At 42.9% G+C, this 57,671-nt stretch carries 51 protein-coding genes, 3 tRNA genes and 1 pseudogene (2 of these 55 cut by a window edge); 25 read left to right on the forward strand and 30 right to left on the reverse strand.

The genetic code is table 11. The features are described 5' to 3' along the window. Both A4G13_RS05400 and fbpC read left to right on the forward strand, forming a co-directional pair. On the forward strand, positions 1-41 hold the 3' end of the coding sequence (locus A4G13_RS05400) for an ABC transporter permease (protein WP_090655263.1). 2,017 nt of this gene lie to the left of the window's left edge; the window shows 41 of its 2,058 coding nt (coding positions 2,018-2,058); its start codon lies beyond the left edge, outside the window; its stop codon occupies positions 39-41. 102 nt (positions 42-143) lie between these two features. After that, entirely contained in the window at positions 144-1,199 is a 1,056-nt protein-coding gene (fbpC, locus tag A4G13_RS05405) for a ferric ABC transporter ATP-binding protein (protein WP_011200758.1), read from the forward strand. Positions 1,200-1,278: 79 nt separating this feature from the next. Here fbpC and rsmC read toward each other — a convergent pair whose 3' ends face one another. After that, a complete protein-coding gene (rsmC, locus tag A4G13_RS05410) occupies positions 1,279-2,280 on the reverse strand; it encodes a 16S rRNA (guanine(1207)-N(2))-methyltransferase RsmC (protein WP_090655241.1) in 1,002 nt (333 codons plus the stop codon). Positions 2,281-2,462: 182 nt separating this feature from the next. Between rsmC and A4G13_RS05415 the strand changes: the two genes are divergently transcribed. Next, positions 2,463-2,873, forward strand: coding sequence for a DNA polymerase III subunit psi (locus A4G13_RS05415; RefSeq protein WP_011200760.1), 411 nt, complete (start codon positions 2,463-2,465; stop codon positions 2,871-2,873). A gap of 3 nt (positions 2,874-2,876) precedes the next feature. Continuing rightward, a complete protein-coding gene (gene rimI / locus A4G13_RS05420) occupies positions 2,877-3,320 on the forward strand; it encodes a ribosomal protein S18-alanine N-acetyltransferase (protein WP_011200761.1) in 444 nt (147 codons plus the stop codon). A gap of 59 nt (positions 3,321-3,379) precedes the next feature. Here rimI and fabB read toward each other — a convergent pair whose 3' ends face one another. Further along, on the reverse strand, positions 3,380-4,600 hold the full coding sequence (fabB, locus tag A4G13_RS05425) for a beta-ketoacyl-ACP synthase I (RefSeq protein ID WP_011200762.1): 1,221 nt from the start codon (positions 4,598-4,600) through the stop codon (positions 3,380-3,382). 217 nt (positions 4,601-4,817) lie between these two features. Here fabB and mnmC point away from each other — a divergent pair, with 217 nt between their 5' ends. Beyond that, positions 4,818-6,836 (forward strand): bifunctional tRNA (5-methylaminomethyl-2-thiouridine)(34)-methyltransferase MnmC2/FAD-dependent 5-carboxymethylaminomethyl-2-thiouridine(34) oxidoreductase MnmC1, encoded by a 2,019-nt coding sequence (gene mnmC / locus A4G13_RS05430; RefSeq protein ID WP_090655236.1) that lies wholly within the window; start codon positions 4,818-4,820, stop codon positions 6,834-6,836. Positions 6,837-6,883: 47 nt separating this feature from the next. Here the strand turns inward: mnmC and rfbB are convergent, their stop codons facing one another. The 6 genes from rfbB to rplU form a co-directional block, all read right to left on the reverse strand. Further along, positions 6,884-7,948 carry a dTDP-glucose 4,6-dehydratase gene (gene rfbB, locus A4G13_RS05435; RefSeq protein ID WP_090655234.1) on the reverse strand — a complete coding sequence of 355 codons (1,065 nt, stop codon included), beginning with the start codon at positions 7,946-7,948 and terminating at the stop codon, positions 6,884-6,886. A gap of 96 nt (positions 7,949-8,044) precedes the next feature. Beyond that, on the reverse strand, positions 8,045-9,217 hold the full coding sequence (cgtA, locus tag A4G13_RS05440; RefSeq protein ID WP_090655231.1) for an Obg family GTPase CgtA: 1,173 nt from the start codon (positions 9,215-9,217) through the stop codon (positions 8,045-8,047). A gap of 6 nt (positions 9,218-9,223) precedes the next feature. Then, on the reverse strand, positions 9,224-10,144 hold the full coding sequence (locus A4G13_RS05445) for a DMT family transporter (protein WP_011200766.1): 921 nt from the start codon (positions 10,142-10,144) through the stop codon (positions 9,224-9,226). After that, positions 10,144-11,070, reverse strand: coding sequence for a DMT family transporter (locus A4G13_RS05450; RefSeq protein ID WP_090655227.1), 927 nt, complete (start codon positions 11,068-11,070; stop codon positions 10,144-10,146). Before A4G13_RS05450 ends, A4G13_RS05445 begins: the two co-directional genes overlap by 1 nt. 150 nt (positions 11,071-11,220) lie before the next feature. After that, a complete protein-coding gene (gene rpmA, locus A4G13_RS05455; RefSeq protein ID WP_005760959.1) occupies positions 11,221-11,478 on the reverse strand; it encodes a 50S ribosomal protein L27 in 258 nt (85 codons plus the stop codon). Positions 11,479-11,498: 20 nt separating this feature from the next. Next, positions 11,499-11,810, reverse strand: coding sequence for a 50S ribosomal protein L21 (rplU, locus tag A4G13_RS05460; protein ID WP_011200769.1), 312 nt, complete (start codon positions 11,808-11,810; stop codon positions 11,499-11,501). 255 nt (positions 11,811-12,065) lie between these two features. Between rplU and ispB the strand changes: the two genes are divergently transcribed. Continuing rightward, complete coding sequence (ispB, locus tag A4G13_RS05465; protein ID WP_041640219.1) at positions 12,066-13,037, forward strand: octaprenyl diphosphate synthase; 972 nt, start codon at positions 12,066-12,068, stop codon at positions 13,035-13,037. A 60-nt stretch (positions 13,038-13,097) separates the two neighbouring features. Further along, entirely contained in the window at positions 13,098-13,838 is a 741-nt protein-coding gene (locus A4G13_RS05470) for an epoxyqueuosine reductase QueH (protein WP_090655223.1), read from the forward strand. A 561-nt stretch (positions 13,839-14,399) separates the two neighbouring features. Here the strand turns inward: A4G13_RS05470 and proA are convergent. Both proA and A4G13_RS05480 read right to left on the reverse strand, forming a co-directional pair. After that, the gene (gene proA / locus A4G13_RS05475; RefSeq protein WP_090655220.1) at positions 14,400-15,659 is read right to left on the reverse strand and encodes a glutamate-5-semialdehyde dehydrogenase; all 1,260 of its coding nucleotides are present in this window, start codon (positions 15,657-15,659) and stop codon (positions 14,400-14,402) included. An 8-nt stretch (positions 15,660-15,667) separates the two neighbouring features. Then, on the reverse strand, positions 15,668-16,351 hold the full coding sequence (locus A4G13_RS05480; protein ID WP_090655217.1) for a trimeric intracellular cation channel family protein: 684 nt from the start codon (positions 16,349-16,351) through the stop codon (positions 15,668-15,670). A 259-nt stretch (positions 16,352-16,610) separates the two neighbouring features. On the opposite strand from A4G13_RS05480, the gene dhaK reads away from it, so the two are divergent. Genes dhaK through dhaM form a run of 3 tightly spaced genes read left to right on the forward strand, consistent with a single transcriptional unit; the run spans position 16,611 to position 18,747 of the window. After that, positions 16,611-17,681 (forward strand): dihydroxyacetone kinase subunit DhaK, encoded by a 1,071-nt coding sequence (gene dhaK, locus A4G13_RS05485; RefSeq protein ID WP_090655214.1) that lies wholly within the window; start codon positions 16,611-16,613, stop codon positions 17,679-17,681. Between the two features lie 20 nt (positions 17,682-17,701). Next, entirely contained in the window at positions 17,702-18,328 is a 627-nt protein-coding gene (gene dhaL / locus A4G13_RS05490; RefSeq protein WP_011200775.1) for a dihydroxyacetone kinase subunit DhaL, read from the forward strand. Positions 18,329-18,336: 8 nt separating this feature from the next. Then, positions 18,337-18,747, forward strand: coding sequence for a dihydroxyacetone kinase phosphoryl donor subunit DhaM (dhaM, locus tag A4G13_RS05495; protein ID WP_011200776.1), 411 nt, complete (start codon positions 18,337-18,339; stop codon positions 18,745-18,747). A gap of 91 nt (positions 18,748-18,838) precedes the next feature. On the opposite strand, the gene A4G13_RS05500 is transcribed toward dhaM, so the two are convergent. The 3 genes from A4G13_RS05500 to A4G13_RS05510 are packed head-to-tail and all read right to left on the reverse strand — an operon-like array spanning position 18,839 to position 22,829. After that, positions 18,839-20,293 (reverse strand): FGGY-family carbohydrate kinase, encoded by a 1,455-nt coding sequence (locus tag A4G13_RS05500; protein WP_090655211.1) that lies wholly within the window; start codon positions 20,291-20,293, stop codon positions 18,839-18,841. A gap of 4 nt (positions 20,294-20,297) precedes the next feature. Further along, entirely contained in the window at positions 20,298-21,326 is a 1,029-nt protein-coding gene (locus A4G13_RS05505; RefSeq protein ID WP_090655208.1) for an ABC transporter permease, read from the reverse strand. Positions 21,327-21,341: 15 nt separating this feature from the next. Further along, the gene (locus A4G13_RS05510; RefSeq protein WP_090655204.1) at positions 21,342-22,829 is read right to left on the reverse strand and encodes a sugar ABC transporter ATP-binding protein; all 1,488 of its coding nucleotides are present in this window, start codon (positions 22,827-22,829) and stop codon (positions 21,342-21,344) included. 162 nt (positions 22,830-22,991) lie between these two features. Here A4G13_RS05510 and A4G13_RS05515 point away from each other — a divergent pair, with 162 nt between their 5' ends. Next, positions 22,992-23,933, forward strand: a complete 942-nt coding sequence (locus tag A4G13_RS05515; RefSeq protein WP_090655201.1) for a sugar ABC transporter substrate-binding protein — start codon at positions 22,992-22,994, stop codon at positions 23,931-23,933. A 75-nt stretch (positions 23,934-24,008) separates the two neighbouring features. Here the strand turns inward: A4G13_RS05515 and lysC are convergent, their stop codons facing one another. Together lysC and mpl are read right to left on the reverse strand one after the other, a co-directional pair. Beyond that, entirely contained in the window at positions 24,009-25,361 is a 1,353-nt protein-coding gene (gene lysC / locus A4G13_RS05520; protein ID WP_011200781.1) for a lysine-sensitive aspartokinase 3, read from the reverse strand. Positions 25,362-25,486: 125 nt separating this feature from the next. Then, positions 25,487-26,848 (reverse strand): UDP-N-acetylmuramate:L-alanyl-gamma-D-glutamyl-meso-diaminopimelate ligase, encoded by a 1,362-nt coding sequence (gene mpl / locus A4G13_RS05525; RefSeq protein WP_090655198.1) that lies wholly within the window; start codon positions 26,846-26,848, stop codon positions 25,487-25,489. A gap of 161 nt (positions 26,849-27,009) precedes the next feature. Here mpl and fbp point away from each other — a divergent pair, with 161 nt between their 5' ends. Beyond that, complete coding sequence (gene fbp, locus A4G13_RS05530; RefSeq protein WP_011200783.1) at positions 27,010-28,017, forward strand: class 1 fructose-bisphosphatase; 1,008 nt, start codon at positions 27,010-27,012, stop codon at positions 28,015-28,017. Between the two features lie 87 nt (positions 28,018-28,104). Here fbp and A4G13_RS05535 read toward each other — a convergent pair whose 3' ends face one another. Continuing rightward, complete coding sequence (locus A4G13_RS05535; RefSeq protein WP_090655260.1) at positions 28,105-28,920, reverse strand: hypothetical protein; 816 nt, start codon at positions 28,918-28,920, stop codon at positions 28,105-28,107. A 13-nt stretch (positions 28,921-28,933) separates the two neighbouring features. Beyond that, the gene (locus tag A4G13_RS05540; RefSeq protein WP_090655195.1) at positions 28,934-29,599 is read right to left on the reverse strand and encodes a glutathione S-transferase; all 666 of its coding nucleotides are present in this window, start codon (positions 29,597-29,599) and stop codon (positions 28,934-28,936) included. 289 nt (positions 29,600-29,888) lie between these two features. Here A4G13_RS05540 and hflK point away from each other — a divergent pair, with 289 nt between their 5' ends. The 3 genes from hflK to purA all read left to right on the forward strand — a co-directional run bounded on the left by hflK (position 29,889) and on the right by purA (position 33,511). Next, entirely contained in the window at positions 29,889-31,121 is a 1,233-nt protein-coding gene (gene hflK, locus A4G13_RS05545) for an FtsH protease activity modulator HflK (RefSeq protein WP_011200787.1), read from the forward strand. Next, positions 31,121-32,008: a protease modulator HflC gene (gene hflC / locus A4G13_RS05550; protein WP_090655189.1), complete on the forward strand. Its 888-nt coding sequence runs from the start codon at positions 31,121-31,123 to the stop codon at positions 32,006-32,008. The genes hflK and hflC overlap by 1 nt, the downstream gene beginning before the upstream one ends. A gap of 204 nt (positions 32,009-32,212) precedes the next feature. Further along, positions 32,213-33,511 carry an adenylosuccinate synthase gene (purA, locus tag A4G13_RS05555; protein WP_090655185.1) on the forward strand — a complete coding sequence of 433 codons (1,299 nt, stop codon included), beginning with the start codon at positions 32,213-32,215 and terminating at the stop codon, positions 33,509-33,511. 167 nt (positions 33,512-33,678) lie between these two features. On the opposite strand, the gene rne is transcribed toward purA, so the two are convergent. Further along, a complete protein-coding gene (rne, locus tag A4G13_RS05560) occupies positions 33,679-36,573 on the reverse strand; it encodes a ribonuclease E (protein WP_090655182.1) in 2,895 nt (964 codons plus the stop codon). A gap of 537 nt (positions 36,574-37,110) precedes the next feature. On the opposite strand from rne, the gene rluC reads away from it, so the two are divergent. Beyond that, positions 37,111-38,088: a 23S rRNA pseudouridine(955/2504/2580) synthase RluC gene (gene rluC / locus A4G13_RS05565; RefSeq protein WP_011200792.1), complete on the forward strand. Its 978-nt coding sequence runs from the start codon at positions 37,111-37,113 to the stop codon at positions 38,086-38,088. Positions 38,089-38,228: 140 nt separating this feature from the next. On the opposite strand, the gene A4G13_RS05570 is transcribed toward rluC, so the two are convergent. The 3 genes from A4G13_RS05570 to A4G13_RS05580 form a co-directional block, all read right to left on the reverse strand. Further along, positions 38,229-38,495, reverse strand: a complete 267-nt coding sequence (locus A4G13_RS05570) for a hypothetical protein (RefSeq protein WP_090655179.1) — start codon at positions 38,493-38,495, stop codon at positions 38,229-38,231. A 53-nt stretch (positions 38,496-38,548) separates the two neighbouring features. Then, positions 38,549-38,872, reverse strand: a complete 324-nt coding sequence (trxA, locus tag A4G13_RS05575) for a thioredoxin (RefSeq protein WP_011200794.1) — start codon at positions 38,870-38,872, stop codon at positions 38,549-38,551. Between the two features lie 198 nt (positions 38,873-39,070). Further along, positions 39,071-40,180 (reverse strand): methionine biosynthesis PLP-dependent protein, encoded by a 1,110-nt coding sequence (locus tag A4G13_RS05580; protein WP_090655176.1) that lies wholly within the window; start codon positions 40,178-40,180, stop codon positions 39,071-39,073. 370 nt (positions 40,181-40,550) lie between these two features. On the opposite strand from A4G13_RS05580, the gene A4G13_RS05585 reads away from it, so the two are divergent. From A4G13_RS05585 to A4G13_RS05595, 3 genes are all read left to right on the forward strand, one after another. Then, a tRNA-Gly gene (locus A4G13_RS05585) sits at positions 40,551-40,626 on the forward strand. A gap of 10 nt (positions 40,627-40,636) precedes the next feature. Beyond that, positions 40,637-40,710 (forward strand) — tRNA-Cys (locus A4G13_RS05590). A 33-nt stretch (positions 40,711-40,743) separates the two neighbouring features. Continuing rightward, positions 40,744-40,830 (forward strand) — tRNA-Leu (locus A4G13_RS05595). A 95-nt stretch (positions 40,831-40,925) separates the two neighbouring features. On the opposite strand, the gene A4G13_RS05600 is transcribed toward A4G13_RS05595, so the two are convergent. Further along, entirely contained in the window at positions 40,926-41,072 is a 147-nt protein-coding gene (locus tag A4G13_RS05600) for a DUF1232 domain-containing protein (protein ID WP_226977680.1), read from the reverse strand. A 138-nt stretch (positions 41,073-41,210) separates the two neighbouring features. Between A4G13_RS05600 and A4G13_RS05605 the strand changes: the two genes are divergently transcribed. Next, positions 41,211-42,305 carry a metallophosphoesterase gene (locus tag A4G13_RS05605; protein WP_041639891.1) on the forward strand — a complete coding sequence of 365 codons (1,095 nt, stop codon included), beginning with the start codon at positions 41,211-41,213 and terminating at the stop codon, positions 42,303-42,305. A gap of 79 nt (positions 42,306-42,384) precedes the next feature. Here the strand turns inward: A4G13_RS05605 and metG are convergent, their stop codons facing one another. After that, a complete protein-coding gene (gene metG / locus A4G13_RS05610; RefSeq protein ID WP_090655173.1) occupies positions 42,385-44,445 on the reverse strand; it encodes a methionine--tRNA ligase in 2,061 nt (686 codons plus the stop codon). A 155-nt stretch (positions 44,446-44,600) separates the two neighbouring features. Between metG and apbC the strand changes: the two genes are divergently transcribed. Continuing rightward, positions 44,601-45,713: an iron-sulfur cluster carrier protein ApbC gene (gene apbC / locus A4G13_RS05615; protein WP_011200800.1), complete on the forward strand. Its 1,113-nt coding sequence runs from the start codon at positions 44,601-44,603 to the stop codon at positions 45,711-45,713. A gap of 85 nt (positions 45,714-45,798) precedes the next feature. Here apbC and epmA read toward each other — a convergent pair whose 3' ends face one another. After that, the gene (gene epmA / locus A4G13_RS05620) at positions 45,799-46,770 is read right to left on the reverse strand and encodes an elongation factor P--(R)-beta-lysine ligase (RefSeq protein WP_090655170.1); all 972 of its coding nucleotides are present in this window, start codon (positions 46,768-46,770) and stop codon (positions 45,799-45,801) included. Positions 46,771-47,159: 389 nt separating this feature from the next. Between epmA and frdA the strand changes: the two genes are divergently transcribed. Genes frdA through frdD form a run of 4 tightly spaced genes read left to right on the forward strand, consistent with a single transcriptional unit; the run spans position 47,160 to position 50,477 of the window. Continuing rightward, a complete protein-coding gene (gene frdA / locus A4G13_RS05625; RefSeq protein ID WP_090655167.1) occupies positions 47,160-48,959 on the forward strand; it encodes a fumarate reductase (quinol) flavoprotein subunit in 1,800 nt (599 codons plus the stop codon). Next, the gene (locus A4G13_RS05630; protein ID WP_011200821.1) at positions 48,952-49,722 is read left to right on the forward strand and encodes a succinate dehydrogenase/fumarate reductase iron-sulfur subunit; all 771 of its coding nucleotides are present in this window, start codon (positions 48,952-48,954) and stop codon (positions 49,720-49,722) included. Before frdA ends, A4G13_RS05630 begins: the two co-directional genes overlap by 8 nt. 8 nt (positions 49,723-49,730) lie before the next feature. Continuing rightward, positions 49,731-50,120, forward strand: a complete 390-nt coding sequence (gene frdC / locus A4G13_RS05635) for a fumarate reductase subunit FrdC (protein ID WP_011200822.1) — start codon at positions 49,731-49,733, stop codon at positions 50,118-50,120. A gap of 12 nt (positions 50,121-50,132) precedes the next feature. Continuing rightward, positions 50,133-50,477 (forward strand): fumarate reductase subunit FrdD, encoded by a 345-nt coding sequence (frdD, locus tag A4G13_RS05640; protein ID WP_011200823.1) that lies wholly within the window; start codon positions 50,133-50,135, stop codon positions 50,475-50,477. A gap of 159 nt (positions 50,478-50,636) precedes the next feature. On the opposite strand, the gene A4G13_RS05645 is transcribed toward frdD, so the two are convergent. From A4G13_RS05645 to A4G13_RS05670, 6 genes and pseudogenes are all read right to left on the reverse strand, one after another. After that, positions 50,637-51,797, reverse strand: a complete 1,161-nt coding sequence (locus A4G13_RS05645; protein WP_090655164.1) for a chorismate mutase — start codon at positions 51,795-51,797, stop codon at positions 50,637-50,639. A gap of 87 nt (positions 51,798-51,884) precedes the next feature. After that, positions 51,885-53,537, reverse strand: a pseudogene (gene ushA / locus A4G13_RS05650) (bifunctional UDP-sugar hydrolase/5'-nucleotidase UshA). A 317-nt stretch (positions 53,538-53,854) separates the two neighbouring features. Beyond that, complete coding sequence (gene lpxC / locus A4G13_RS05655; protein ID WP_011200827.1) at positions 53,855-54,772, reverse strand: UDP-3-O-acyl-N-acetylglucosamine deacetylase; 918 nt, start codon at positions 54,770-54,772, stop codon at positions 53,855-53,857. Between the two features lie 53 nt (positions 54,773-54,825). Continuing rightward, the gene (gene ftsZ, locus A4G13_RS05660) at positions 54,826-56,040 is read right to left on the reverse strand and encodes a cell division protein FtsZ (RefSeq protein WP_090655161.1); all 1,215 of its coding nucleotides are present in this window, start codon (positions 56,038-56,040) and stop codon (positions 54,826-54,828) included. An 82-nt stretch (positions 56,041-56,122) separates the two neighbouring features. Further along, a complete protein-coding gene (gene ftsA / locus A4G13_RS05665; protein WP_011200830.1) occupies positions 56,123-57,415 on the reverse strand; it encodes a cell division protein FtsA in 1,293 nt (430 codons plus the stop codon). 48 nt (positions 57,416-57,463) lie between these two features. Beyond that, a protein-coding gene (locus tag A4G13_RS05670) for a cell division protein FtsQ/DivIB (RefSeq protein WP_011200831.1) crosses the window boundary here: on the reverse strand, positions 57,464-57,671 show its 3' portion. It continues 563 nt past the right edge of the window; the window shows 208 of its 771 coding nt (coding positions 564-771); the start codon falls outside the window, past its right edge — the gene reads right to left on this strand; its stop codon occupies positions 57,464-57,466.

Consider the following 57,671-nt stretch of genomic DNA (forward strand, 5'->3'; position numbering starts at 1 on the left):
ACACCCGTATTTCCCGCTCCAAAGCGAAAAAAATGAATTAAAAGTGCGGTCAAAAAACATAAATTTCGTAGGGTGGGATGTTATCTCACCACAAAAATAAAAATGGTGGGGCTTATCCCACCCTATATAGGCAGTACAATATTATGACAAATCAAAACGACAATTTTTTAGTATTAAAAAACATCAACAAAACCTTTGGCAAATCCGTGGTTATTGATGATTTAGATCTTGTTATCAAACGCGGAACCATGGTCACGCTGTTAGGGCCTTCCGGTTGTGGTAAAACCACCATTTTGCGTTTGGTCGCCGGTCTTGAAAATCCGACGTCCGGTCAGATTTTTATTGACGGCGAAGACGTCACCAAATCGTCCATCCAAAATCGCGACATCTGTATCGTGTTCCAGTCCTACGCCTTATTTCCGCATATGTCTATCGGCGATAACGTAGGTTACGGTTTACGCATGCAAAATATTGCTAAAGAAGAACGTAAACAACGCATTAGAGAAGCTCTCGAACTAGTGGACTTAGCCGGTTTTGAGGACCGCTTTGTCGATCAGATTTCAGGCGGTCAACAACAACGTGTTGCCTTGGCACGCGCTTTAGTGCTCAAACCAAAAGTCTTATTATTCGACGAACCTTTAAGTAACCTGGATGCTAACCTGCGCCGTTCAATGCGTGAGAAAATTCGCGAATTACAACAAAGTCTAAGTATTACTTCACTTTACGTTACCCACGACCAAACCGAAGCCTTTGCCGTATCCGATGAAGTTATTGTAATGAATAAAGGGAAAATCGTGCAAAAAGCGCCGGCGAAAGAATTGTATCAACAACCGAATTCGCTGTTCCTTGCGAATTTCATGGGTGAAAGCAGTATTTTCAACGGTCAATTGCAAGGAAACCAGGTAACCTTAAACGGCTATCAATTTACACTACCGAATGCGCAGCAATTCAACCTGCCGAACGGCGATTGCCTGGTGGGGATTCGTCCGGAAGCGGTAACCTTAAAAGAAACCGGCGAGCCGTCTCAACAATGTTCAATTAAAACCGCCGTTTACATGGGCAACCATTGGGAAATTGTAGCGGACTGGGCGGGTCAAGATTTGCTCATTAACGCCAACCCGGAAGTATTCAATCCGGAACAAAAACAGGCTTATGTACACTTGTCCTCCCACGGCGTATTCTTACTCAAAAAAGAATAACCTAATTCTAAAATAAAAAGTGCGGTGAAAATTTCAAAACTTTTGAAAAAATCACCGCACTTTTTTATATCCAAAAGCCTTAGCCAATCACAGAATAAACTTTGAATTTATTGGTTTGCGCCAATACCTTATGCCCGCCGAAATACTCATCCAATAAATCGGGATAAGGCAGGAAAGCATTGGCAACAATACGCAATTCGCCACCGGGCACTAAATGCCATTTTGCATTACTAATCAACTCCCGGACCGCACGATAAGCGGTATCAATACCGTCATGAAACGGCGGATTGGAAATAATTAAATCAAATTTACCTTCCACATGAGAAAAGACGTCGCTTGCCAGAACCTGCCCGCTCAACTTGTTTTCAAGCATTGTTCGCTCCGCCGAAGCAAGCGCCATTGCATGAATATCGGTCATAGTTACCTTAGTTTGCGGATTTTTCAATTTAATCATAGAGCCGATAACCCCGGCGCCACAGCCTAAATCCAGCACATTCCCGCGAATATTATCCTTTACTGTGGAAAGCAGTAGCTGAGTGCCGACATCCAACTCATTTGCGCTGAATACGCCCGGCAAACTATAAACGATTAACTCGCCTAATTGCGGACTGCGGTAAGTTTTCCAAAAATTTTCAAGCTCAAAGTTCGGCTGCTTTTGCAAAGTAAAATGATATAACCCGCATCGGCGAGCGCTGTCAATTTTGCCGATATCACCAAAATGAGCCAGCATTTTTTCCGCCGACCGCACACCGCTTCGGTTCTCGCCGATGATCAGCACTTCCTGTCCGACGGGGGCGTTTGCCAGCAACTGCATTAACTGGAACTGCACTTCCTGCTTATTTTTCGTCCAATAATAAACGATTAAATCGGCCCTTCCTGTAAAAATTACGGAAAAATCCACCGCACTTTTTCCCTGAATCTGATTCACATAATCAAAATACCATGACCATATTTTCACCGACCGGCATTGAGATTGAATTTTTTGCGGAAAATCGTCATTCACCCCACCAGCCAATAAAACGCTTTTATCGGCAAAAAGCGGCAAATGACGTTCCAGCACCTGGCTTTCAAGAGAAATCATTTTGGAAAATTCCTAGCAGATAAGTTAAAATAAAAGAGCTTCATTATATAAGAAATCAACCCTTAAACAAAACGAAGAGTTTATTATGCCGGTTTAAACTTATTCTCAAGGTTCGGATTGGATTGATAACATATCGCCGATAATCCGACTAATAACCACAATTTAATTTTACGGGAAAAAAAGTGAATCGACGGGATCATCTTTTACAGGAATTGGGGATTACTCAATGGCAATTACGTCGTCCTGACGTATTGAAAGGGGCGATAAATATCGCCGTGGAAGAACATATTCGCCTGCTGGTTATTGCCGAATGCACATTAAGTGCCCGTGATTTTTTTATTCAAGATGTGCTACGTAGCGCCGAAATCAAGCTACAAGATTGTTTATTTTTGACTTTTTCGCAGGCGGCGCATTTGACGGTGCAGCATCCCGTTAATTATTGGTTATTATCTGATGAACAAGGGATAATCGAGCAAACTTTGACATTTTGTACGTTACAAAATTCTCTTTGGCAAACGCCGGATTTGCCGCGATTAAAGCTGGATCGGCGCGCAAAACAAGCCCTTTGGAAACAAATTCAAACTTCGTTATAAATTATGACTGAAATTTCACCAATTCAGGCAGAGGATTTCGATCGCCTGTTTGAAATCGAACAAGCGGCGCATTTAGTGCCATGGTCAATGGGTACGCTGCAAAACAATCAGGGGGAACGCTATCTTAATCTTAAGAGCTCCGTTCAAAATCATATTGCGGGCTTTGCTATATGCCAAACCGTGTTGGATGAGGCGACTTTATTTAATATTGCTATTGACCCCGTTTGTCAGGGGCAAGGAATCGGCAAAGCCCTATTAAGTGAGCTGATTAAGCGGTTACGGGAAAAAAATGTGGCGACTTTGTGGTTGGAAGTACGGGAGTCAAATCAAACGGCTAAACGACTTTATGACCGATTAGGTTTTAATGAAGTGGATATTCGTAAAAATTATTACCCTACACCCGACGGCGGCAGGGAAAATGCCATTGTAATGGCGTTATATTTATAACGTACCTAAAAAAACTGCGGTATTTCTTACCGCAGTTTTTTTATTAGTAAAGCCTGAGATTATTTAGCGTAACGTTTGAACACTAATGTAGCGTTCGTACCGCCGAAACCAAAGCTGTTTGACATCACGGTTTGTAAACCTGCATTTTCTTTTGTTTCGGTAACGATATTTAAACCTTCGGCCTGCTCGTCTAATGTTTCGATGTTAATGCTTGGGGCGATAAAGTCGTTGTGTAACATTAATAACGTATAAATCGCTTCGTGCGCACCAGCCGCACCTAACGAGTGACCTGTCATGGATTTTGTTGAAGAAATTGCCGGTTTGGCTTCACCAAATACATTTCTGATTGCGCCTAATTCTTTCACGTCACCAACCGGTGTTGAAGTACCGTGAACGTTGATATAGTCGATCGGCGTATCAATATTCGCCATCGCTTGTTTCATGCAACGTTCCGCACCTTCGCCGCTTGGCGCTACCATGTCGTAACCGTCTGAAGTCGCGCCGTAGCCTACGATTTCCGCATAAATTTTTGCACCGCGGGCAAGAGCGTGTTCTAATTCTTCAACAACAACAACCGCACCGCCGCCGGCAATAACGAAACCGTCACGATCCGCATCATAAGCGCGAGACGCTTTTTCCGGGGTTTCATTATATTTGGTTGAAACGGCACCCATTGCATCGAATTGTGCCGCTCCTTCCCAGGATAATTCTTCCGCACCGCCTGCGAAAACAATATCTTGTTTACCTAATTGAATTAACTCAAAGGCATTACCGATACAATGTGCCGAAGTTGCACAAGCGGAACTGATAGAATAGTTAACGCCTTTAATTTTGAACGGAGTTGCCAAACAAGCGGAAACACTTGAAGACATGGTTTTAGTTACCGCATAAGGACCAATTGCTTTAACACCACGGGAACCGCGTGCCGCATCGGCCGCTTTCACCTGATAATGCGCCGAACCGATACCGGCACCGATAACAAGACCTGTACGCTCATTAGAAACCTGATCTTCGCTAAGACCTGCATCTTCAATAGCTTCTTTCATTGACAGGTAGGCATAAGCGGCGGCATCACCCATAAAACGATAAATTTTACGATCAATTAATTCGGCAGGATTTAACTTAACTGTTCCGGCGACATGGCTACGCATACCCATTTCTACAAAACTCGGTACGATTTCAATTCCTGATTTACCTGCTTTTAAAGAAGCTAAAACTTCTTCTTTATTATTACCGATGCTTGAAATTACACCAAAACCTGTAATCACTGCTCTTTTCATTATTTTTTCCTTATCTGTTCAAGAGAAACATTGAAATATTTCAACTTACATTTGTTAGCTGAAAGCTAATTTACTATGAATATAAAATATTGCAAGTATTAATTTTAACATACGACCAGTAAACAAAAAATCGCTAATTCGCGCCATTTTGGTATTCATTCCGATTTAAGCGTATCATAAGAGCTTATGAAGTAAGAAATAAAGGAAATTTGTCTCTATGTTGAAAGTTACCGCCGCCCATATTCATTTTAATCGGGACAATACGCCCGTTTCGGAGCAATTTGATGATATTTATTTTTCAACCGCAGACGGACTTGAAGAAAGCCGCTATGTTTTTCAGGAAGGCAATAATTTATGGCGACGCTGGTTACAATTCGGCGAAAATCATTTTGTTATCGCGGAAACTGGATTCGGCACCGGATTAAACTTTTTGGCGGTTACCGCATTATTCAGAGAATTCCGGACGCAATATCCCGACAGCCCGTTAAAACGGTTGTTTTTTATTTCATTTGAAAAATATCCGATGAGTTGTGCCGATTTAAGATCGGCTCATCAGGCTTATCCGCAATTTAATTCCCTTGCCGAACAACTGCGACAAAACTGGTTACAACCCATTGTCGGCTGTTATCGTTTTCATTTTGAAGAAACCGCATTGGATCTATGGTTCGGTGATATTGCGGACAATCTGCCCCAACTCGGCGATTACATGGTAAATAAAATAGACGCCTGGTTTTTAGACGGTTTTGCACCGAGCAAAAATCCTGAAATGTGGAACGAGAATTTATATAAACAAATGTTCCGCTATACCAAACCGGCAGGCACGTTCGCTACCTTTACGGCGGCAAGTGCGGTGAAAAAAGGTTTAGAATCTGCCGGTTTCAGCTTGCAGAAAAGAAAGGGGTTCGGCAAAAAACGGGAATGTTTACAGGGCTTCAAACCCTTGAATGCCGAACAAAATCCGGTGGTACATACGCCTTGGTTGCTTTCGCGAAGCGCAACCTTATCTGAAAATACCGATATTGCCATTATCGGCGGCGGAATTTCCTCACTTTTTAGCGCAATTTCGCTGTTGCAGCGGGGTGCAAATGTTACGCTTTATTGCGAAGACCAACAGCCTGCGCTCAACGCTTCGGGCAATAAACAAGGGGCGTTTTATCCTCAATTAAGCGACGACGATATTCATAATATCCGTTTTTATATTCATGCTTTTGCCTACGGGCAACAACAATTACGTTGGGCGATTCAACAAGGCATTGAATTTGAACATGAATTTTGCGGCGTAGCACTTTGCGCTTATGATGAAAAAAGTGCGGTCAAATTAGCGAAAATTTCTGACTACGATTGGGATACCAGTTTATATCAACCTTTAAATCAACAGGAATTAAGCGAAAAAGCGGGGTTGCCATTGCCGTGCGGCGGCGGCTTTATTCCGCAAGGCGCTTGGTTAGCGCCCCGTCAATTTGTACAAAACGGCTTTGCCTTTGCGCAAAAGTGCGGTCTGAAATTAAAAACTTTTGAAAAAATTACCGCACTTTCACAAAGTGAAAAGGGCTGGATTCTGCATAACGATAAAAACGAGCAATTTCATCATGAGACGGTAATTATTGCCAACGGGCATAAACTCAAACAATTCACCCAAACCTCCCGCATTCCCGTTTATTCGGTACGCGGTCAAGTGAGCCAAATTCCCACTTCAAGCCAATTGCTAAAATTAAAATCCGTGCTTTGTTATGACGGTTATCTCACACCGGCGGATCAGGCGAAACAATTTCACTGTATCGGAGCAAGCCATGTGCGGGATTGTGAAGACCGCGATTTCAGCCTGCAGGAACAGCAAGAAAATCAGGCTAAAATTCAGCTGAATATTGCGGAAGACTGGACGAAAGAAGTGAACACCGCCGATAATCTTGCCCGCACCGGCATTCGCTGTGCCGTTCGCGATCGGATTCCGCTGGTCGGCAATGTACCGGACTTTGAGCGGCAAGCGGATGAGTACCGTAACATTTTTAATTTGCGCCGCCGCAAACAGTTTATCCCGCAGGCGGCGGTATTTGAAAATCTCTATTTGGTAGGCGCTTTAGGTTCAAGGGGTTTAACTTCCGCGCCGTTGCTCGGCGAAATTTTGGCGTCTATGATTTATGGAGAACCGATTCCTTTAAGCGAAGATATTCTGCATTGTCTGAATCCGAACCGCAGCTGGATGCGGAAACTATTGAAAGGCACGCCGGTAAAATAACTTACCCCAATCTTAATGCTAGGCTTGCGGTGCAAAAATCCGCAAGCTTAGTTATTTAACCCCAAACGTTCCAAATGATAAGAACCGTTTAAAATGCGCCGCCACCAAGATTTATTCGTCAAATACCATTGCAAAGTTTTCCGCATACCGGATTCGAAACTTTCTTCGGCTCGCCAGTCTAATTCACGGTTGATTTTGCTTGAATCAATGGCATAACGAAGATCATGCCCCGGGCGATCGGCAACATAGCAAATCAGATCTTCATACTTCATTACACCTGCGGGTTTATTCGGCACCAGTTCTTCCAATAAAGTACAAAGGGTTTTCACCACCTCTATATTGCTTTTCTCGTTATTGCCGCCAATATTATAAGTCTCGCCCACTCTCCCCTCGGTCAGTATTTTATACAAAGCCCGCACATGATCTTCCACAAACAGCCAATCGCGAATTTGTAAACCCTTACCATAAACAGGTAAAGGTTTGCCTTCCAGCGCATTTAAAATCATTAAAGGAATCAGTTTTTCCGGAAACTGAAACGGGCCGTAATTATTTGAGCAATTGCTCACAATCGTCGGCAAACCATAAGTGCGATGCCACGCCCGCACTAAATGATCGGCGGACGCTTTCGAGGCCGAATAAGGGCTTGAAGGCGAATAAGGCGTTTCTTCCGTAAATAAAGCGTTTTTATCGGCTAAATCGCCATAAACTTCATCGGTGGAAATATGATGAAAACGAAAAGTTTTTTTTCTTTCGGTATCCAGCCGGTTCCAATAATGACGAGCGGCTTCAAGCAGCCTATAGGTGCCGACAATATTGGTTTGAATAAAAATTCCGGCGCCGTCAATGGATCGATCCACATGGCTTTCCGCCGCCAAATGCATGACTGCATCGGGCTGATGATCGGCAAAAATGCGATCTAAGGCGGCACGATCACAAATATCCGCCCGTTCAAAACTATAACGCGGATTTAAAGAAACGGTCTCTAAGGAATCCAAATTTGCGGCATAAGTCAGCTTATCCAGATTAATCACCTCATCCTGCCGCTGATTAATAATGTATCGAATCAATGCGGAACCGATAAACCCCGCTCCGCCTGTTACTAAAATTTTCATATTAAACTCAACTCATATTGGTATGGCAATTTTAACAATCTTTATCGATAAAAAAGTGCGGTGAAAAATCCTGAAATTTTCACCGCACTTTTAGCGCTATGGCTTATAGATGAACTCGACACCTTCGTCATCTTCTTCCGACCAATCATCGTCCCAATCTTCTTCGTCATCAAAACCACGTTCGGATAATTGTTCGTTATGATAGTCATCCCATTTGAATTTCACTTCTTCCGCCGCTTTTTCTTCCTCTTCAACTTCACGAGGATTCGCTTCGATGAAATCCATAATGTCACGAATTAACTGCGGGATATTTTTACCGGTCGCCGCCGAAATAAGGTAATAGTCCTCTTCCCAGCCCAATCGTTCGGTAATGTCTTTTGCCCGCTCAGCCGCTTCTTCATCGCTTATGGTATCGATTTTATTGAATACCAACCAACGCGGCTTATCCGCCAGTTTTTCGCTGTATTGAAACAATTCGCTTTCAATAATACCGATATTGTCCGCCGGATCGCTTTCATCAATCGGTGCAATATCCACTAAATGAATCAATACGCGGCAACGCTCTAAATGTTTTAAGAAACGAATTCCTAAGCCGGCGCCTTCGGAAGCGCCTTCAATCAAACCGGGAATATCCGCCACCACGAAACTGCGATTGGCGTCAACGCGGGCAACCCCTAAACTCGGCACCAATGTGGTGAACGGGTAATCGGCCACTTTCGGTTTTGCAGCCGAAACCGCACGGATAAAAGTTGATTTACCCGCATTCGGCAAACCCAGCATCCCTACATCAGCTAACAACATCAGTTCGAGTTGTAAATCGCGTTTCTCACCCGGCGTGCCCATGGTTTTTTGACGAGGGGCGCGATTTACGGAAGATTTAAAACGCGTATTACCCAAACCGTGATAACCGCCTTTCGCTACTAATAATTTAGCACCGTTTTTAGTTAAATCGCCGATAATCTCTTTCGTATCGTTATCAATCGCTCTCGTCCCCACCGGCACGCGCAACGTAATATCTTTACCGCGATGACCGGTACAATTTGAACTGCGCCCGTTTTCTCCGCGTTCCGCCGCAAAACGTTTTTCAAAACGATAGTCAATCAAGGTGTTGAGGTTTTCATCGGCAATCAAATAAACGTCGCCGCCGTCGCCACCATCGCCGCCGTCAGGCCCACCTTTCGGGATATATTTTTCGCGGCGGAAACTCACGCAACCGTTACCGCCGTCACCAGCTTCAATACGAATTAAAGCTTCATCAATAAATTTCATCTTTTCTTACCTTTTATACTTAAATAATTTATATCCCACCGCTGAGATAATTGCTCCTAATACTACAACAAATGCCCCGATATAACTAACAGTATTTAAATGGGGCATCGCAAAATGCGCGGGATCCAGCCCATGTAAAATTCTGGAAAATAAGATTGTAAATAGCGGCACTAAGGTAACCACTACGCTGACTTTTGAAACATCCCAACGATTTAACGCTTCGGCATAAGCGCCATAACCGATAAGCGTATTTAGACAACAATAAATAAAACAACCCAACGCAAAACCGCTTAACCCCTGAATCTGCGAAAATTGCGCAAAAGGACATAATACAATTACGCAACCCGTGTACATAATGAGCAAAATCTGTTGTGCGGTAAATTGCCGCGACATAAGTTTTTGGGCCATACCGTAAGCCACCCAAACCACAGCGGCGCTAACGCTTAACAGAATTCCGGTAGAATACATATTCAAACCGAACAGCATGTCAAATTTATCGTTAAAGAATAAACCCAATCCTAAAATCAGGATGAGCAATCCCGCTTTTTGATGAGCGCCAAGTTTTTCTTTAAATACAAACACGCCGCAGATCAACATCATAAATGAAGATAAATGGATAAAAATTTGTGTTATCGCCGGTTCAATATAATTTAATGAAGAATTAAATAAGAAGAAATTGCCCGCCAAACCTAGTACGCCGATCAGAGACAATTTCCAATAACGAGACGTAAACTGCGATAAAGCCGGCAGTTTTTTCTTCCAGGCTAATAATAAAAATAATGCCAGCGAGGCGACAAAAAATCGATACCAAACGATACTCTCCGCCCCCATCACCGTCAGTACATGTTGTAATGCAATCGGCAAAGATCCCCATGCCATTGCGGTAATTAAGGCAAAAATAAAACCTAAGACGGGTTGTTGATTCATTAATCTCTCTCTTTTAACATTTTCAGCTTATGTCCAAGAGCGGATAGCATCGCCCCGGATACAACACAAAACGCCCCTAAATAGCTAATCCAATTCAGTTCGACCGCCACAAAATAATTTGGCGCAATCATCACCGCCAAATGGGAAAACAATAAAGTGAAAATCGGAATTTGGGTTAAAATAGCGCTTACTTTAGACACTTCCCAACGATCTAACGCTTCGGCATAGCAACCATAGGCAATGATCGTATTCACACCGGAAAAAACAAGACATACAAGCTGAAAACCGTCTAATTGATATATTTGCTTGATGTCCGCATTTGGGAAGAAAACAAGAGTACAGCCGATATATATCATCAATAAAATTTGTTGAGAACTTAAATGAGAAAGCAATACTTTCTGTACTATCGCATAAATCACCCAAACAAAACTTGATGCAATAACCATCACCACACCTTTAAAATAAGTATTCAACTGTAAAAAATCGTCTAAACGCTCATTAAAGAATAAGATTAATCCGAGTGATAATACGGCGAGTCCAATCTTTTGATGACGCGCCATTTTTTCTTTAAAAATCAATACACCGGCGAATAACATCATAAAAGAAGATAACGGGCTGAGTACTTGGCTGGTTGTCGGCGGAATATACTTTAAAGCTAAATTATACAAATAAAAATTAACGGATAATCCCGCTATGGCAAGCAGGAGTAACAAAGTATTTTTAGGCGAAATCCGTTTAAAAGTAAAAAATTTGCCGCTAAAACAAAGCAATAAGAGTACGCCAATCGCAGATAAAACAAACCTGTACCAAACGGAAGTTTGAATATCCATAACCTTCACTACCTGTTGCACAAAAAGAGGTAATGAACTCCACATACAGGCGGCAATCAGCCCGAATAGAAAACCTAATAAGGGTTGCTGTTTCATATATTCACGAAGAATTCTTCAGTTAACTGTTTAATTTATAAGTAAAAATCCACTCTTTTAGAAGGTGTTTTTTAGTCAACAATAAAAATGCCCCACATACTTGTGGGGCATTTTAAATTTCATCTATTTGAAATTAATACGTCGCGTTAATTATTCAGTAACGATGCTTACGTATTTACGGCTTTTTTCGCCTTTCACTTCAAATTTTACTTTACCGTCTGCAGTTGCAAATAAAGTATGGTCACGACCCATACCTACATTGCTACCGGCATGGAATTTAGTACCACGTTGACGAACGATAATGCTACCTGCTAACACGGATTCGCCACCGAAACGTTTAACACCAAGGCGTTTAGCTTCAGAATCACGACCGTTACGAGTTGAACCACCAGCTTTTTTAGTTGCCATCTACTTGATCTCCTCTGAAATTATGCTTGAATCCCAGTGATTTTCACTTCTGTGAACCACTGACGATGACCTTGCTGTTTACGACTGTGTTTACGACGACGGAATTTAACGATTTTGATTTTATCGCCACGACCTTGCGCCACAACTTCAGCCACTACTTTCGCGCCAGTAACTACTGGTGCACCAATTTTAACATCTTCACCGTTAACGACCATCAACACTGAATCGAATTCAACCGTTTCACCGGTTGCTTTTTCAAGTTTCTCTAAACGAACAACTTGACCTTCGCTTACACGGTGTTGTTTACCGCCACTTTGGAAAACTGCGTACATAAATACTCCGCTATACCTTGCGCTTATAATGTCTCTGCATTTTATGCGCATTAAAAATCATTTAAATAGGTCGCAAATTCTACGGAAAAACTCCCTTGATAGCAAGCTCTAATTTGCAATAATATGAAAAAATTCTTTATTTGAGCAAAATTGCATTGTTTGCTTTCAGAATTGAAAGAAAATCGGGTAAAATCAACCGCACTTTTCCTATTTAATTACATAAAGAATTGCATAATGACCACCACAAACAATTTAATGGATATAAAAACCATCCAAGCGCTCGTTAGCGACGATATGCAAAAAGTCAACGAAGAAATTCTAGCACAACTCAATTCGGACGTCCCGTTAATTAATCAACTCGGCTATTATATTATTCACAGCGGCGGAAAACGCATTCGCCCGATGATCGCCAACCTTGCGGCAAAAGCCTTAAATTATCAGGATAACAAGCATATTACCTGCGCCGCTTTTATTGAATTTTTACATACGGCGACTCTTTTGCACGATGATGTGGTGGACGAATCCGATATGCGCCGCGGCAATCCTACCGCGAATGCCGAATTCGGTAATGCCGCCAGTGTGCTAGTGGGCGATTATATGCATACCCGTTCTTTCCAAATGATGACCGAACTCGGTTCTTTGCGCATTTTGCAAGTGATGTCTGCGGCGACCAATGTAATTGCGGAAGGCGAAGTCCAACAGTTAATGAACGTACGTGATCCCGATACCACCGAGCAAAACTATATGAAGGTCATTTACAGCAAAACAGCCCGCTTATTTGAAGTTTCCACTCAAACGGTGGCGATTTTGGCCGATGCCGGCGCCGCAATTGAAGAAGGATTGCAAAATTACGGCCGTTATTTAGGCACGGCGTTTCAGTTAGTGGATGATATTCTGGATTACAGCGCCAATGCGGCAACCTTAGGTAAAAACATCGGTGACGATTTAGCCGAAGGTAAACCGACACTGCCGTTGCTACACGCAATGCGCCACGGTAACCCGCAACAAGCCGAGCTTATCCGCAATATCATTTTGCAAGGAGGTAATCGTGATGCCTTAGATGAAGTCCTGACAATTATGCACGAACATAAATCTCTGGATTATGCAATGGAACATGCCAAACAGGAAGCGCAAAAAGCGGTTGACGCCCTTGCGCCGTTACCTGACAACATTTACAAACGAGCAATGATTTCCCTTGCTTATCTTTCGGTCGATCGAGCCTACTAATTTTTTATCCGTAGGACACAATTTGTGTCCTTTTCTATTTTAGCTATTTAGTGAAACCTTATGACAGACGATATTAATGAAATTGTGAAAAGTGCGGTAAATTTTCAGCGAATTTCACAAAAAAAACAAAACGCGCGGAAAGATCCGAACGCCCCTTATGTGCGTCCTAAACTTGAACTGCCCGAAGGGCACAATAAACTTTTGCTGCACACTTGCTGCGCGCCTTGTTCCGGCGAAATAATCGCTGCGGTGAAAGCTTCTGACGTGCAATTTACAATCTTCTTCTACAACCCGAATATTCACCCTCATCGCGAATATTTAATCCGAAAAGATGAAAACAAACGCTTTGCGGATAAAAATAATATTCCTTTTATTGATGCGGATTATGATCGCGACGAATGGTTCAAACGTACCAAAGGACTGGAACATGAACCGGAACGCGGCGCCCGATGCACCAAATGTTTCGATATGCGACTGGAACGTACCGCACTTTATGCCCATGAAAACGGATTTCCGGTGATCGCCACCAGCCTCGGCATTTCACGCTGGAAAAATCAGGAACAGGTTTATGATTGCGGTAGACGTGCCGCCGCCCGATATGAAGACGTAATTTTCTGGGATTTCAACTGGCGTAAAGACGGCGGTTCCGCACGTTCCGACAAACTGCGAAAAGAAGAACGTTTTTATAAGCAGGAATACTGCGGTTGCGTATATTCATTACGGGATACCAATAAATGGCGGGAGTCCAGAGGTTTGGGCAAAATCGAAATCGGTACGGTTTATTATTCCGTTGATGAATAAGCCCCCCTCAGTCACTACGTGACAGCTCCCCCCATAAAGGTGGGAGCGAATTTGATATGCCAATTGAGTTAATTATTCTGTCAATAAGTGTGCTATACGATAGCACGGTTTTCTAATAAGTTTGATACGTGAGAACACGTCGGAAACACGCGCTATCCGAGAACGATATTTTTATAAAGTGCGGTAGAAATTTGGCGAAATTCGATTTAGTAACATATAAAAAATGAATTAAATATCACCTCGGATTTTGCGCCCGCCTTTATGGAAGCTATCACCGCCTTATCTGCGCAAATAGGCTTGAATTTCGCTCTTATCTTTAATGAGAGCTGCCATGCCATCCTCTTATCTGCGTAAATAGAATTTGGTTTCGCTCCCACCTTTATGGGGCGGGGAACTGCCACGCCGCCATCTTATCTGCGTAAATAAAATTAGGTTTCGCTCCCGCCCTTATGGGGCAGGGAACTGCCACACCGCCATCTTATTTGTGTAAATAGAATTAGGTTTCGCTCCCACCTTTGGGGGGAGCTGTCACGTAGTGACTGAGGGGGGAAAAATAACTCCTTAGGCTCTTGAAGTGTAATCCCCCACGCAAACCCATTTATAAGTAGTTAATGCTTCCAACCCCATCGGGCCTCTCGCATGCAATTTTTGCGTACTCACGGCGACTTCGGCGCCAAGTCCGAACTGACCGCCGTCGGTAAATCTGGTGCTGGCATTCACATAAACCGCCGCTGCATCCACTTGCGCTACAAACTGATTAGCGAGTTTTTGCGACTCCGTTAAAATACTCTCCGAATGCTCGCTGCCGTATTCCCGAATATGTTCAACCGCTTCCTCAATGCCTTTTACGATAACCACGTTCAAATCATAAGTCAGCCATTCGTTACGTAACTGTTGCTCGGTTACCGGCTTAACATCGGCACTTACGCCTTGCAAAATAGAAAGTGCGGTAGAATCCGCATGAAATTTTACCTCTTTTGTTTTCAATCGGCGGGCAAGTTTCGGCAAAAATTCTTCGGCGATACTTTCTTGCACCAATAAGGTTTCAACCGTATTACAAGTACTTGGGCGTTGCGTTTTCGCGTTTTCAATCACCGCCAGCGATCGGTCTTGATCCGCACTTTGTTCCACAAAAATATGACAAACACCGATGCCGCCGACAATCACCGGAATGCTGGAGTTATCCCGGCAAAGCGCCTGTAATCCGGCACCGCCGCGGGGAATAATCATGTCCACATATTTATCTAAATGCAGCAATTCCATAACCAGTGCGCGATCAGGATCGGTAATCGCCTGTACCGCCATTTCTGGTAGCCCTGCCTGTTGCAAGGCATTTTGTACCACTTCCACTAAAATTTTATTGGAATGCTGCGTTTCCTTTCCGCCGCGCAGGATCACCGCATTACCGGTTTTCAGGCAGAGACTCGCCACATCAATAGTCACATTCGGACGGGCTTCATAAATCGTGCCGATAACACCCAGCGGAGTACGGATTCGTTCTAACTTCAAACCGCTGTCCAACACGCCGCCGTCAATAATTTTACCGACCGGATCCGCTAAGGAAATCACATGGCGGACATCATCGGCAATGCCGGTCAAACGCTCTTTTGTTAACAGCAGACGATCAATAATGGATTCGGATAAACCGTTTTCCCGGGCCGCCTGAATATCCTTGGCGTTTTCCGCTAAAATGCGTTCCTGTTGAGCTTCCAACCGTTCAGCGATTAATGCCAAAGCGTGGTTTTTCTCTTGTTGGGAAAGTTGAGAAAGCGCAAAAGCCGCTTGTTTAGCCCGCTTTCCCATTTGAATTAAATCTGTCATAAAAACCTCTATTTTTCTTTATATTTACGTCTTTTCGGTAATCTCGGCATTATTTCTTTCGGCGACATTTCTTCTTCATGATAATCAAATACCGGGAATCCCCAACTGAAATAAATGGCGAGCAAGCGGAAAATAAATCCGACCGTCAGCGTAATCATTACGGTTAAATTAATTGATAACCCTAAATGCTGTAATCCAATATAGAGACAAGCGGTAAAAAAGGCAATAAAGGCATAAAGTTCTTTTTGGAAAATTAACGGAATCCGGTTACATAAAATATCTCGCAATACACCGCCAAAGGCACCGGTTAAAATCGCCGAAATGGAAGCGACTGTCAAACCAAACCCCATATCTAACGCAATTTGCGTACCAAAAATAGAAAATAAAATCAGCCCCAGCCCGTCTAACACAAGAAAAACCGTCCGAAACGAGCGGTTAAAGTGAGTAATTAAAGGTGCAATAAATATAGTGGCGAGTGCCGTAATAGCCACAATTAACACCCAATGAGGGTTGGCGATAAAATTTACCGGGTAATTGCCGAGAATAATATCCCGCATTAAACCGCCCCCTAACGCCGGCATAAATGCAATCACGATCACCCCGAAAATATCCATTTTCTCCCGTCCGGCAGAAAGCGCGCCGGTCATCGCTTCGACGATAAGCCCGATATAAAAAAGAACCTCTAATAACATAATTTTTTTATTTTTAAGCGGAAAAAGAGAAACACATTCTAGCTGAAATACGACGTATTATGTAGCGTTAAAACACAATAATTTAAACCGTATTCATAAAATTAAAAGGCGCTAATTAGAAACGACAAATTGTCTGTAATATCGCCATTTTATTTTCCTTTTCGCTCATTTTCTTATTTTGTGATACCGCTAACAGAATTATTTTTCTCTTTCGCTTATAGTCTCTTCATCTTAAACCAGTAATGAAGGAAGATATGGTATGAAAAAACTCATTAACTCCGTTGAAACCGTCCTTGACGAACAATTACAAGGATTGGCAAAGTCTCATCCTCAATTAGTATTAAATACCGAACCCGTTTATGTTCGCCGTGCCGATGCGCCGGTAGCGGGTAAAGTCGCAATTATTTCCGGCGGCGGTAGCGGCCATGAACCGATGCACGCAGGTTTTGTGGGTGAAGGTATGTTAGACGGCGCTTGCCCGGGGGCAATTTTCACCTCGCCGACACCGGATCAAATGATGGAATGCGCCATGGCGGTTGACAGCGGCGAAGGCGTTTTGTTGCTGATAAAAAATTATACCGGCGACGTATTAAATTTCGAAACGGCTACGGAACTGTTAGCGGATATGGGCAATCAGGTGGCAACGGTTTTAGTTGATGATGATGTGGCGGTAAAAGACAGTTTATACACCGCCGGTCGTCGCGGCGTCGCCAACACCGTTATTATGGAAAAATTATTAGGTGCCGCCGCCGATAAAGGCTACAACCTCAGCCAACTGGCGGAACTTGGTTACAAACTCAATAATCAAGGGCATTCTCTCGGCATCGCATTAGGCGCCTGCACCGTACCGGCGGCCGGTAAACCTTCATTTACCTTAGCCGAAAACGAAATGGAATTCGGCGTAGGTATTCACGGCGAACCTGGCATTGAACGCCGTCCTTTCGAAAATCTGGATAAAACCGTTCAACAAATGTTCGACACCATAATTGAAAACGGCAACTACGAGCGCAAAATGCGCCGCTGGGATTGCCAAGCCAATCAATGGAATGAAGTAACCGAACAAAAACAAGCCCTGCAACCGGGCGATCGCGTTATTGCCTTGGTGAATAATTTAGGATCCGTTCCGCTTTCCGAATTATACGGCGTATATAACAAATTAACCGAATGTTGTGAAAAATTCGGCTTGACCATTGAACGCAATCTAATCGGCTCTTACTGTACCTCATTAGATATGCAGGGCATGTCCGTCACCCTATTGAAAGTGGACGATGAAATTCTTTCGCTTTGGGACGCACCGGTAAATACGCCGGCATTGCGTTGGGGAAAATAGTTTAAAGCAAGGAGAAGTATATGGCTTTAACCAAACAACAAATTTTACAATGGCTGGAAAATTGCAATCGGACATTCAACGAACGGCGGGATTATCTGACCGAATTAGACACGGCAATCGGCGACGGCGACCACGGGCTGAATATGCAACGGGGTTTCAGTAAAGTAATGGATAAACTTCCGACTATCAAAGATAAAGATATCGGGACGATTTTAAAAAACGTCGGTATGACTTTGCTTTCGCAAGTGGGCGGCGCAAGCGGTCCGCTTTACGGTACTTTTTTCATTAAGGGGGCGCAAAGTGCGGTCGGAAAAGAAGAAATTTCTTTTGAAGAACTCGTTCAAGTGCTAAAAGACGGCGTTGCCGGTATTGTTTCGCGCGGGCATGCCGAACTCGGCGACAAAACCATGTGCGATGTATGGCTGCCGGTTGTCAACCAGCTGGAACAGGAGGACGGTAATCAACCTCTTGATGCGCTATTGAAAAGTGCGGTCGAAAAAGCCAATATTTCCTTGCAGGCGACTATTCCGCTTATCGCTAAAAAAGGGCGTGCCAGCTATTTGGCGGAACGTAGCGCCGGGCATCAGGATCCGGGCGCCACGTCCACCACTTATATGCTCGAAGCCTTATATAATGCGGTGAAATAGGAGAGATTATGGTTAATCTGGTTATTGTTTCACATAGCAAAAAACTGGCCGACGGCGTTGCCGAATTGGCGGGTCAAATGGTAACCGGCGGTTGCAAAATCGCCGTAGCCGCCGGTATCGACGATGAAGAAAACCCCATCGGCACCGATGCGGTAAAAATCATGAGCGCAATCGAAGAGGTATTCAGCGCCGACGGCGTAGTCATTCTGGTTGACTTGGGCAGCGCCATTTTAAGTGCAGAAACCGCATTAGATTTGCTGGATCCGGAAATTGCCGAAAAAGTGGCAATAAGCTATGCGCCTCTTGTCGAAGGCGCATTAGCCGCCGCCGTTTCCGCTTCTACCGGAGACGATTTACAAACCGTACTAGCCGAGGCAAAAGCCGCAGGCGATTTGAAATTACAACAGGAAAACAAATAGTAAAAAGTGCGGTCAAAAATCACAAAATTTTTAAACACTTCAAAAAAACAACCGCACTTTTTAGTGCGGTTATCTTTAATATTTCATGCCATTACGCCATTTGTTCCAGTAACTTCGTCAGTTTCCGATATTGTCGGTATTTGTGTTGATAAGCGTCGAAATTGGCGGGATTCGGCTGAATGACGCGCAACGCCTGATGTTGTTTTAGCGCAAGGCTGTCGCCGTTAACTCCTTCCGCCGCCATTAATGCGGCACCCAGACAACCGATTTCTTCCACTTCCGGTATTTCCAGGGTTTTACCTGTCAGATCCGCCAGCATTTGCAGCCAGACGGCGGATTTTGCCGGTCCGCCGGTGACGCGCAGCGTTTGCACCTGCGGGAAACGTTGATACATACGTTCCAGATGGATCATCAGACTGAACAACACTCCTTCGTAAACCGCCTGTAACAAATGGGCTTGACTGTGATGTGCCTGCATGCCGTAGAATCCGGCGGTCATGCCTAATTTGGCATTGGTACCGTACAAAAACGGTAAAAAAATGACCGCACTTTGTGCCGGCGGAAGGGCGGCGACCATTTGATTTATCTGTTGATAATCCAGCTTCCACTGTTTAACGAACCATTCCAGATTGCCGGCGGAAGTGGGACTTGCTTCCTGTATCAGAAATTTGCCCGCTTCCACGTAACGACCGTGGGCGAAAGGTAACGCCTGTTTATCGTCAATTTCATTGGAAATACCCGTAACAATGGACCAAGTACCCAAGACTACATTGAGTTTATACGGTTGATTATCGGCAAGGCACAAGGTCATCGCCGTGACATCAAATACGCCGCCCACTACCGGCGTTCCCGCCGTTAAACCGCATGCCTGCGCAGCCTGTTCCGTAACAAAACCGGCGATTTGGTTGGCTTTGACGATGGGCGGCAATTTATCCATAATTTCTTCAATACCGAGCAGGCGCGCCAATTGCGGCTCGTATTGCCCCGTCGCCATGTTGTACAGATTGCTTTCAGAAATATTGCTTTCTTCGCAATATAGTTCGCCGGTCAGGCAAAAACGCAGATAATCGTGAGACATCAGCAGGTGGCGGATTTGATCATAGCGAGGAACGTCGTTTTCCTTCAACCAGCGTAAAATGGAAACGGGGTGACCCGTCCACAAACTTTGACGGGATATAGGATAGATTTGTTGTTCCAATCCTTTCGCCTGCCAGCGTTTAACGATTGGCAGCGAACGCTGATCGGAAGATAAAATAGCCCGGCCCAGCGGCCGCTTATCTTTATCCAGCAAAAAAGCGCCTTTACCCTGCGCCGAAATGCCGACGCTTTTGATCAAGTGCGGCGGAATTTCGCTCGATTTTACGGTACGTCGGATAACTTCGGCACAGGCTTGCCATAATTCGGGCATATCCCGCTCGGCATAGCCCGATTGCTCACTGATAACAGCGACGTTTTCGCGCTCGCAGGCCCGGATATTGCCGTTTTCGTCAAATAGCGCGGCCTTGATAAAGGTTCCGCCGCAGTCAATGCCTAAATAATAGTTCATGCTGTTATTCTCTGAAGAAAATACGTCTCAGGCCACCGGTAGATACTTCGCCGCGTCGTAATTGGTCGAGGAATACCGCAAGAATAATTACCATACCGATAATCAAGCGTTGCAGATAAGAGGTTACGTTCAATAGGGTCAAACCGTTTTGCAGTACCCCCATAATCAGCGCCCCGATAGAGGTGCTGACCACCGAACCCACACCGCCCATCAGACTGGTACCGCCGATTACCGTTGCGGCAATGGCATCCAGCTCATAACCCGTACCGGCAATAGGTTGTGCGGCGTTTAAACGCCCCACCAGAATAACCGCGCCGACGGCCGCCAAGGCGCCGTTAATCACATAGGTTTTAATTTCCAGCTTATTCACGTTAATCCCGGACAGCCGCACCGCTTCGCGATTACCGCCGAGAGCGTAAATCTGGCGACCGAACACGGTTTGAGTTAACACATAGAAACTGATTAAGACGACGATAAGGGCGATAATCACCGGAATCGGAATACTGAAATTTTCCGTCACCGCAAGACGTCCGTTACCGAAAAAACGCAGTTGTTCGGGGAAATTGTAAATGGTTTTACCGTTGGATAAGGTTAACGCCAGGCCACGTGCGATCCCCATCATACCGAGGGTGGTGATAAACGAGGTAACTTTGCCGTATACAATCACCACGCCGTTCACATAGCCGCATAAGGCACCGACCAGAACGGCTCCAACAATGGACAGTAACACCACAGCCAGCAATGCGCTTTGTGACGGATTTTCGCCAAGCCATGCCACCCCCCAATGGGTAAACAGCCCCAGACAAACCGCACTTAATGCCACGATGGAACCTACGGACAAATCGATTCCGCCGGTGAGAATAACGTAGGTCATACCCACGGAAATCACGCAAATGACGGAAACCTGCAATAAAATATTGAAAATATTATTGGTGGATAAAAACGCCTGAGAGGTCAGAGACATGCCTATAATCATAAATAACAAGACTAATCCGATTCCCAGTTTGGATATTAATTTTTTAAATGAAAACATAAAATTATCCTTATTTTAAATACCGATCATGGCATGCATTAAATTTTCTTCCGTAATGTCGTCGCGATTGGCGATTTCTTTTACTTTTTCGCCGTTACGCATCACGATGACGCGATCGGAAATGGTGATGAGTTCCGGCAAATCAGACGATACCATCACAATGGTTCCGCCGTTTTCGGTAAACTGCCGCATTAAGTCATAGATTTCCGACTTGGCGCCGATATCGATACCGCGCGTCGGTTCGTCAAAAAACAGAATATCCACGCCGCTTTCCAGCCAACGGGCTAAAATCACTTTTTGTTGATTACCGCCAGACAGGGTTTTAGTCTGCTGTTCCTGATCCTTGGATACGATATGCAACTTGCTGCGGTTGGCTTCCACCACTTCTCGCTCTTTCTTTTTATCCAACTGCCAACCGTTCCAGAAGCGTTTCAAGATCGGTAAGGTGATATTTTCACGGATACTCATACCGAGCACCAACCCTTGGGATTTGCGATCTTCGGTAATAAAGCCGATTTTGTGTTTAACCGCATCTTCCGGTGAATGAATGCTGATTTCTTTTTGATCGATATAAATCTTGCCGGTTGCTTCGTCCGCCCCGTAAACGGCGCGTAAAACTTCGGTCCGGCCGGCACCTACCAGACCGGCAAAGCCTAAAATTTCACCTTTGTTTACTTGAAAGGAAATCGGGCTGATATGCTTGCTTTGAATATTTTCCACCCGTAGTTTTTCTTGGGTAAATACGGTATCGCGGCGATAACGGCTGAAATCCACTTTGCGTCCCACCATTAAACGTACAATGTCTTCCGGTGAAGTTTCTTCGTAACGCATGGTACCGGTAATACGTCCGTCCCGCAGTACGGTAACGCGATCGGCAATATATTTGAATTCTTCCAGACGGTGAGAAATATAAATCATCGCCACGTTTTTGGCTTTCAGCTGATGAATGATTTTGAACAACACTTCCGTGTTTTTGCGGGAAATAGAGGATGTCGGTTCGTCGAAAATAATGATTTTATATTCGCTGAAAACGGCTTTGGCGATTTCCACCATTTGTTGCTGGGCAATGGAAAGATCGGCGATTAAATCGTCGGGTTTAATATCCAGTTCCAGTTCGTCGATAATATGCTGGGTTTTTTCACGCATTTCCGACCAGTTCATACGACCGAAGGATAAGGTTTTTTCCGCACCGAGAAAAATATTTTCCATCACCGTGAATTTCGGTACCAGCATTAATTCCTGATGGATAAAGCCGATGCCCGCTTCCTGCGCTTCTTTTACCGTAGTGGGGGAATAGGGTTGCCCCTGATAAAGCATTTCGCCCGTATCACGACTGTAGATCCCCGCGATAATCTTACACAGGGTGGATTTTCCTGCGCCGTTTTCCCCAATCAGACAAAGCACCTCGCCGCATCTGATATCCAGATTGATATCTTCCAAAACCGTTACGTCGAAAAAACTTTTTGAAATGTTTTTCAGCGTCAGAATATTGGTATCAGTCATTTTCACTCCGCTAACTTCCGGTTAAATCATAAAATATAGAATAAATTATTTTTTCTGTTAAAAATGGGGTAACGGTCACAGTTTTAGAAATTAAATCCGGGTACACTGATCCCGTTTCAGCGGAAACAAATTTGTTTACGTCAAAATCAAGGAGAGTCTTCTATGGCATCTAAGTTATTAAAAAATATTTTTAAATTCAGTGCATTAATCAGCGCACTTCCGGCTTTGGCGTTTGCTGCTGATAAACCGCAAATTGCGCTGTTAATGAAAACCTTAAGTAACGAATATTTTATTTCCATGCGTCAAGGTGCTGAGGAAACGGCAAAAGAGAAAAATATCGACTTAATCGTTCAAGTAGCGGAAAAAGAGGACTCCACCGAACAATTGGTCGGCCTGGTAGAAAATATGATCGCTAAAAAAGTCGATGCGATCATCGTCACTCCGAATGATTCCATCGCCTTTATTCCCGCTTTCCAGAAAGCCGAAAAAGCGGGCATTCCGATCATCGATTTAGACGTACGTCTTGATGCCAAAGCCGCTGAGGCCGCCGGGTTAAAATTCAATTATGTAGGTGTGGATAATTTCAACGGCGGTTATCTGGAAGCGAAAAATCTGGCGGAAGCCATCGGTAAAAAAGGTAACGTAGCAATCCTGGAAGGAATTCCCGGCGTGGATAACGGCGAACAACGTAAAGGCGGCGCCTTAAAAGCCTTTGCCGAATATCCGGATATCAAAATCGTGGCGTCTCAATCCGCCAACTGGGAAACGGAGCAGGCGCTTAACGTCACCACCAACATTTTAACCGCTAACCCGAATATCAACGGGATTTTCGCCGCTAACGATAACATGGCCATCGGCGCCGTTACCGCTGTGGAAAACGCGGGACTTGCCGGCAAAGTACTGGTTTCCGGTTACGACGGTATTCCTTTGGCGATTGAATATGTGAAACAAGGCAAAATGCAAAACACGATTGACCAATTGCCTAAAAAACAAGTGGCCATCGCTATTGAGCATGCGTTGAAACAAATCAACAAACAGGAAATTCCGCCGGTATATTACGTGGATCCTGTGGTGGTGGACAAAGAAGAATCTAAAAATTATTAATCGATTACATACATTAAAAAGTGCGGTCAAAATTTTTAATTTTTTGACCGCACTTTTTGTTTATTCAAATATCAATTATTCGAATAATTCTTTATGCAATGCACGGACGACGTCGTCTGCATGGGCGCTATGTACTAAAGTACAGATATTATTTGTGCTTGCTCCGTAGCTAATCATGCGAATATTGTATTCTTCGATTGTACCGAAAATACGTTTCGCAATGCCCGCCGATAAATGCAGATCATTACCTATTAATGCCACCAGCGCCAAACCAGTGTCCACTTTTACCGTACAAACTTCGCTGAGTTCATTTAATAAATCGCTTGATAACAATTCCGCACCGGAAGAAGCCGAACCGGTTTTATCCAAGGTTAACGCAACACTGACTTCCGAAGTAGTGATCGTATCCACTGAAATTTTATGTTTTGCCAAGATGTTGAATACATTGGCTAAAAAACCTTGCGCATGCAACATATTTAAACTTGATAAGGTTAATAACGTCTGATCGCGGCGCAAAGCGATAGCGCGGAACGTCGGGCGAGGTTGAGGATCGCGGGTTACCCATGTACCGCCTTGTTCCGGTGCCTTACTTGAGCCCACATAAACCGGAATGTTACTGCGCACCGCCGGTAATAATGTTGCCGGGTGTAGCACTTTCGCGCCAAAAGTCGCCATTTCCGCCGCTTCCGCAAAACTCATGGTATCAATGCGTTGCGCATTCGGAACAATACGGGGATCCGTTGAATAAATACCCGCCACATCGGTCCAGATTAATACGTCTTTGGCATTTAATACTTCGGCAATTAATGCGGCGGAATAATCCGAACCGCCGCGTCCTAAAGTGGTTGTTTTACCGTTAGGATCGCGCCCGATAAAACCTTGGGTAATTACCAATTCACCGCGGTCAATCAACGGTTTTAACACATTGTCGCTATTTTTTTGAGTTTGTTCGTCATCAGGCGCCGCTTTACCGAAATTGCTGTTTGTTGCAACGACGGTACGCACGTCAACCCAAGTTGCCTGTGCGTTTAATTCACGTAACACTTGAACAAAAATTTTAGTCGACATCATTTCGCCGTGGCTGATTAATTCGTCGGTTAAGGCTGATGATGTAGCTAAACTTGCCGCTTCCGCCAAATATTCGATATTAGTCAGTAATTCTTCAATTTCAAGACGAACGGTGCCGGCATCCTTTAGTTCGTTTAAAATATTTTCCTGGATTTGACGCACTTCGGCTAATAATTTAGCTCGTTGCGTTGCTTCGCAACCATTTGCTAAAGCGACTAATAAATTTGTTACTCCCGCAGAAGCCGAAAGAACGACCACTCTTGTATTCGGATCGGCGATCACAATTTTTGCACAAGCTGTCATGGCGGCATAATTTGCCACACTTGTGCCACCAAATTTAGCGACTGAAAGATTAGCCATAAATACATCCTCAATATAATAAAAGATAAATAATGTTGTGTTTCAATAGAAATAACGACTTAACTATAATTTGTCAAACAAAATCTCAATAAATTAAAAAATTTTTTACTATTTTTATAAAAATTTTATTTATTCGCTAATTTATCTAATATTTTTTGATGGATTCCGCCAAAACTACCGTTCGACATCACTAAAATATGATCCGTCGGTTGCGCTTCCTGCACCACAAAATCCACCAGCTTATCTAAATCCGCCGTCCATTTTGTCGGTTGTACGCATTTGTTGGCAATTTCCACCACTTCCCAGGGAATATTATCCGGTTGTAGTAAAAAGACATAATCGGAACGAACTAACGCAGGTGCAATTTCATCTTTATGCACCCCCATTTTCATAGTATTTGAACGCGGTTCCAGCACGGCTAAAATCCGCACGCCGCCACCCACTTTATCGCGAAGAGCGGTCAAAGTTGCCTGAATTTCTGCCGGATGGTGAGCAAAATCATCATAAACAGTTACGCCGCCTACTTCGCCTTTGACTTCTAAACGACGTTTTGCATTCACAAAGGTGGCTAAGGCACGGCAGGCGTCTTCAATTTTAACGCCCCCATGATATGCTGCGGCAATCGCCATCAGAGCGTTGTGCATATTATGCTGCCCTACTATATCCCAATGCACTTCCGCTACTTTTTCGCCCAAATGGAAAACCGCAAACCGGCTGCAATCGTTGGTAATGCGTTCCGCGTTCCATTCCTGTTCTTTGCCTAAAAATTGTTTTTCAGACCAACATCCCATATCCAGTGTTTCTTTCACGCTTTGTTCCGTCGCCACGGAAAGAATTCTTCCGCTTGCGGGAATAGTACGAATCATATGGTGGAATTGTCGCTGGATTGCTTTCAAATCATCAAAAATATCAGCATGGTCAAAGCCGATATTGTTAATAATGAGAGTTTTAGGATTGTAATGAACGAATTTAGACCGCTTATCAAAAAACGCGGTGTCATATTCATCCGCTTCAATCACGAAATAAGGACTGTCGGTAAAACGGGACGACATACCGAAATTCCCCGCAATACCGCCGATTAAAAATCCCGGATTTAACCCGTTTTGTTCTAAAATCCAAGTCAGCATACCTGTGGTGGTGGTTTTACCGTGGGTCCCCGATACCGCAAGTACCCAGCGGTTACAAAGCAAGTTATCATGCAACCATTGAGGACCGGACATATAAGGCAACTGATTTTCTAACACATATTCAACACAGGGATTACCACGTTTCATGGCGTTACCGATAATCACCATATCCGGTGCGGGCTGTAATTGAGACACTTCAAAATGAGGAATAATCTCAATATTGTGTTCCTGCAGGAAGGTAGACATCGGCGGATAAACATTCGTATCCGACCCCGTTACCCGATAGCCCATTTGTTTAGCGATAATGGCTAAACCACCCATAAAAGTCCCGCATACGCCGAGGATATGAATATGTTTCATTATTAGTAACTCTTTTTTATATTTAATTAATAAACTTTAAACAAAAATGTGCGTGAGATCACATTGTTAAGACAATGTTATATCCGTGCACAAATTAGCTACCTATAATAATCCAACTCAGCAATTGAGTAAATGATAGGTCTAACACAATAGGAAACAATATGAAAACATTAGATGAATTCATTGTAGACAGACAAGCCGAATACCCCAATGCCAAAGGTGCGTTAACGGGGATTCTCTCTTCTATCCGGCTTGTCGCCAAAGTCATTCATCGCGACATAAATCGTGCAGGTCTCACAAATAACATTCTGGGTTTTTCCGGCATAGACAATGTACAGGGCGAGCATCAAATGAAATTGGATTTATTTGCCCATAATATGATGAAGCAAGCCTTAATGGCGCGGGAAGAAGTGGCGGGATTTGCTTCCGAAGAAGAAGAAAATTTCGTTGCTTTCGATACGGAGCGCGGTCGTAATGCCAGATATGTAATCTTAACCGATCCTTTAGACGGTTCATCAAATATTGATGTTAACGTCTCTGTGGGAACCATCTTCTCTATTTACCGTCGAGTTTCGCCTATTGGTTCGCCCGTTACCTTAGAAGACTTTATGCAGCCGGGAAACCGACAAGTTGCCGCAGGCTATGTGGTTTACGGTTCTTCCACCATGCTGGTTTATACCACCGGAAACGGTGTAAACGGATTTACTTACGATCCGTCTTTAGGCACATTCTGTTTATCTCATGAAAATATGCAGATTCCCGCCACCGGCAAAATTTATTCCATTAACGAAGGACAATATTTAAAATTCCCGATGGGCGTAAAAAAATACATTAAATATTGCCAGGAAGAAGATGCGGCAACCAATCGCCCTTATACTTCCCGTTATATCGGCTCGTTAGTAGCGGATTTTCACCGCAATCTGTTAAAAGGCGGCATTTATATTTATCCTCATGCGACAAATTATCCGCAGGGAAAACTCCGTTTACTTTATGAAGGCAACCCTATCGCATTTTTAGCGGAACAAGCCGGCGGTATCGCCTCTGACGGTTATAATCGGGTGCTGGATATTCAGCCGAGTCAATTACACCAACGGGTTCCTCTTTTTGTAGGTTCTAAACAAATGGTTGAAAAAGCACAAGACTTTATGCATCAGTTTAAAGAAGATTAACACCGATAAAAACACTCCTGAAATTTAGGGCCTGTTTATCTTTTATAAACAGACCCTAAGCCGGGGGTTTTTTATCTAAAATCGGAATTACTCGAGATAAGCAAAGCTTGCCCATAAAGGCAGAGATAAAGAAATAACAAGCAGCAACATGAGCGTGTTGTAAGATAATTTCGCTTTGCGGAAAATATGAAAAGCCAAAATCGCAATCATCACAAGATGTAACAGAAAATATAAGACGAAGGCAAAATTATTGGCAAAAACTACCGCACTTCCTAACTGCCCGTAAGCCAGTACTGCCAAAGTGAGAATACTATTAAGCACTAAAAGAACGCTCATCACCAAAGGCAATAAGGCAATAAAACTCTGTAAACGGTTACGTGAAATCACCAATAACAGGTTAGCTAAAATTACGCCTGCCAGCGCTTGTCCGAAGAAATTGTATTGCACCCAATGAAGAACCGGAATTTCCGCCAACTGCACAAAAAAACAAATCACGCCAAGCAACCCGGCTAAAGCCCCCATGTTTAACATTAAACGGCGAGAGCCAGGCTCAAGGGGTTGTCTCCACATGGAAAATAACATCAACAAGCCGGCAACGCTTAACATATCCGTTAAAATAAAATGATAGCTGGAAAACAAACTAAGCAGCAACCAAACAAGCCAATATACGGCAAAATACATAACGGCTTGAGTCAATCGACCGCGCTGCCCGCTACAAATCCGCCCTTTCAAAAACACCAGCGAACAAATAAATTGAGCCGCCAGCACACCTAAATTGAAATGGGAAATTGCTTTCGCTTCAGTCTGTAAAAACATAGTGTAAATATCAATGCCCAATAATAAAACGACCGGCATAATAGAAAAAAGTGCGGTAAGAAATTTAGAATTTTGTTCTTCTGACATAAATTTATTCACGTTAAAAAAAAGTTAATGGACCCAGTTTTTGTTCTGCGCGTTTAAAACTTTCCGTATGATTCAAACGGCTAACATAAGCGCTAATATGCGGATATTGGTTAGTTTCAAAATAGCTAACCGCCGCTTGCAAAGGAAAACTCATCATAATATCCGCACCCGTTAATTCGTCGCCCACCAGCCAGAATTTTTCCGCTAATTGGCTTTCAATGTAATCCAAATGCAGTTTTAACTGAGGCCGGATAACCCCCTGTTTGACTTTTTCCGTAATTTTATTGGCAATCGGTTTGGCGATAAAAGGCATATCCGCATCGTCAATTTTACGAAAGATCAGTTTAATCACTAACAGTGGCATTAACGACCCTTCGGCATAATGTATCCAATGTAAATACTGCCAATAATCGGTGCTGTTCATTTCCGGTTTTAATTTGCCGCCGCCATAACGGTTGATTAAATACTCAACGATCGCACCGCTTTCCGTCAGTACCAAATCGCCGTCCTTAATAATCGGCGATTTTCCCAAAGGATGAATCGAACGCAACGCATCCGGCGCAAGATTGGTTTCGCCGTCCCGTTCAATAATTTCCAGTTTATAAGGCAGGTTAAGAATCTCCAACAACCAAGCGATACGATAAGCGCGGGATTGAGTTAAGGCATAAAGAATAATCATAAAATTCCCGTTAATTAAAAATTTAGGCTGCATTATGAATGAATAAAAAAGTGCGGTCAAAAAAATCGAAATTTTTTATTCATTAAATTCTTTTGGAATCCTCAACAGATAATGAGATAAGAAAAAATCAAGCCTGCTCATTTGTTAAATTTTTGTTCAAAATTTCACGGATTTACCGAGTTTAATTAGACTTAATTTTAAATTTTGTTTAGACTTGTCTGCAGGCTTTTGAAGCTGGCTAAAACCTTCAAAAGTCCGCATATTTTGACAAAATGGAGAACGCAACGCAATGTCATTAAACGATCAAGATCCTTGGGCAAAACCTGGGCAAAACGACCCGAAGCAACCTGAGAACCCATCGAATAAGCCGGATAACAAATCAGGTTGGTCTGACCGACAAGATAATAAAGAACAATCACCGCCGGATATTGAAGAAATATTCGGGAACTTATTAAAAAAATTAGGCGGTAACGGCGGCCAATCAAATAACGGTAACAATACGAATTTACCGAAAAACCTGAATAAACTTGCACCCGCGGCAATCGCTCTTGCCGTGGTGCTTTGGGGATTAAGCGGTTTATACACCGTAAAAGAAGCGGAACGCGGCGTAGTAACGCGTTTCGGTCAACTTCATTCTATCGTGCAGCCCGGTTTAAACTGGAAACCGAACTTTATTGATGAAGTGATTCCCGTCAATGTAGAACAGGTAAAAGAATTAAGAACGCAAGGCGCGATGCTGACACAAGACGAAAATATGGTAAAAGTGGAAATGACCGTGCAATATCGCGTGCAGGATCCGGCGAAATATCTGTTCAGCGTAACCAATGCCGACGATAGCCTGAATCAGGCTACCGACAGCGCTTTACGTTATGTTATCGGACATATGACAATGGATGATATTTTAACTACCGGTCGTGCCGTTGTGCGTGAACAAACCTGGAAAACATTAAATAATGTTATCAAACCTTATGATATGGGTGTTGAGGTAATTGACGTGAACTTCCAGTCCGCCCGCCCGCCGGAAGAAGTGAAAGATGCCTTTGACGATGCGATTAAAGCTCAGGAAGACGAACAACGCTATATTCGTGAAGCCGAAGCCTATGCCCGCGAGCAGGAACCTATTGCCCGCGGTGACGCACAACGCATTGTGGAAGGCGCTACCGCCTATAAAGATAAAGTAGTGCTGAATGCAAAAGGCGAAGTGGAACGTTTACAACGTCTGTTGCCTGAATTTAAAGCATCTCCGGATTTATTACGCGAGCGTTTATATATTCAGTCCATGGAACAAATTATGTCTAAAACACCGAAAATTATGCTTGATGGAAACGGCAATAATCTAAATGTATTGCCGGTGGATCAAATTCTACGTAATAAAAATACACAACCGGCGGCCGAACCTTCTGCAAATCAAGGCACATTATCGTCTAACGAGCTAAAAAGTGCGGTCAAAAACGGCCAAAATTCTCATGGACAAACACAAACGGATGATCGTTCAATCAGCCGTCAAGGGAGATTTAATTAATGCGTAAATTTTTATTACCTGTCTTAGTCGTCCTGGCGGCAATCCTTTACTCAAGTATTGTAATTGTAAATGAGGGGACGCGAGGCATTATGCTGCGTTTTGGCAAAGTACAACGCGATTCGGATAACAAAGTGGTGGTTTATACGCCAGGATTACATTTTAAAATCCCGTTTATTGACAATTTAAAACCGTTAGACGCACGAATCAGAACCCTTGACGGTCAAGCCGACCGCTTTGTGACCGTTGAGAAAAAAGATCTGTTGGTAGACTCTTATGTAAAATGGAAAATCAGCGATTTCGGCAGATTTTACACCTCTACCGGCGGCGGTGACTATAACCAAGCGTCTAATTTATTACGGCGTAAAGTTAACGACCGTTTGCGTTCGGAAATCGGTACAAGAACTATTAAGGATATTGTATCCGGTACTCGCGGCGAATTAATGGACGGCGCTCGCAAAGCCTTAAATACGGGGCAAGACAGTACGGCGGAATTAGGTATCGAAGTGGTTGATGTGCGGGTCAAACAAATCAATCTGCCGGATGAGGTTTCATCGTCAATTTACCAGCGTATGCGTGCGGAACGTGATGCGGTAGCTCGCCAGCACCGTTCGCAAGGTAAAGAAAAAGCGGCGTTCATTCAAGCAGACGTAGATCGAAAAGTAACGTTGATTCTTGCCAACGCCAATAAAACCGCCGAGGAATTACGCGGTGAAGGTGATGCCACAGCGGCAAAACTTTATACCGAAGCCTTTTCCGGCGAACCGCAGTTTTATAGTTTCGTGCGCAGCCTAAAAGCCTATGAAAACAGTTTTGCCGGTTCTGACAACATGATGATTTTAAAACCGGACAGCGATTTCTTCCGCTTTATGCAACCGCCTAAAAAATAATTTTCCATAAGGACGTCTAAGACGTCCTTTTTTTATACATACACGCAAACGATTACCTTTTCATTAAATAAAATCTAACCGAAATTTGATTTTTCGCTATTTAATAACAACTTTCCTGAATTTACATTGAGATTTCAGTAAGAAAATAGTAAAGTGAATCCCTAAATTCGTTACAAACTCAGCTTTTAAAAGGCGGAAAAATTTATGGGAAAAAGTGTTGTTGTCTTAGGCGCTCAATGGGGCGATGAAGGTAAAGGCAAAATCGTTGACTTACTCACCGATCGCGCAAAATATGTAGTGCGTTATCAAGGCGGCCATAATGCGGGTCACACATTAATTATTAACGGAGAAAAAACGGTTTTACGTTTGATCCCAAGCGGTATTTTACGCGCTAACGTCACTTGCCTGATTGGTAACGGCGTTGTACTTTCGCCATCGGCATTAATGCAGGAAATGGGTGAATTGGAAAGTCGCGGTATTAATGTGCGTGAACGTCTGTTAATCTCTGAAGCTTGCCCATTAATTTTACCTTACCATGTTGCTATGGATCACGCTCGTGAAGCGGCATTAGGGAAAAAAGCTATCGGTACTACCGGGCGCGGTATCGGACCGGCTTATGAAGATAAAGTGGCTCGTCGCGGTTTGCGTGTAGGTGATTTATTCGATAAAGAACAATTTGCCGAAAAACTTAAAAATATTCTTAATTACTATAATTTCCAATTGGTGAATTATTATAAAGTCGAAGCCGTTGATTATCAAAAAACCTTAGATGATGTTATGGCCGTTGCCGATATCATTACCGGTATGGTGGCGGACATCGGCGCAATTTTAAATACCGCTCGCAAAAATGGCGACAATATCTTATTTGAAGGTGCGCAAGGCGCAATGTTGGATATCGACCACGGTACTTACCCTTATGTAACCAGCTCAAATACAACGGCCGGCGGCGTGGCAACGGGTTCAGGCTTAGGGCCGCGTAATATTGATTATGTATTGGGTATTATTAAAGCATATTGTACCCGTGTAGGCGGCGGCCCGTTTACTACCGAATTATTTGACGAAGTAGGTCAGGAAATTGCCCGCAAAGGTAACGAATTCGGTGCGGTAACAGGGCGTCCTCGTCGTTGCGGTTGGTTTGATGCGGTGGCAATCCGTCGTGCGATCCAAGTGAACAGTATCACTGGTTTCTGTATGACAAAATTAGACGTTTTAGACGGCTTTGACGAAGTAAAAATCTGTGTAGGTTATAAACTTCCAAACGGCGAGGTAGTCGATTACGCACCACTAGCGGCAAAAGACTGGGAGGGTGTCGAACCGGTTTATGAAACTATGCCGGGTTGGAAAGAAAATACCTTCCGCGTAACCGATGTAGATCAACTCCCGGTAAACTGTCTTAACTATATCAAGCGTATTGAAGAAGTAACAGGCGTGCCTGTGGCGATTCTTTCAACCGGTCCGGATCGAGTCGAAACAATGATTCTTCAAGATCCGTTCACTGCATAATTGGCAAAAATTAAAAAAACTAACCGCACTTTTGTGCGGTTTTTTTATGTTAACTTCTACTATAAATTAATCAGCAATGATTGAACTTAAACGAATATTTTTAGCCGTTTGCTAATATAAAAAAATCCGCAGTTTTCAGGCTGCGGATTTAATGTTGAATAAAAAAATTACTCGGCTTTAGCTTGAGTAGCGGCGGTAAACACATGGCTCACCGCGCTGTTATGCCCTGCAGAGCCTTTACCATGGAAGTAATAGCGGGAATCTTGCCATTGAACGATTTCAAAAGGCGGTAAAACTTCATCCGCAGCTTTAGCAAGGGTCATTTCCGCTTTGGTATGTTTAACTGCAGAAATTGTACCTAAACGTCCGCTAAACTGATAACTCGGCAAATTTAAAACTTCCGTTTTTTCGACCGCACTTTCTGTCGCAGTAACGTCAGAAAGCGTCATATTCGAAGCATTATCATCCTCTTTAACTTCAGTTTGTTGCCCGTTTGTTTGTTCTAAACGGTCTAAAGACTCTTGCACTTTTTTCTGTACCGATTCATTAGCGGGCTGAGTCACAAAACTTGCCAATGGGGCAATATCATTATCTGCTTTATCAAAAATAACCTGGGTAGCAGGTGCCGGTGTTGTAACACTAGGCTGTTTTACTTCGCTTTGCTGCTCTAATAACTCATCTACAGATAAGAACGCGCTTTCTTTCGGTTTCGTAGGTGCAGTCGGTGACTCAATCCAAACTTTACCGCTTGCTAATTCAGGTGATGCGACTGCCGCAAACAACGGCATAGCCGAAACCTGTTCCGCATTACGGCGGCGACGTTGGTTATTAACTCTCAAATGACGAGGCAAACGGCGACGGTTGTCTTGGCGATCACGTTCTTGGTAAACATTTTCCTCAACAACAGGTTCAACCGGCACGCTTTCCGCTAAAGACGGTTTATCAACAGGTCCTGCTGCGACAGCTACCGTTTCAGTTACCTGCTCTTCCGTTACGCGCACACGTTTACGCAAATCACGACGTTGACGACGTTGTTGCGGCGCTTTAGCTTCATCATCGGTCGTTTCATTGGTTACCGCTTCGATCACCGATTCATTATTTAAGCTGTCATCAGCCGCCGCGTTACGATTGCGGTTATTACGACGGGTACGTTCGGAACGTGCCGGACGCTCGGCTTTTTCAGCACTTTTTTCAGACTGGACTTTATCTGTCGGCTCTTCGTTATTTCCTCTATTATTTCGTTCATTACGATTACGACGGGAATTACGACGTTCCTGATTGTTACGACGGTTACGGGTATTCGGCTGTGGCGCTTCCTCGACTTTTTCTTCAACCTTAGGTTCGGAAGCAAATAATCCTTTAATCGCCGCGACAATACGAACAAATAACGAAGGCTGTTCTTCTTTTTTTACCTCAATTGTCGGTGCAGGTTCGGAAATCGTCATGGATAACGCTGCGCTTTCTAACACGTTTTCAGTGGTTACAGCCGCTGTTTCCGTCACACGAGTGGTGAAGGGTTCATCGGCAATAAAGGTCGTTTCCTGCTCTTCATATACTTTGACTAAGTTATAACTTAAGGTATTGGTTTCTTCACCGTCACGTACACGGAACACGCTAAAATGCGGAGTTTCCATTTCTTTATTCGGCACAACCAGAATTTCAACGTTGTGACGTTTTTCAATGTCATGAATCGCTTTACGTTTTTCATTCAGTAAATACGAAGCAATATTCACCGGCACCACCGTATGAACCTGTTTAGTATTTTCTTTCAGTGCCTCTTCTTCAAGCAAACGCAAAATAGATAATGAAAGCGATTCGTTATCACGCACCTTACCGGTTCCCTGACAACGAGGACAAATATGATGCGAAGACTCACCTAAAGACGGGCTGATACGCTGACGGGACATTTCCAATAAACCGAAACGGGAAATACGGCTGATTTGGATACGCGCACGATCCTGACGTACCGCTTCACGCATACGGTTTTCCACTTCGCGTTGGTGGCGAACCGGGGTCATATCAATAAAGTCGATAACAATCAAACCGCCTAAGTCACGTAAACGTAACTGGCGAGCGATTTCATCGGCGGCTTCTAAGTTGGTATTTAACGCCGTTTCTTCAATATCGCCGCCACGGGTTGAGCGTGCCGAGTTAATGTCAATTGCGGTTAAGGCTTCCGTTACGTCGATAACGATCGAACCGCCGGACGGCAAACGTACTTCCCGTTGAAACGCCGATTCAATTTGCGATTCAATTTGATAATGGCTGAATAGCGGCACTTCGCCTTGGTATAATTTAATACGGCTAATAAAATCGGGGCGCACTAATTTAATATGGGCTTTGGCTTTTTCGTAAACTTTCGGGCTATCGATTAAAATCTCACCGATGTCGCGACGCAGATAATCGCGGATAGCACGAACTATAACGTCACTTTCCTGATGAATCAAAAACGGTGCAGGACGGCTTTGCGAAGCCTGTTTGATTGCTTCCCAATGATGTAATAAAACTTTTAAGTCCCATTGCAATTCTTCCGAAGATTTGCCCACACCGGCGGTACGAACGATTAAGCCCACACCTTCAGGCACATCTAAAGAACTTAACGCATCTTTTAATTCAAGCCGTTCATCCCCTTCGATACGGCGCGAAATACCGCCCGCACGAGGATTATTCGGCATAATAACCAAGTAACTACCGGCTAAAGAAACAAAAGTGGTTAACGCGGCACCTTTGTTGCCACGTTCCTCTTTATTCACCTGAACAATAACTTCCTGCCCTTCTTTGATTATGTCTTTAATATTCGGACGACCTTGATAAACGTAATCATCGGGGAAATATTCGCGGGCAATTTCTTTTAACGGCAGGAAACCGTGACGTTCGGCACCATAATCAACAAATGCCGCTTCAAGACTTGGTTCTACGCGGGTGATTTTTCCTTTGTAGATATTGGCTTTTTTTTGTTCGTGACCGGGGCTTTCGATATCCAGATCAAACAGGCGCTGGCCATCGACCAACGCAACACGCAACTCTTCTTGTTGAGTCGCATTGATTAACATACGTTTCATTTAAATTTTCTCTTATATTATTTTTTAATTTTCAGCTAAAACGAACCGCACTTTTAAGTTAAGGCGCTCAAATATAGTTAGATAAACTTCGCAATCGACCTCGTGTCTGTCGCCTAATGTCATTCTCCCGACTGTCAAAGGCTGGGTGCATTGACTGCGTTATTCCGCCAAATTTGAAACCCGAAACAGGTTATCGACTAATCGCAGGCTTTAATATGCCGACAATCATTGGCACGAATAAAACAAAATTGGATTTTAAAAATTGAATTTTGCAAGTAAACTATTCGAATTAACCACATAAAACCGTTAAATATCAGTGTCTTATGCCATACACTGCACAGATATTTTAATTAACGACAAATAAAAATTTTTATGTATTTCCATACACAAAAATGTAAGGTATTATCGCTTGTGTAGTTAAATTTATCAAGGCATTTCAGCAATTTAAATCCCCTTGCGAATATGATAGAATTTGCCGCTTCTATGGCGTTTGAAATTTTCAAATCCGGTTAAAATCTTTTAATTAAAATATTATTTATGACAACGAATCCCTTAAATGAAAAAATCATCAACGCAACGGTAAAAATGCTGCAAATCAGCGAAGATGAAAGCGGTCAACGCATTGATAATTATCTGCTTGCCAAGCTTAAAGGCGTGCCTAAAAGTTTGATTTATCGAATTGTGCGCAAAGGCGAAGTGCGGGTAAACAAAGGAAGAATTAAACCGGAATATAAATTACAGACAGGCGATACGGTACGTATTCCGCCGGTTCGCGTAGCGGAAAAAGAACAAGCGCCTATTTCCAATAAACTGAACAAAGTCGCCGCGCTTGAAAAACAGATTATTTTTGAAGACGATTGTTTGTTAGTGTTAAACAAACCCTCAGGCATAGCCGTTCACGGCGGAAGCGGGTTAAGTTTCGGGGTAATTGAAGCGCTCAGATCATTGCGTCCGGAAGCGCGTTTTTTGGAATTGGTACATCGTATTGACCGGGATACTTCCGGCATTTTGTTAGTCGCCAAAAAACGTTCCGCGTTGCGCAATCTGCACGAACAACTGCGTATTAAAACCGTTAAAAAAGATTATTTAGCGCTCGTGCGCGGTCAATGGCAATCGCACGTTAAAGTTATTCGGGCACCTTTGCTGAAAAATGAATTATCCGGCGGCGAGCGTATCGTTCGGGTTAATGAACAGGGCAAACCTTCGGAAACCCGTTTTGCAATCGAAGAACGTTACCCGACAGCAACATTGGTTAGGGCTTCGCCGGTAACGGGTAGAACTCACCAAATTCGCGTACACACGCAATACGCCGGTCACCCGATTGCCCTTGACGATAAATACGGCGATAAGGAATTTGATCAACAAATGCAGAAATTAGGCTTAAACCGGCTATTCTTACACGCATATTCGATAAAATTCGAACATCCGAAAAGCGGTGAAGAATTGCGTTTAACGGCGCCTTTAGACGAAAATATGAAAGGTATTTTAAAAAAGCTGCGGGAAAACAAAGCGTAATGCGGGCAATAAAAGTGCGGTCAAAAAATAAAAAATTTTGACCGTTTACTTGGTCAACTGAGCACCAAGAGGTATTAACCCAGCTGCGATTACAAAATCTTGCCGGATTTTATAAGGACGACATCGTCCTTATTTTCAATTTATCTGTTACGTTTATACGCTCGCCACCCCTGCACAAATACAATTAACGCAAGCAAACCGTAGCCCAGCAAAATACCTACGGCGCCGAACAAATTATAAATTAACGCGGAAAACGCGCCGATATGCGGCATTTGCCCGCTTTGCTCCCAGGCAAGAATATCAAAATAACTGTAAACGCCGTAAGCAAAAATCCCTAATGCCAGCACAATGCCAATCCAAAGTGCGGCGAAAAAGCGCGAATTTTTATTTGGTTCAGAATTTCGCATACCATTTCTCCATAAAAAAACCCTGCCGAAACAGGGTCTTCTTTATTTTACAATTAAAGGTTTTTCTCAACAAAAGCCGCTAATTGATTTTTTGGCAATGCACCGACTTGTGTACCGACTAATTGACCGTCTTTAAACATTAATAATGTCGGGATACTGCGAACGCCAAACTGAGCCGGCGTACCTTGGTTTTCATCAATATTAATTTTAACGATTTTTACTTTGCCTGCTAATTCTGCGGCTAAATCGTCTAAAATTGGCGCAACCATACGGCAAGGACCGCACCATGGCGCCCATAAGTCAACCAATACGGGTACATCTGATCTTAATACGTCGGCTTCAAATGAAGCGTCTGTTGCGTGTAATACTTCTGACATAATCTTTCCTTTTTAACGAAACTGTTCATTTTATATGGGAGCAAATCGGGCAAATTCAAGCTCTTGCGCCCGGAATTTTTAGCGATAATAACATAAGGATTTTAGATGTAAAACTATTGTTTTAATCGTTAAAATCAAAGATAAAAACCAAAGTGCGGTAAAAAATCGCCGAATTTCGACCGCACTTTTACCATTTGCCTATTTAAATTGAGCGAAAGCCTGCGCCAAATCCGCTTTAATATCTTCGACGTTCTCTAAACCGACGGAAAAACGCAGCAAATCATTGGTCACACCGCGCGCAATTCGTTCTTCTGCTGGGATATCCATATGGGTTTGAGTGGTCGGATAAGTAATAAAACTTTCCGTGCCGCCAAGGCTTTCGGCAAACGTAATTAAATTAATGGCTTTCAAAAACGGATTTACCCAGTTTTCATCCTGTAACCGGAATGACAACATACCGCCTTTATTCGGATAAAGTACGTCTTTGACCTGCGGCTGCGCTTTCAGAAATTCCGCAATCGCCGCCGCATTCGCCTGATGACGTTCCATACGCAACGCTAATGTTTTCAAACCGCGAATGGTTAGCCATGAATCAAAGGGCGATAATACGGCGCCCGCACCGTTTTGAATATAAAAGATACGCTCGCAAAGCGCCTGCCCTTTTGCTACCACTAAACCGGCTAGAGTATCGTTATGACCGGCAAGGTATTTCGTCGCACTATGAATCACAATATCGGCGCCTAAATCCAACGGCCGGGAAAATACCGGCGTTAAGAATGTGTTATCTACAATTAATAATAAATTATATTTTTTGGCAATTTTAGCGATTTCCGTCACATTACATTCTTCCATCAACGGATTTGACGGGGTTTCCACAAAAATTGCCTTAGTGTTCGGCGTAATCGCTGCTTCAATCGCCTCCACTGAAGCCGTATTGACATAAACCGGTTTCACGCTGTTGTTATTTTTATAGGCGAAATCCAGCAGACGATAGGTTCCGCCATAAACATCACTGGAAACAATCCACTCGTCCGGCGCCGTAAATAAGGTCATTAGCACTTGAATTGCCGCCATACCGGAAGAAAAGGCGAAACCCTGATCGCCGTTTTCCAATTTAGCGATTGTCTCTTCCAATACCAAGCGGGTCGGATTTTTAGTGCGGGTGTAATCAAAGCCCGTACTTTCTCCGATACCTCGGTGACCATAAGCGGTGGAAAGGAAAATAGGTGTGGATACCGCACCCGTGCGGGCATCCGACTTATTGCCCGCTTGCGCGAGAATAGTTTCAATAGAATAATTTTGTGTCATAACATCTTACCTGTAAAAAATAAAATTATTGTATTAGGCCCTGTTTATCTTTTATAACCGGATATTTATTAAAAATACGAAAAAAATCAACCGCACTTTTCATTTAAACATCTTAATTTCTCTTTAAAAACAAAGCGTATTCGGAAAAATTGAATTTTTTAATTTTGTCATAAACTACGATTGGTTAAAAGCAGATTTTATACTTAAAAATCTTTGCCTGATTTTTAGCTTTCTTTTGTATGCTTTTTAATTGAATTGTATTTTTTTTCGGCTGACAACAAAAATTTTTAAATATTTTTTAAATTCACTGTTGACACCGAATCAGATTTCCGTAAAATGCACGCCACTGACAGCGAATGTGTTAGCGAAAGCGGGAATAGCTCAGTTGGTAGAGCACGACCTTGCCAAGGTCGGGGTCGCGAGTTCGAGCCTCGTTTCCCGCTCCAATTACGCTAAGGCGTGTTAGCAAAGCGGTTATGCACTGGATTGCAAATCCATGTAGCTCGGTTCGACTCCGGGACACGCCTCCATTAAATAGCCGTTAGTCAGTAAAAACGCACTCTGCCCGAGTGGTGAAATCGGTAGACACAAGGGATTTAAAATCCCTCGACTTTCGAGTCGTGGCGGTTCAAGTCCGCCCTCGGGCACCATTTTGAGTGGTAAAATTAAAAGAAAAGATAGACGCATGAGCGTCTTTTTTTATACCTGAAATTTGCCTTCCGCCCGAATAATTTTATCAATTACCCTACTTTTTCAAAATCTGTTTGATTAATAAAATTAACGCAATCAAATCGTCACTCAAACCAAGCAAACCGACAAAGGCTTCCGGCACAAGATCAATTGGTGACAGAATATAGAGAATAAGCAAAATAATTTTTATATTTTTCTTCATTGTAAACCTTGTCATTGCTGGGAAATAATAAATCTATTCTAGCATTTCTGAAGCGAAAAAATGGCGAAACTTAATTTAATAAGTAAAGTGCGGTATAATTTTTCGAACTTTTTATGATTATTTTTAAAGGATTATACTTTGGAACTTCGTCATTATATTATTTTTGCCGTTGCAACCCTTCTCCTGCAGCTTTTTTTGTATATTTTCAACCGCACTTTATTTTGGCTTTTTAGCGGTAAATTAACTCACCGATTGCGCTATTTTATCGGCTCTTTTACCTTTTTGACCGCAAACGGCATTATTTTTCTGACTATTTTCCGCATTCAACCGCTGTTTCGCCTAAGTGCGCTAATTTTGATTTTATTACTTTTTTCGGCATTTATCAGCGTAGGATTAGCTTTAACTTATAAGTTGTTGAAATCTTTTATAAATTCTTCAATTTTGAACCGCACTTTGCGAGCGGTTTACCCTATCGGCATGTTGATTTTAGTGGGTTTAAGCATTTATAACGCCTATACGCCGAAAGTGATTCATTATCAGATCGAACTTGATAAACCGCTGAAAGCCATGCGCATTGCCGTTGCCAGCGATTTTCACTTAGGCAAATTATTCGGCAGCGAACAAATCGACAAACTAGCCCGAATTATTGAGCGGGAAAAAGCGGATCTCGTATTATTGCCCGGTGATATTATGGACGATAATCTCAATGCTTATCTTGCGGAGCAAATGTCAAGCCATCTTGCAAAATTAAAGGCGCCGTTGGGCGTTTATGCGACGCTCGGTAATCACGATTTTTTTGGGCAGCAACAGGCGATTGCCGATGAAATAAATAAAACAGGCATAAAAGTATTGTGGGACGAAGCAGTGACTATCAATAATGAATTTGTTATAGTCGGACGCAATGACGATCTGAATAAAGCGCGTCCGACGACAAAGCGGTTATTGCAAAATGTGGATACCAACCTGCCTGTTTTTCTGATGGATCATCGACCTACCGAAGTCACGGAACATTCGGCGCTGCCTATTGATGTGCAGGTTTCCGGACATACTCACAACGGGCAGATCTTCCCGGCGAATCTGATTATTAAGGCTATGTATCGCTTAGGATACGGCTATGAAAAAATAGCTGACGGGCATTTTTTTGTTACTTCGGGTTATGGTTTTTGGGGAATTCCAATGCGCCTGGGGTCGCAATCCGAAATATTTATCATTGATGTAAAAGGAAAAAATTAAGCCCGGAAGTATATTCCAAACAAAAGGGCCGATTTCCGTATCTTGCGGGAATCGGCCCTTTATTTTTTACCGTCTTGAATTACATTACGCGACTACCCGCTTTAACGCCAGCATCTACATCAAGCAAATATAAATCTTCACCGCCGGTGCCCGCCGATAAAATCATACCTTCAGACACGCCGAATTTCATTTTGCGCGGTGCAAGATTTGCCACCACAATCACAAAACGACCTTCAAGTTCTTCGGGGTTATTGTAGGCGCCTTTAATGCCGGACAATACCTGACGTTGCTCAAAGCCCAAATCCAGCTGAAATTTCAATAATTTTTTGCTTTCCGGCACTTCTTCGCATTTAATTACTTTTGCCACCCGTAAATCGATTTTGGCAAAATCATCAATGCTGATTTCAGGTTCAATCGGCTCAAAATCCGTTAAAAGTGCGGTGGATTTTTTCGAATTTTTTTCTTCTTTCTTAACTGTTGCATTAACGGTGGCATTTTCCGCTTTTGACGCTTCGATCATGGCATCGATTTGTTTAACGTCTAAACGGCTGAATAAGGCTTTAAACGGCGCAATACCATGGTTTAACAATGGTTGCGCTAAATTATCCCAGGTTAATTCCGCCTGTAGGAAAGCCTCCGAACGTTCCGCCAATTTAGGCAATACCGGTTTCAGATAGCCCATTAACACCCGGAAAAGTTGAATACCCATGGAACAAACCGCCTGCAATTCCGCTTCACGTCCTTCTTCTTTGGCAATCACCCAAGGCGCTTTATCATCCACGTATTTATTCGCTTTATCCGTTAACGCCATAATTTCACGGATAGCTTTACCGAATTCACGGTTTTCATAATAAGCGGCGATTTGCTCCGATTGCGCGATAAATTCGGCGAATAGCGGTTCATCTTCTAATTTATCCGCCAATTTACCATCAAAACGTTTTTGAATAAATCCGGCATTGCGCGAAGCCAAGTTAACCAGTTTATTAACTAAATCGGTATTAACGCGTTGTACAAAATCGTCCAGATTTAAGTCTAAATCGTCAATACGGTTACTGAGTTTTGCCGCATAGTAATAACGCAGGCATTCCGGATCCAAATGTTTCAGATAAGTTGCCGCCTGAATAAAAGTACCGCGGGACTTGGACATTTTTTCGCCGTTTACGGTCACATAACCGTGCACGAAAATATTTGTCGGTTTACGATAATTCGCGCCGTCTAACATGGCAGGCCAAAACAGACTGTGGAAATACATAATATCTTTACCGATAAAATGATAAAGTTCCGTATTGCTATCTTTATTCCAAAAACGGTCAAAATCCAGATTTTCCCGTTTACATAAATTTTTAAACGACGCCATATAACCGATTGGCGCATCCAACCAAACATAGAAATATTTGTTTTCCGTGCCCGGGATTTTAAAACCGAAATACGGCGCATCGCGGGAAATATCCCATTGCTGCAAGCCCGCATCAAACCATTCCTGCATTTTGTTTGCCACCTCCGATTGCAACGCACCGGAACGGTTCCATTCTTTTAACATGGACTCAAAACTCGGCAAATCAAAGAAGAAATGTTCGCTTTCTTTAATTACGGGTGTTGCGCCGGAAACAGCGGAACGAGGGTTAATTAATTCCGTCGGGCTGTAAGTAGCCGAACACACTTCGCAGTTATCGCCGTATTGATCTTCCGCCTTGCATTTCGGGCAAGTCCCTTTCACAAAACGATCCGGCAGAAACATGGATTTTTCCGGGTCAAACAATTGAGAAATTGTGCGGCTTTTAATAAAACCGTTTTCTTTTAAGCGGCTATAAATTAATTCGGATAATTCTCGGTTTTCTTCCGAATGGGTGGAATGATAATTATCAAAGCTAATGTTAAATCCGCAGAAATCCGCATAATGCTTTTCTTTAACATCCGCAATTAATTGTTCCGGCGTAATGCCCATTTGGTCGGCTTTTAACATAATCGGCGTACCGTGCGCATCATCGGCGCATACAAAATGGATCTCATTACCGCGCATACGCTGAAACCGCACCCAAATATCCGCCTGAATATGCTCAAGCATATGACCTAAATGAATCGGACCGTTAGCATAAGGCAATGCGCAGGTCACTAAAATTTGACGATGTTGATTTGACATTAAAATAATCCTATTACGACTTATCTTTGATAAAAAAATTATCAGGATTTTACCTTAACTGCGGTATTTTTTCTACTTGAACTATATTTCGCTTAACAGAATCTCAATGTCGTGGTTAAATATCCGAGAATTTATCTCTACTATAGGATTCTATAATGTCTATTATATATACCGATAATCTCAGCGCCGGGCAGCAAGCTCAAATACAAACCTTATTTCAACAGTATCGGCATCCCAGCTTAAAAAAAGATCTCATTGCGTTAAGTGCGGTGAAAAAAGCAGAAAAAGGCGGCGATACGTTACGCATTGAACTTTCGATGCCCTTTCCCTGGAATAGCGCTTTTGAACAATTAAAAGCGGATTTGTCGGATAAATTGTTGTCCGCCACGGAAAGCAAAAATATCAAATGGCAATTAACCTATCAAATCGCTACCTTAAAACGCGCAAACAACCAACCTGCGGTGAAAGGGGTTAAAAATATTATTGCCGTTACTTCGGGCAAAGGCGGGGTTGGTAAATCGACCGTTAGCGTAAACCTGGCACTGGCATTGCAAGCCCAAGGCGCCCGTGTCGGTATTTTGGACGCGGATATTTACGGCCCTTCAATTCCCCATATGTTAGGCGCGCCGGATCAACGTCCGACTTCGCCGGACAACCAACATATCACGCCGATCCAGGCTCACGGATTATTCGCCAACTCTATCGGTTTTCTGATGGATGAAGAAAATGCCACGGTTTGGCGCGGTCCGATGGCAAGCAGTGCATTGAGCCAGTTATTAAACGAAACCTTATGGCCGGATTTGGATTATTTAGTGATCGACATGCCGCCGGGTACCGGGGACATTCAGCTTACTTTATCGCAACAAATCCCGGTAACCGGTGCGGTAGTAGTGACAACTCCGCAGGATATCGCATTGCTTGACGCTGTTAAAGGCATTTCCATGTTTAACCGAGTTTCCGTGCCCGTATTAGGCATTGTGGAAAATATGTCTATGCATATTTGTTCAAACTGCGGTCATCATGAAGCGATTTTCGGCACAGGCGGCGCCGAACGAATCGCACAAAAATACCATGTTGAAATGCTGGGACAATTACCGTTACACATTTGTTTGCGTGAAGATTTAGATAAAGGCACGCCGACGGTCGTTTCAAATTCAAATCAGGAAATCCGCGATGCTTTCATGCAATTAGCGGAAAAAATCGGCTACGAACTTTATTTCCAGGGTGCCGTTATTCCGAGCGAAATTATGTTTCGTGAAGTGAAATAAATCCTTACAAACAAAAGTGCGGTGAAAATTTTAAAAATTTCACCGCACTTTTTTTATTTTATACAATTTGTTCTATATCGTTTAACTAAGCATTATTCACACCAAACGCCATCACTTCTTCAATGCGATTAGCATTTAACGCCGCCATCAGTAAACGGTCAACACCTAACGCAACGCCCGCACAATTCGGCATACCGGCTTCCAGAGCCGCCAATAAACGCTTATCAATAGCCCGTTGCGGCAGACCCGTTTTTTCACGTTGGCGGTTATCCCGTTCAAAACGAATGATTTGCTCGTTCGCATCCGTTAATTCGTTAAAACCGTTAGCCAGCTCCAACCCTTTGAAATAAAATTCAAAACGCTCCGCCACCCGATGATCTTCAGAACTGATTTGTGCTAAAGCCGCTTGACTGGCAGGAAAATGATAAATAACCGCCGGACGGGTTTGCCCGATTTGCGGTTCAACAACCGTGCTGAAAAGAAATTCTAACAAAGTATCCCGTTCTTCATTTTCATCGCACATAAAATGATGTTCGCGCGCTTTCGCTACCAGCTCCGCTCGCGGTGCGGAAAGCGGATCCAGCCCCACATATTGCTGAAAAACGAATTGGTAACTGAAACTTTCCGCCGGTTCGCAATCTAAAATCTGTTGCAATAAATCGTCCACTTCGTTGATTAAGCGATACATATCAAAATGCGGACGATACCATTCCAACATAGTAAATTCCGGATTATGACGACTACCCGCCTCTTCATTACGAAACACACGGCAAATCTGGAAAATCGCACCGCTACCTGCAGCAAGCAGACGTTTCATATGATATTCCGGGCTGGTCATCAACCATAAGGTCTTTGAATTTTCACCAATCGGCGCGATAAATTCCGTATTAAATGTGGATAAATGCACATCGGTAACGCCGAACTCGCTTAACACCGGTGTTTCCACTTCCAACAAACCTCGCTCGGTAAAAAACTTACGGATTTCTCTGATAATTTTTGCACGGGTAAAAAGAGTTTTTATCGGCGCGCTTGGCTGCCATAGTTCTTGTTCAAACATAAAAATACTTCAAAATAAAAAAATAATCCCGTCTATTATAAATAAACGGGCTTATATTCCCAATGAAATTATTATCAATAGATTTTATATTGTGCTGAATTTATCTATTAGCGGTGAAAATAAGCAGTAATTAAGTAATTCATTTAAAGTTAAGATTTATATGTTTTATTTCAAAATATCAATTTGAGAAGTACAAAATATGCAATCTCACACATAAGCGTACACTTATTAAAATCACTTTTTTGAGGTAGATCACAAAAGAGCTATTCTTCTGTATAAAATAATAAAAAAGAGTTAGTAATAATGCCGATTAATGGCAAAATATAGCGGAAGGGCAATTTTAACTGCCTGAATTATTTACTTTTATCAACTCTACTGGGGAGAATATCGTGCAAACTGTTAATGTCGATATCGCAATCGTAGGCGCTGGTGGCGGTGGTTTACGCGCTGCAATCGCAGCAGCTGAAGCTAATCCAAACTTAAAAATTGCATTAGTGTCTAAGGTCTATCCAATGCGTAGCCATACTGTTGCGGCAGAAGGCGGTGCAGCGGCTGTAATTAAAGAAGAAGACTCATATGATAAACACTTCCAAGACACTGTTGCTGGTGGTGACTGGTTATGTGAGCAAGACGTAGTTGAATATTTCGTTCAACATTCGCCTGTTGAAATGACTCAAATGGAACGCTGGGGCTGTCCTTGGTCTCGTAAACAAGACGGTGATGTTAACGTTCGTCGTTTCGGCGGTATGAAAATTGAGCGTACATGGTTTGCTGCGGATAAAACGGGTTTCCACCTGTTACACACGTTATTCCAAACTTCAATCCAATTCCCTCAAATACAACGTTTTGACGAACATTTCGTATTAGATGTGTTGGTTGACGACGGTCATGCCCGCGGTGTTGTTGCGATGGATATGATGGAAGGTAAACTGGTACAAATCAATGCGAATGCGGTTGTTATTGCAACCGGCGGCGGTTGTCGTTCGTTTAAATTTAATACCAACGGCGGTATCGTGACCGGTGACGGCTTATCAATGGCTTATCGTCACGGCGTGCCTTTGCGTGATATGGAATTTGTTCAATATCACCCGACAGGTTTACCGAACACAGGTATTTTGATGACCGAAGGTTGCCGCGGCGAAGGTGGTATCTTGGTGAATAAAGACGGTTACCGTTATCTTCAAGACTACGGTCTGGGCCCAGAAACACCGGTCGGCAAACCTGAAAACAAATATATGGAACTTGGTCCTCGCGATAAAGTTTCACAAGCCTTCTGGCAAGAATGGAAAAAAGGCAGAACCTTAAAAACGGCAAAAGGCGTAGATGTCGTCCATCTTGACTTACGTCACTTAGGTGAAAAATATCTACATGAACGTTTACCGTTTATCTGTGAATTATCTCAGGCTTATGAAGGCGTGAACCCTGTAAACGAACCGATTCCGGTACGTCCGGTCGTTCACTATACCATGGGTGGTATTGAAGTTGATTTCAACAGTGAAACCCGCATTAAAGGTTTATTCGCTGTGGGTGAATGTGCGTCTTCAGGCTTACACGGTGCAAACCGTTTAGGTTCTAACTCACTTGCCGAATTGCTTGTTTTAGGTCGTGTAGCAGGTGAATATGCGGCACAACGTGCGGTTGAAGCGACTGCGGCAAACCAAACAGCCGTTGATGCGCAAGCGCAAGATGTCGTTCGTCGTCTGGAAGATCTATTCAATCAGGAAGGTACTGAAAACTGGGCTGATATCCGTGAAGAAATGGGTACGGCAATGGAAGAAGGTTGCGGTATCTATCGTGATCAGGCAAGTATGCAAACTGCGGTTGATAAAATTGCAGAATTGAAAGAACGTTATAAACGTATTCGTATTCAAGACCGTTCAAGCGTGTTCAACACTAATGTGTTATATACCGTTGAATTAGGCTACATCCTTGATGTTGCGCAAGCTATCGCAAACTCGGCGTTAGAACGTAAAGAGTCTCGCGGTGCACACCAACGTTTAGACTACGTAGAACGTGACGATACGAATTATTTAAAACATACTCTTGCATTCTATAATGAAAACGGTGCACCTCGCATTGATTATAGTCCGGTGAAAATTACTAAATCTCAACCTGCTAAACGTGTATACGGTGCGGAAGCTGATGCAGCCGAAGCAGCAGCTAAAGCTAAGGAGAACGCAAATGGCTAATCAAGCAATGATGAACGTTGAAGTATTGCGTTATAACCCTGAAGTGGATAAAGAACCATACTTACGTACTTACCAAGTGCCTTACGATAACCAAACCTCTTTGTTAGACGCGTTAGGTTATATTAAAGACAGACTGGATCCGGAACTTGCATACCGTTGGTCTTGCCGTATGGCGATTTGCGGTTCATGCGGTATGATGGTAAACAATATTCCTAAATTGGCATGTAAAACTTTCTTACGCGACTATAGCGGTCATATGCGTATTGAACCGTTGGCTAACTTCCCGATTGAGCGCGACTTAATCGTTGATTTAAGCCACTTCATTGAAAGTCTGGAAGCTATCAAACCTTATATTATCGGTAATGAAATGCCGGCATTAGACGGTCAGCCGCATCCTTCCGCCGAATTGGCGAAAAGCCGTACCAAACAAACTCCGGCACAGTTAGAGAAATATCGTCAATTCTCTATGTGTATTAACTGCGGCTTATGTTATGCAGCCTGCCCGCAATTCGGTTTAAACCCTGAATTCGTCGGTCCTGCGGCATTAACAATGGCTCATCGTTACAATCTCGATAACCGTGACCACGGTAAAGCGGAGCGTATGCCGATTATTAACGGCGAAAACGGGGTTTGGACTTGTACATTCGTCGGTGCATGTTCGGAAGTTTGTCCGAAACATGTAAACCCTGCAGCAGCAATTAACCAAGGTAAATTAGAAAGTGCTAAAGACTATCTAATTTCAATGCTTAAACCGAAAGCGTAGGAGAAGTTATGACAACTGAAAGTAAACGCAATAAATATGTTCGCGAAGTAACTCCTACTTGGTGGAAAAGCTGGAGTTTCTATAAATTCTATATGTTACGTGAATCAAGTGCGATTCCAACAGTTTGGTTCTGCCTTGTATTACTTTACGGTGTATTCTGTTTAACAACGGCAAACGGTTTTGTGGAGAAATTTATTCCTTTCCTACAAAATCCGGTTGTTGTGATTTTAAACTTAATTTCACTTGCATTATTACTATTACACGCATTTACTTTATTCCAAATGACAGGCGAAGTAATGTCGGGGTCGCTCGGTCTTAAATCGGAAGTAATCCAAAAGGCATTAAAAGTGTTATTTGCTATCGTAACTGTTGTTGCATTAGTTTTAGTCTGTATCTAGGGAGTAAAGATAATGGTTGATCAAAATCCAAAACGTTCAAATGAGCCGCCTGTATGGTTAATGTTCAGTGCCGGTGGTATGGTGAGTGGTCTTGCATTCCCTGTATTGATTTTAATTCTAGGTATTCTTTTGCCCTTTGGAATTATTTCACCGGATAATATTATTGCATTCTCACATCATTGGTTCGGTAAATTAGTTATTCTTGCATTAACTATTTTCCCAATGTGGGCTGGCCTTCACCGTCTTCACCACGGTATGCACGATATTAAAGTGCATGTTCCAAACGGCGGATTAATCTTCTACGGTCTGGCGGCGGTTTATAGCTTTATCGTGCTTTTTGCCGTAATTGCAATTTGATCTAAAATAAAAAGAATTAAGCCCTTTATAGCAATAAAGGGCTTTTTTATGCTTAAAAATATAAAAAGTGCGGTCATTTTTGGCGAAATTTTGTAATTCAATGTGATGTTTACAAAACTTTCAAAAATCCGACCGCACTTTTTGCAATTGATGAATCTTTTATCTTACATCCACCGGTTTGACGATTTCACTTGGATAACAGCCCAATACTTTTAAATAAGTGCTGTATTGTCTAAGTTCCTCCAGCGCCGCTTGAGTATCCGGATGGTTAGTATTGGCTTCAATTTCCAGGTAAAACATTTCTTCCCACGGCTTACCGTAAATCGGGCGAGACTCTAATTTAGTCATTTTAATTTGATACTTTTTAAACACGGTTAACGCATCGACTAATGAGCCGGCTTCCTGTCCGGTAGTCATTAATAATAAAGTTTTTGTATGGATTTGCGACGATACGGTAATAGCTTTGCGGGCAATAACAATAAAGCGTGTAATATTGTTTTCCTGATTCGCGATATTGCTTCTTAACACCGTCAATCCATATAAATGTCCGCCGTCTTCATTGCCTAATGCGGCGATATTCGGTTTATTTAAACTGGAAACCAACTGCATTGCATGAGAACTGCTTTCGCAAAATTCAATATGTACTTTATTTAAACTGCGAATAAACTGGCTGCATTGCTGAATAACCTGCGGATGGCTGTATAAGGTATCGATTTTGCTCAAATCATCCTGCCCGTTAACCAATACGCAATGTTTAATCGGATATGTGAGTTCGCCCACAAGCGATAGATCCGTATGTTGCAGTAAATCATAAACTTCGTTGATTGAGCCGGATGTGGTGTTTTCCAAAGGCAATACACCGTAATCCGCTTCGCCGGAACTGACCTTTTCAAAGATCTGTTCGAAAGAGCTGCAGCTTAATTCAATTAATTGTTCCTGATAACGGGTTGCATAACTTCGTGCGGCTAAATGTGAATAAGATCCGCGTTTACCTAAAAAAGCGATGTGAATACTCTGCTCTCTTTGTTCATTCAGTTTTTTTTGTAAATAAACCTGTTGGGTGAGTACGGAGTCTTCAATAATTTTTTGGAAAATTTGAGTGATATATTGAGGTTCTAACTGGTAATTTTCGTTTTCGGAAAAATTAATCAGTTCTTGTAAAAGTTGTTGTTCCCGTTTTTCATCACGTAAAGGTTTTTGCGTTATCTCTTTGCTACGAACGACATCAAAAGCAAGACGATGACGTTCCGATAATAATTTCAACAAACTACGGTCAATCTGCGTGATTTGTTGGCGAATTTCACTTAAATCAAGAGCCATAATATTTCCTCAAAACAAACAAGGACGTGATGATCTCGTTCAACACGCCCTTGTACATTGTATGGGGATAACAATAAATTCTCAAGTCTAACGGTAAGTTATCTCGCCTTTAGGCTCAAATTTATTTGCGTCAATAGGAGAATTTTCCGCAATAAATGCTTTAAGCACTTCGGCATCCACTTTATAAGTATTTACATAAGTCGGATTTTTGTCCATCACCGGATAACCGTCCCCGCCAAGCGCATTATAATTAGGCAATGAAATTCGATAAGTTTTACTTAAATTAATCGGCTAGCCTTGAATTTTTACTTCTTTTACCTGTTTGGCTGTTCTGTCAATAATCATTGAAATACCTGAAAATTGCGGATAAGCGCCGGAATCCACTTCTTTTAATGCCACAATATTTAAGTAGTCAATCAGCTCGGCACCGCTTAATTCAAAATAACTGACAATATTACCGAAAGGTTGAACCTTTAGGATATCCCGATAAGTAATAACCCCGGACTGAATACTGTCTCTGATTCCGCCGGAATTTATAATTCCCACATCGGCACCGGCAGCCTGGCGTTGCGCTTCCGCCACCAAGCGTCCTAAATTAGTTTGATGGAATCGAACGATATTGCGATCCCCCACCAATTTACCGGCAACATCGCCGATTTTTACGCTCAAAAGCTGATCGCCTTTATCTTGATAGGTTTTGAGGGTTGCCAACAGTTTTTCATCCTGGGGAATCTGTTCGCCGTAAAGTTGATACTCCGTTTTACCCGCAGCCGTTTCCACTTTTTTCTTTAAGTTGATAGGAATGAGTTCATAACGGACTAACTTAACTTCACCGTTTTTAAATTCAAAATCAGCCCGTCCGAGGAATTTGCCCCACTCGCCGGCAGACATAATCCAGGTGCCGTTTTGATAATCAGGTTTGCAGGCTTGTGTCGGTTGATAATTCTGAATAAATACACCTTTAGCATCAACACAAACAGTATCATGACTGTGCCCGCCCACAATCACGTCAAAAGTACCTTTCTCTAAGCGGCGCGCCATAGTTACGTCACCGGGGGCATTAGAACCGTAATTACCATCATAATAATACCCCATGTGCGTTAAAGCGATCTTCACATCGGGGTTTTCTTGCTTATCAATTTCAGCAACAACTTTTTTTGCGGTTGAAGTCGGGTCATCAAAACGCAAATCTTTCATATATTCCGGATTACCTAATTTAGCCGTATCTTCGGTAGTTAACCCGACGATAGCGATATTTAATCCGCTACGTTTTAACATCATATAAGGTTTAACCAAAGTTTTATTGGTATTTTTATGATAAATATTTGCGGCTAAAAAGGGGAACTTAGCCCATTTCTCCTGCATATCCAGCAATTGTAACGGATTATCGAACTCATGGTTGCCGAGCACCATAGCATCATAACCAATGGCATTCAGTCCGTCGATATCGGGATGGGCGTTTTGCAAATCGGATTCCGGTACACCGGTATTTAAATCACCGGCAAATAGAGTAATTACCGAACCGCCTTTAGCCTCGACTTCGTTACGAATCCGATCAACGGCGGTTTTTTGAGCGGCGAGCCCATACTGCCCGTTCTTATCATGCCAATAATGCCCGTGTAAATCATTAAAGTGCAACAGGGTGAATTGATAGGTTTTATCCGCTTGATAACTCATTGCTGCAGCCGAGAACAGGCTCAGTGCGGCGGTAAGCTTTAAAACCCGGAAAGGTCTATTCATAAAAATTTCTCCGTTAACTATATTTCAAAAATATACAAAAACTGACCGCACTTTGATCAAAGCGCCATATATAAATTTCCAGCCCATTCCCTTCGTATAATGCGGCGACGGCAAAAAATTTACAGCCGTCGAGTAACGGAACCGCCTCCGCATGCCAGAATAAAATCTACTTTTTCATTTTTTACAAGTGCGGTCGCTTTTGTAAAATTTCATAAGCGGGATTAAGTTCAATGCCGGAAAATTCCGCAATGCAATGGATATGGAAAAGAAAAAAGCTATACTTCTGTAAAGTATAGCTTTTGTTAGTTATCTGATAATTAAATCAACACTTGAGACGGAATAGCATAACCTTGCGGTACTTTTTCTTTATCTTCAAATGTAACGAATTCCCATGCCTCTTGATTCGCCAATAATGCGCGTAACAGTTTATTGTTTAAACCGTGCCCGGATTTATACGCTTTGAAGTCACCTAAAATATTATAACCCGCCATAAATAAATCACCGATAGCATCTAACATTTTGTGGCGAACAAGCTCATCCTTAAAGCGTAAACCATCTTCATTTAATACGCGATAATTGTCCAGCACAATGGCATTATCCAAGCTGCCACCCAGCGCTAAGCCTTGAGACTGTAAATACTCAATATCTTTCATAAAGGCGAAAGTTCTTGCCCGGCTGATTTGTTGAACAAATTTTTGTGCCGAAAACTCTAAAGTATAATTACTTAAATTTTTACTAATCGCCGGATGATTAAAATCAATGGTAAAATTCAAACGGAAACCGTTGTATGGTGAAATTTCAGCCCATTTATCACCGTCTTCCACGCGAATTTTTTGTTTTACACGAATAAATTTCTTCGCGGCATCCTGCTCTTCGATGCCCGCATCTAATAAAAGATAAACAAACGGACTTGCGCTACCGTCCATAATCGGCACTTCAGGCGCGTCAACTTCAATAATCACGTTGTCTAAACCTAAACCTGCCAATGCGGAATTTAAGTGTTCGACAGTTGAAATACGCACGCCTTGATCGTTGACTAGAGCGGTACAAAGCATAGTATCGCGCACAGCCGTTGCATCTGCCGGGAAATAAACCGGCGGAGTCAAGTCTGTTCGACAATAAACAATTCCTGTATTAATAGGCGCCGGGCGTAACTTCAGCGTAACTTTATTACCGCTATGTAATCCCACGCCTGTTACTTTAATACTTTGCTTTAATGTTCTTTGTTTAATCATATCAATTATTTCTCAATTTATTGCATCAGCAAAAAGTCGAATTTACAACTCTGTTATTTGTCGCCGCGTAAAAACGCAGGTTTAAATAAATCATTATTATTACCGAAGCTTGTCGGTCTGGCCGGCTGCTCCGGTTGCGTTGTCGGTTGTTGAGGCGCTTGACCCGGTTGGTTTGGATTAGGAGTCGCTCCGGTTACAGGTCGTTGAGCGACCGGTGCTAATGTTGCTGCCGGTTCGTCAATATCGCCAATCCCGGTTGCAACAATAGTTACGCGAATTTCATCCGACATTTCAGGAATTAAAGTTGTACCCACCACAACGGTCGCTTCATCGGAAGCAAATGCGCGAATTGTATCGCCTACTGCGTAAAACTCGTCTAAACCTAAATCCATACCGGCGGTAATATTAACAAGTACACCTCTGGCACCGGATAAATCCACATCTTCTAATAACGGGCTTGCCACCGCATCTTGTGCCGCTTTTTCCGCACGTCCGTCACTTGCCGCACCTTGTGCGATCCCGGCGCCCATCATTGCGCGCCCCATTTCCGACATTACCGTACGTACATCCGCAAAGTCTACGTTAATTAAACCGGGAGAGGTAATCATATCCGAAATACCGGTTACCGCATTGCGTAAAATATCATTTACCGCAGAGAACGCTTGCACTAAAGTAGTTGTTTTGCCTAATACTTTCAATAATTTTTCATTAGGAATAATAATTAACGAATCTACGTGCTTAGACAATTCTTTAATACCAAGTTCCGCAAATGCCATACGTTTTTTACCTTCAAAAGAGAAAGGTTTGGTTACCACGGCAACAGTGAGAATACCTAATTCTTTTGCAACCTGAGCAACAATCGGCGCGGCACCCGTACCCGTACCGCCACCCATTCCGGCTGCAATAAATACCATATCGGCACCTTCCAGCATAGCACGAATCGCTTCTTGGTCATCCTCGGCGGCTTTACGTCCTACATTAGGATTTGCGCCCGCACCAAGACCTTTCGTCGTTGCGGCACCGATTTGAACCGTTTGCTGTACAATACTTTTACGTAAAGCTTGAGCATCAGTATTCACCGCATAGAAAATAATCTCGCCATGTTCATCACTTGTCATTGAGTTTTCACCGACGAGGGTCCCGCCATTATGAATCATATTATTAACCATATGATTCACAGCATTGCCGCCACCGCCGCCGACACCAACAACTTTAATCAGTGTACGACCGATTTCATCGTCAAATCCATATTCAACAGGTTCAAACATTTGTATTCTCCGTCTATGCTAGATACTCTAACACGTAAATTAATTCTAAATTCTTTCTATTGTAGATGAAAAATGCAAATTATCAAAATTCTGACTTCACTTTATTTGCAATTTTTTTGCATTTTTCAAAAATTGAGCCTAAAAAACTACTTTCCGAAGCGCTTCCACCAAACATTTGCGTGCTTTCTTCTTCGTTATGATGGCTATATTGCAATAATCCTAACACTGTAGCATATTGCGGTTTATTTACATAATCTGTCAAGCCCGTAATATTCAACGGATAACCCACACGGACATGAGATTCAAAAATATCCGTTGCACATTTAGCAATATCCGTCATTTGAGAACTGCCACCGGTTAACACAAAACCTGCGATTAACTCTTGTTTAATCCCCCGCATAGCCAATTCGTTACGTAATTGTGTCAGTTCGTTTTCAACTACCTGTAGCAAGTCATGGTAGCAACGAGACGTTACTTCAACCACTTGAGCTTTGGTAAAAGTTCTTGGTGCGCCACCGCCTAATCCCGCCACCTCAATTTTTTTCTTAGCAAACTGCTCGAGGAGCTCTGCCGACGGCATAAATGCACTACCGTAATTAATTTTAATACTTTCCGCTTCATTACGGGAAGTTGTCAGGCTTTGAGCAACAAAATCCGTAATAGTATTACCGCCGTAAGGTACAACTTTACTATAACGTAATGCGCCGTTGGTATAGACCATAATATCCATGGAACCGCCGCCAAAATCAATGAGGCAAACACCTAAATCTTTTTCATCTTCGGTTAATACGGAATATGTGGACGCTAAACCGGAAAAAACAACCTGATCCACTTTTAATCCGCAGGTTTCTACCGCTTTTTGTAAATTATTTACCCAAGCCTGGTGTCCGGCAATTAAGTGTGCCTGCGCTTTTAATCGCACACCTTGCAATCCTAAAGGATTTTTAATATTTTGTTGTTTGTCTACCGCATATTCTTGCGGAATAACATGAAGCAGCGAAAGACCTTCCGGCAATTTCACCGAACTTGCCGTATGCATAGCCTGGTCGATTTCATCCTGTGTTACTTCACCATCGGCAATAGGCACAAAACCGCTTTCGTTCAAACTTTGAATATGCTCACCGGTAATGGCAAGAGTTACTGACATAATCTGGCAATCCGCAACCGACTCCGCAGCTTCAATAGCGCGCTGAATGGAATTCACTACCGCAGCTAAATCCGTTATACTTCCTTTATCAATTCCTTTGGACGGACAACTGCCGACGCCCAAAACATTAACCACGCCGTCAGGTAACACTTCACCTACAACAGCGACGACTTTAGAAGTACCGACTTCTAATCCAACAATAGTTTTTGATTCCACAATTTTTGCCATTTTTGTAACTTCACTGTATTAATTATTATTCATTCTGCTACTATTGCATTAATTTATATCAGCAAAACTGACCGCAGCACCTACTTTATATCTTAAATCAATATATGCAATTTTTTTATTTTCCGGGATTTCCACTTGCGGATAAATTGTCATAAACCTGTCTATCTTAGACTTCCATTCTCCGCGACCTAATTTCAAGGTTATATCATTTTCTACTACGATCTCCCAAGAACCCCGCTCATCAATAGACACCGCT

The sequence above is a fragment of the Basfia succiniciproducens genome (assembly GCF_011455875.1).
GTDB lineage: Bacteria > Pseudomonadota > Gammaproteobacteria > Enterobacterales > Pasteurellaceae > Basfia > Basfia succiniciproducens.

Excerpts from the sequence above, each read along its gene's own strand:
- fbpC (WP_011200758.1), top strand. The coding sequence starts at position 144 with ATGACAAATCAAAACGACAATTTTTTAGTATTAAAAAACATCAACAAA.
- rsmC (WP_090655241.1), bottom strand. The coding sequence starts at position 2,280 with ATGATTTCTCTTGAAAGCCAGGTGCTGGAACGTCATTTGCCGCTTTTT.
- rimI (WP_011200761.1), top strand. The coding sequence starts at position 2,877 with ATGACTGAAATTTCACCAATTCAGGCAGAGGATTTCGATCGCCTGTTT.
- fabB (WP_011200762.1), bottom strand. The coding sequence starts at position 4,600 with ATGAAAAGAGCAGTGATTACAGGTTTTGGTGTAATTTCAAGCATCGGT.
- mnmC (WP_090655236.1), top strand. The coding sequence starts at position 4,818 with ATGTTGAAAGTTACCGCCGCCCATATTCATTTTAATCGGGACAATACG.
- rfbB (WP_090655234.1), bottom strand. The coding sequence starts at position 7,948 with ATGAAAATTTTAGTAACAGGCGGAGCGGGGTTTATCGGTTCCGCATTG.
- cgtA (WP_090655231.1), bottom strand. The coding sequence starts at position 9,217 with ATGAAATTTATTGATGAAGCTTTAATTCGTATTGAAGCTGGTGACGGC.
- A4G13_RS05445 (WP_011200766.1), bottom strand. The coding sequence starts at position 10,144 with ATGAATCAACAACCCGTCTTAGGTTTTATTTTTGCCTTAATTACCGCA.
- A4G13_RS05450 (WP_090655227.1), bottom strand. The coding sequence starts at position 11,070 with ATGAAACAGCAACCCTTATTAGGTTTTCTATTCGGGCTGATTGCCGCC.
- rpmA (WP_005760959.1), bottom strand. The coding sequence starts at position 11,478 with ATGGCAACTAAAAAAGCTGGTGGTTCAACTCGTAACGGTCGTGATTCT.
- rplU (WP_011200769.1), bottom strand. The coding sequence starts at position 11,810 with ATGTACGCAGTTTTCCAAAGTGGCGGTAAACAACACCGTGTAAGCGAA.
- ispB (WP_041640219.1), top strand. The coding sequence starts at position 12,066 with ATGGATATAAAAACCATCCAAGCGCTCGTTAGCGACGATATGCAAAAA.
- A4G13_RS05470 (WP_090655223.1), top strand. The coding sequence starts at position 13,098 with ATGACAGACGATATTAATGAAATTGTGAAAAGTGCGGTAAATTTTCAG.
- proA (WP_090655220.1), bottom strand. The coding sequence starts at position 15,659 with ATGACAGATTTAATTCAAATGGGAAAGCGGGCTAAACAAGCGGCTTTT.
- A4G13_RS05480 (WP_090655217.1), bottom strand. The coding sequence starts at position 16,351 with ATGTTATTAGAGGTTCTTTTTTATATCGGGCTTATCGTCGAAGCGATG.
- dhaK (WP_090655214.1), top strand. The coding sequence starts at position 16,611 with ATGAAAAAACTCATTAACTCCGTTGAAACCGTCCTTGACGAACAATTA.
- dhaL (WP_011200775.1), top strand. The coding sequence starts at position 17,702 with ATGGCTTTAACCAAACAACAAATTTTACAATGGCTGGAAAATTGCAAT.
- dhaM (WP_011200776.1), top strand. The coding sequence starts at position 18,337 with ATGGTTAATCTGGTTATTGTTTCACATAGCAAAAAACTGGCCGACGGC.
- A4G13_RS05500 (WP_090655211.1), bottom strand. The coding sequence starts at position 20,293 with ATGAACTATTATTTAGGCATTGACTGCGGCGGAACCTTTATCAAGGCC.
- A4G13_RS05505 (WP_090655208.1), bottom strand. The coding sequence starts at position 21,326 with ATGTTTTCATTTAAAAAATTAATATCCAAACTGGGAATCGGATTAGTC.
- A4G13_RS05510 (WP_090655204.1), bottom strand. The coding sequence starts at position 22,829 with ATGACTGATACCAATATTCTGACGCTGAAAAACATTTCAAAAAGTTTT.
- A4G13_RS05515 (WP_090655201.1), top strand. The coding sequence starts at position 22,992 with ATGGCATCTAAGTTATTAAAAAATATTTTTAAATTCAGTGCATTAATC.
- lysC (WP_011200781.1), bottom strand. The coding sequence starts at position 25,361 with ATGGCTAATCTTTCAGTCGCTAAATTTGGTGGCACAAGTGTGGCAAAT.
- mpl (WP_090655198.1), bottom strand. The coding sequence starts at position 26,848 with ATGAAACATATTCATATCCTCGGCGTATGCGGGACTTTTATGGGTGGT.
- fbp (WP_011200783.1), top strand. The coding sequence starts at position 27,010 with ATGAAAACATTAGATGAATTCATTGTAGACAGACAAGCCGAATACCCC.
- A4G13_RS05535 (WP_090655260.1), bottom strand. The coding sequence starts at position 28,920 with ATGTCAGAAGAACAAAATTCTAAATTTCTTACCGCACTTTTTTCTATT.
- A4G13_RS05540 (WP_090655195.1), bottom strand. The coding sequence starts at position 29,599 with ATGATTATTCTTTATGCCTTAACTCAATCCCGCGCTTATCGTATCGCT.
- hflK (WP_011200787.1), top strand. The coding sequence starts at position 29,889 with ATGTCATTAAACGATCAAGATCCTTGGGCAAAACCTGGGCAAAACGAC.
- hflC (WP_090655189.1), top strand. The coding sequence starts at position 31,121 with ATGCGTAAATTTTTATTACCTGTCTTAGTCGTCCTGGCGGCAATCCTT.
- purA (WP_090655185.1), top strand. The coding sequence starts at position 32,213 with ATGGGAAAAAGTGTTGTTGTCTTAGGCGCTCAATGGGGCGATGAAGGT.
- rne (WP_090655182.1), bottom strand. The coding sequence starts at position 36,573 with ATGAAACGTATGTTAATCAATGCGACTCAACAAGAAGAGTTGCGTGTT.
- rluC (WP_011200792.1), top strand. The coding sequence starts at position 37,111 with ATGACAACGAATCCCTTAAATGAAAAAATCATCAACGCAACGGTAAAA.
- A4G13_RS05570 (WP_090655179.1), bottom strand. The coding sequence starts at position 38,495 with ATGCGAAATTCTGAACCAAATAAAAATTCGCGCTTTTTCGCCGCACTT.
- trxA (WP_011200794.1), bottom strand. The coding sequence starts at position 38,872 with ATGTCAGAAGTATTACACGCAACAGACGCTTCATTTGAAGCCGACGTA.
- A4G13_RS05580 (WP_090655176.1), bottom strand. The coding sequence starts at position 40,180 with ATGACACAAAATTATTCTATTGAAACTATTCTCGCGCAAGCGGGCAAT.
- A4G13_RS05600 (WP_226977680.1), bottom strand. The coding sequence starts at position 41,072 with ATGAAGAAAAATATAAAAATTATTTTGCTTATTCTCTATATTCTGTCA.
- metG (WP_090655173.1), bottom strand. The coding sequence starts at position 44,445 with ATGTCAAATCAACATCGTCAAATTTTAGTGACCTGCGCATTGCCTTAT.
- apbC (WP_011200800.1), top strand. The coding sequence starts at position 44,601 with ATGTCTATTATATATACCGATAATCTCAGCGCCGGGCAGCAAGCTCAA.
- epmA (WP_090655170.1), bottom strand. The coding sequence starts at position 46,770 with ATGTTTGAACAAGAACTATGGCAGCCAAGCGCGCCGATAAAAACTCTT.
- A4G13_RS05630 (WP_011200821.1), top strand. The coding sequence starts at position 48,952 with ATGGCTAATCAAGCAATGATGAACGTTGAAGTATTGCGTTATAACCCT.
- frdC (WP_011200822.1), top strand. The coding sequence starts at position 49,731 with ATGACAACTGAAAGTAAACGCAATAAATATGTTCGCGAAGTAACTCCT.
- frdD (WP_011200823.1), top strand. The coding sequence starts at position 50,133 with ATGGTTGATCAAAATCCAAAACGTTCAAATGAGCCGCCTGTATGGTTA.
- A4G13_RS05645 (WP_090655164.1), bottom strand. The coding sequence starts at position 51,797 with ATGGCTCTTGATTTAAGTGAAATTCGCCAACAAATCACGCAGATTGAC.
- lpxC (WP_011200827.1), bottom strand. The coding sequence starts at position 54,772 with ATGATTAAACAAAGAACATTAAAGCAAAGTATTAAAGTAACAGGCGTG.
- ftsZ (WP_090655161.1), bottom strand. The coding sequence starts at position 56,040 with ATGTTTGAACCTGTTGAATATGGATTTGACGATGAAATCGGTCGTACA.
- ftsA (WP_011200830.1), bottom strand. The coding sequence starts at position 57,415 with ATGGCAAAAATTGTGGAATCAAAAACTATTGTTGGATTAGAAGTCGGT.